Source organism: Maritimibacter sp. HL-12 (genome assembly GCF_900177545.1).
GTDB lineage: Bacteria > Pseudomonadota > Alphaproteobacteria > Rhodobacterales > Rhodobacteraceae > Sinisalibacter.
Map to the genome: position 1 here is coordinate 2,879,834 of NZ_FXBQ01000001.1, position 56,310 is coordinate 2,936,143.

Below are 56,310 nucleotides of genomic sequence, written 5' to 3' on the forward strand. Positions count from 1 at the left end.
TGCAGGACGTCTTCGTGGCCAAGGCCGACGAACTCGTCGATGCCGGAATCAGGCAAAGCGGGATCCCGCTCACCGATACCCTCAAGCATTACCTTGCCATCACCATCGCACGATTCATGCGCGATCACCCCGGGATCGACCGGCTGACCATCCGCGTGACGCAGGCGATGGAAACCCGCGCCCCGCCCGACATCCTGCGCCGCCTTGGCGACGAGTGCCTGATCGCGACCTCGCTTTTCGAGGGCCGGTTGCGCCGCTCCGGCGGCTCGCTCAGGCATTACTCGGGGCTCGGCCAGGTTGCCTACGAAGCCGCGGCGATGACCGAGCAGGCGCATTCCTTCCCACATATGCGCGACGTGATCGTCTCGGGCACGGCCCGGGGCCGGGGGCGCGACAACCTGCGCGCGCTTCTGGATGCGGCGCGGGCCGGCAGCACCGTGGCGCGCAGATCTCTCGCCGAAGGCAAGGTGATTGCTTTCCCGGCACGCCGCTGGATCGGCTGAGGCGCGGGCCTCAGATTTCCTCGACGGTCACCTTGCCGGGGTCGAAGGCAACATGCCCCGCGATCCGGGCAGCCGCTTCGAGCGGTGCGTCAAAACTCCAGCCCGCGTCCTCGATCACGGTCGATCTGGTGTGAATGGCGAAGAAATGCGCCTCGCCCTTCCTCGGGCAGGTCGTGGAGGTGGCCGAGGCCTCCAGCATCGCCATTGCCAGGTCGCGGCGCGGGAAATACAGCGCGTCCGGGTGTCCCGGCTCCGATAGCTCCAGCACTTCGGCGCTTTCGCCCAGCACCGCGCCGCCCGCGCGCACAACCCACTTGCCGGGAATCCGGCGAATGCGAATGGTCTCGCTCATCCTGTCCTCCTCGTTCTGCGGGCGCACACCAGTGCGGCGCCCTCCTGCTCCACTCAGATCGGCGCACAGGCCGCCTTGAGCCAGGCCCGCGCCGGCTCCGACAGCCGCGGCGAGAGCTTTTGGCGCACTTCGGCGTGGTAGTCGTCGAGCCATTCCCGCTCGCCGGCGCTCAGCATTCCGACCATCACCAGCCGCCGGTCGATCGGCACGAAGGTGAGGGTTTCAAACGCCAGCATGTCGCGGGCGTCGCCGCCGTCAAGCCGCTCGGCCTCGCGCACCACGACAAGGTTCTCGATCCGGATCCCGAAAGCACCCTCGCGGTAATATCCGGGTTCGTTCGACAGGATCATGCCCGGCTCCAGTGCCACCCCGGACAGCCGCGAGAGCCGCTGCGGGCCCTCGTGCACCGAAAGGTAACTGCCGACGCCGTGGCCGGTGCCGTGGTCGTAATCCTGGTGGGCGAGCCAGAGCGGGTAGCGCGCGAGCGCGTCGAGGTCGCGCCCCGCCACGCCCTTGGGAAAGCGCACCCGGCTGATCGCGATCATCCCCTGCAACACCCGGGTGAAGGCCGCGCGCTCGGCCCGGCCCACCTCGCCGACCGGCAGGGTGCGGGTGATGTCGGTGGTGCCGTCATCATATTGCCCGCCGGAATCGAGTACCACCAGATCGCCGGGCGCGAGGGTCCGGTTGGTCTCGCGCGTCACCCGGTAATGGATCACCGCGCCATGCGGTCCGGTGCCCGAGATCGTCTCGAAACTGATGTCGCGCAAGGCACCGGTGGCGCGTCGCTGGGCTTCAAGCTCCACCACGAGGTCGATCTCGGTGATCCCGCCGCGATGCGCGGTGGCGTCATACCAGGTCAGGAATTCCACCATCGCCGCGCCGTCGCGCAGATGCGCCGCGCGCGTGCCTGCGATCTCGGCCGGCGTCTTCTTTGCCTTGGGCAGGATGCAAGGGTCGTCGCCCCAGGCGATCTCGACCCCGCCGGCGTCGAGGATCCGCGCCACCGCGTCGGGCGCACTGGCCTTGTCGACCCGCACCAGCCCGTCAAGCTCCATGAGCGCCGCCTCGAAGGCGCTCACCGGGTAGAGCCAGACCTCGGGACCGAAGTGGTCGCCGATCCCCGCCGGGCGCGCCGGATGGGTGAACAGCGCCACCCGGCCGTCGTCGTGCAGGATCGCGAAGCCCTGCACCACCGGGATATGCGGGATATCGTCGCCGCGAATATTGAGCAGCCAGGCGATGCTGTCCGACAGCGTGAGCACCGCCGCGCGCTGGCCCGCGTCGCGCAAGCCCTCGGCCAGCTCGGCGCGTTTCTCGCCGTGGCCGCGCCCCGCGAGCCCCTCGGGATGCGCCCGCACCGCGCCCTGCGGCGGGGCCGGGCGGTCGGGCCAGATCTCGTCGACGAGGTTTTGCGAGGCGACCAACTCGATCCCGCTGCCCGAAAGCGCGGCCTCCATCTTCTCGATCGCGCCGCGCGTGTGCAGCCAGGGGTCGAAGCCCACGCGCCCGCCCTCGGGCAGGTGCGCGCGCAGCCAGTCGGCGGGGTCGGTCTCGGGCCAGGGCACCGGGGTGAAGGCGTCAAGATCGACCTGCGCCTTCACCTGCGTGCGATAGCGCCCGTCGATGAACACACCCGCCACATCGCCAAGGGCGAGGCAAAACCCGGCCGAGCCGGTGAACCCGGTGAGCCAGGCCAGCCGCGCATCGCAATCGGCGACGTTTTCGCCCTGGTGGGCATCGGCGCGCGGCACGAAGAAGCCCGCGAGCCCGTCGCGCGCCATCACCCTGCGCAGCCGCGCCAACCGCCCCGGGCCCTGCGCCGGGTCGGCCGTGGTCTCGAAACTCTGGAACATCGCAACCTCCACGCCGTTCTTCTTGGGTCCTGAAATACCTTGGGGGCTTGGGGGTGAAACCCCCAATCAAACAAAAAAAGCGCGGCGCAGCCGCACCGCCTTGCACCGTCAGCCGGCGCGCCGCATTCCCATCACCCGCGCCCGTGCCCGCGGATCGGGGTCGAACAGCACCGCAAGCTGCTCGGTCACGGCACCGGCAAGCTGGTCGGCGTCGGTGATCGTCACCGCGCGGTCGTAATAGCGGGTCACGTCATGGCCGATGCCGATCGCCAGAAGCTCCACCCGCTTGCGTTTCTGCACCATGGCGATCACGTCGCGCAGGTGCTTTTCGAGGTAATTGGCCGGGTTCACGCTGAGCGTGCTGTCGTCCACCGGCGCACCGTCGGAGATCACCATCAGGATCTTGCGCGCCTCGGGGCGGGCGCAGAGCCGGCGGTGCGCCCATTCCAGCGCCTCGCCGTCGATATTCTCCTTCAGAAGCCCCTCCTTCATCATCAGCCCGAGGTTGACCTTGGTGCGCCGCATCGGGGCATCGGCGGACTTGTAGATGATGTGGCGCAGATCGTTGAGCCGGCCCGGGCTCTGCGGGCGGTTGTCGGCGAGCCATTTCTCGCGCGCAAGCCCGCCCTTCCAGGCCCGCGTGGTGAAGCCGAGGATCTCCACCTTCACGTCGACGCGCTCCAGCGTGCGCGCGAGCACATCCGCCGTGATCGCGGCGATGGAAATCGGCCGCCCGCGCATCGAGCCGGAGTTGTCGAGCAGCAGCGTCACCACGGTATCGCGGAACTCGGTGTCCTTCTCGATCTTGAAGCTGAGCGGCGTTGTCGGGTTGGCAACCACGCGGGCGAGGCGGCCGGCGTCGAGGATGCCTTCCTCGAGGTCGAATTCCCACGACCGGTTCTGCTGCGCCTGCAAGCGGCGCTGGAGCTTGTTGGCCAGCCGCGACACCGCGCCTTTGAGCGGCTCCAACTGCTGGTCGAGATAGGCGCGCAGGCGTTCCAGTTCCGCCGGTTCGGCGAGATCCTCGGCCTTGATCTCCTCGTCATGGACGTCGTCGTAGACATTGTAATGCGGATCGGCCTCGGAATGCGGCGGCGGGGCCGGCGGCTCGGGCGGCGCATCGGCCTCGGGCAGCTCGGCTTCCTCGCCGCTCTCCAGCTCCGACAGGTCATCGAGCGACACCTCGGCCGATTGCGGATCGGGCTCGACGTCATCCTCCGAGCGTTCCGCCTCGGCCTCGTCGGTCTTCTCGCTCTCCGGGCTCTCCTCCTGCGCGGCGTCTTCTTCCTGGTCGGTCTCGTCGGTCTCGGCGTCGCGGTCCTGGTCTTCGTCGGCGGCGTCGGGGTCGTCGCCAAGCTGGTCGCCGTAGCCGAGATCCTCGATCACCTGGCGGACCAGCCGGGCGAAGGCGCGCTGGTCTGCGAGCGCGTCATCGAGACCGCCGAGCGTCTCGCTCGCCTGCGCTTCGAGAAAGCCGCGCCACAACTCCAGCACGTTCTGCGCCCCCGGTGGCAGATCGCGCCCGGTTGCCAGCGCGCGCACCATGTAGCCCGCCGCCTCGGCCAGCGGTGCCTCGTCGGTCGAGGTCATGTTGCCATAGCCACGTCGCGTCGCCTCGTCGGCGATCTTGTGGTCGATGTTGGAGGCGGTGCCGGGCATCACCCGCGCGCCCACCGCCTCGCAGCGGGCGGTTTCCATCGCCTCGTAAAGCGTGCGCGCCATCTCGCCTTGCGGCAGGTAGCGCGTGTGGGTGGCGGTATCGTGGAACTTGTGGCGCAGCGCCAGCGCATCGGCCACCCCGCGCGCCAGCAGAACCTCGTCGCGCGCCATCCGCCGGGTCACCTGTGGCAGCCGCACGGTTTCGCCGGAAATGCCCGACGGGTCCACCGTGTAGGTGACGTTCAACTCGCGGTCGTCGGCCATCACCTTGGTGGCCTCGGCCAGCGCCTTCTTGAACGGATCGGCGGGGTTATCGGTGGGTTTGTTCATGGACGTGTTGAAGCACGGTCGGGCAGGGGAGGCAAGCGGGCTCAGACACGCCCCGGGCCGGTGCAGTCTGCCCGCGCGGTCGCAGCGCGGGCTTTTGCCGGGTCATCGCGCCGCGTCGCATCCGCCAAGGTCGCGGGTCGCCGCGCGGCCAGTCGGCAAGGTCTCAACTTTTCGAGAGACCGCGACCGAATATGGAGCACAAGGCCATGCGGCGCGTTTCCCTTCCAGTCCGACATGTATCAACGAAAGGAGACCAGGATGACCACCCCGCGTATTGCCGTGATCGTCGCATCAACCCGAACCGACCGTTTTGGCGGCAAGCCCGCCGACTGGCTGTGGTCGAAACTGCCTGAACGGCGCGACATGACATTCGAACTGATCGACCTGCGCGACCACCCGCTGCCGTTCTTCGACGAAGCCGCAACCAACGCCTTTGTCGAGACGAAAGACCCCGCGGCGCGCGCCTGGCAAGACCTGATCCGTCGCTTCGACGGCTACATTTTCGTGACCCCGGAATACAACCACTCGATCCCCGGCGCGTTGAAGAATGCGCTCGACCAGGCCTATGTCGAGTGGAAACACAAGCCGATCGCCGCGCTGGCCTATGGCTCGATGGGCGGCGCTCGGGCGCTCGAACATCTGCGCCAGATTTCCGTCGAATTGCAGATGGTTGCGGTGCGCAACGCCGTGCACATCGGTGGCCCGGATTTCTACCGCGTCAGCCCGATTGGTGACGACGACCCGATCAGCGCAATCGAGGAGCATATCGCGCCCTCGCTCGAAGCCATGCTCGACGACGTCGCGTGGTGGGCGAGGGCGACGATGGCGGCGCGCAGCCAAGAGCGCAAGGAGGCGGCGTGAGGCCTACCCCAGCGCCGCGTTCGCCGCGCTTTCCGGCAGTTCCTCGTCAAAGCAGCGCTGATAGAACTCGGCCACGGTCTGGCGTTCCAACTCGTCGCACTTGTTGAGGAACGACAGCCGGAAGGCGTAGCCGATATTGCGGAAGATCTCGGTGTTCCAGGCCCAGTTGATCACCGTGCGCGGGCTCATCAGGGTGGAGAGATCGCCGTTCATGAAGGCGGTGCGGGTGAGGTCGGCGACCGTCACCATCTGGCTCACCTGCTTGCGGCCCTTCTCGGTGTTGAAATGCGGTGCCTTGGCCAGCACGATCGCCACTTCGGCGTCGTGGGAGAGGTAATTCAGCGTGGCGACGAGGCTCCAGCGGTCCATCTGCGCCTGGTTGATCTGCTGCACGCCGTGGTAAAGCCCGGTGGTGTCGCCGAGGCCAACCGTGTTAGCGGTGGCGAAGAGGCGGAAATACTTGTGCGGCGTGATGATCTCGTTCTGGTCGAGCAGGGTGAGTTTGCCGTCATGCTCCAGCACCCGCTGGATCACGAACATCACGTCGGCGCGGCCGGCGTCGTATTCGTCGAACACGATCGCGCAGGGGTTGCGCAGCGCCCAGGGCAGGATGCCTTCGTGAAACTCGGTCACCTGCTTGCCGTCGCGCAGCTTGATCGCATCCTTGCCGATCAGGTCGATCCGGGAGATGTGGCTGTCGAGGTTGACCCGCACGGTCGGCCAGTTCAGCCGCGCGGCGACCTGCTCGATATGGGTCGACTTGCCGGTGCCATGGTAGCCCTGGATCATCACCCGGCGGTTGTGGGCGAAGCCCGCAAGGATCGCCAGCGTGGTTTCGGGATCGAACTTGTAGGTCGGGTCGAACTCCGGCACGCGGTCGGTCGGCTCCTCGAAACCTTTCACCAACATGTCCGTGTCGATCCCGAAAACATCTCGCACCGAGATGCTTTCGGTGGGCCGCGCATTGCTATCCATCGTGCCGTCCATTGCCTTTGCGTTTCTCCCCGGGGCCAAACCCGTCGCCCGTTCGTGCCCGATAATGGGGGGGGGCGCAAGAGGCCGGCGGGCGGCTGTCGCCGGTTCGGGGTGGCCCCGCACGTGGCCATTCCGGCGCAGGTGGCTGGCCAAAACCGCGCCTGTTCGCTTAGGCTGGGGCAAAGCGTGAGGGACGATGGCAACGCGGGACGATCTGGAACACTGGCTGGCGCGCACGGCGCAGGGCGACCGTGCCGCCTTCGGGGCGTTGTATCGTCACACCTCGGCGAAACTTTTCGGCCTCGCCTTGCGTATCTTGAAGGATCGGGGCGAGGCGGAAGACGCGCTGCAGGAGATTTACGTCAAGGTCTGGCACGCGGCGGGGCGCTACCGGGTGAACGGCTACAGCCCGATGACCTGGCTGATCACGCTGGCGCGCAACCACGCCATCGACAAGGTGCGGCGGCGGCGCGCGGGCGGGGGCGCGCTCGACGACGTGGCGGAGCTGGCCGATGCCCGGCCGGGGCCAGAGGCCGAGGCGGTGGCGCGGTCCGAACGCGGGCGAATCGAGGCCTGTTTCGATGAACTCGACGCCGATCGGGCCGAGGCGGTGCGCCGCGCCTATCTCGACGGCGAGAGCTATGCCGATCTGGCCGAGCGCTTCGCGGTGCCGCTCAACACGATGCGAACATGGCTGCGCCGCAGCCTGTTGAAACTGAGGGAGTGTCTCGAACGATGACCGGGGCCGAAAAGTCGGACGACGACCGCGCGCTTGCGGGCGAATATGTGCTCGGCGTTCTCCCGCCTGAGGAGGCGCGGGCGGCGTCTGCGCGCATCGCGACCGACCCCGAGTTCGCCGCGCTGGTTGCCGAGTGGCGGGCCGATCTGGCCACGCTGGCCGACGAGGTCGAGCCGGTGGCACCGCCCGCGCGGGTCTGGCGCGCAACCGAGCGACGGCTGTTCGGGCGCGCGCGGCGGCGCTGGTGGGCCTGGGCCGCCCCGGTCGCGCTGGCCGCGGCACTGGCGGCGGCGGTGGTTTTCTGGCCCAGCTTTGCCCCGCGCGCGCCGGTGCCCCCCGCCGCCCCGGCCTACCGCGCCGAACTGGTCGCGCAGGACGGCGATCTCCGACTTGCGGCGGCCTACGATGCCGAGGCCGGAACGCTCTTTGTTGCGCGTGAAGGCGCGGCCGCACCGGTGGGGCGCGCGCTCGAACTCTGGATCATCGCGGGCGACGATGCCCCGGTTTCGCTCGGCGTGCTGCCCGACGACCCGGCCACGGTGGTGATGGTGGCGCCGGAGTTGCGCGCCGCCCTCGACGGCGCGGTCCTGGCGGTGTCGGACGAACCCGCGGGCGGCTCGCCCACCGGCCAGCCCACCGGCGCGGTTCTGGCAACCGGCGCACTCACGGAGGCGTGATGGCGTTGTGATCGGCGGCGTGAAACTCGCCGCCGCTTCCTTGCGTGGTTTCTGGCGTTCTCGGGCAATCGGTTCGGGACCACCACAGAAACGCACCCAAGGGAGTCAGACATGTTTCGCAAGACCTTTCTCACCACCTCCACCGCCCTCGCGCTCGGCCTTGCCGCGCCGGGCATCGCGACGAGCCAGAGCGACACCGGCAACCCGATGGTCGGTGGCGCCGCGATGTTCCCCGACAAGACCATCGTCGAGAACGCCGTGAACTCGGCCGATCACCAAACCCTCGTCGCCGCGGTCACCGCCGCAGGGCTTGCCGAAACCCTCTCGGGGGAGGGCCCGTTCACCGTCTTCGCGCCCACCGACGCGGCCTTCGAGATGCTTCAGGGTGGCACCGTCGAAACCCTGCTGATGCCGGAAAACAAGGACCAGTTGGTGGAAGTGCTCACCTGCCACGTGGTCGCGGCAAACGCGATGTCGGACGCGATCATGACGATGGTCGACGACGATGGCGGCGCGCATGACGTCGAGACCCTGGGCGGCTGCACCCTGGAGGCCAGCTACAACATGGGCACCCTCATGCTGACCGACGAACGCGGCCGCACCGCGAGCGTGACCATCGCCGACGTGCGCCAGTCGAACGGCGTGATCCACGTCATCGACAAGGTGATGCTCCCGGCGATGTGACCCGCCGGAGCGAAACCGGGTCGCGCGGCGTCCTCCTGCAGCGCGGCCCTTTCCCCGGCCCGGGTCTTTCCCGTTCGACAGATGCCGGGGGATGGCGGCGGCGGATCTGGATGTCCCTCCTGGCCCGTCGTCGCCTGACCGCCGCCGCAGTCGCAAGCCCGCGCGAGGTATCCGACCGCGACGACTCACGGCGGCGTGCATTGCCGGGACCGGGGGCGCGTGATAGCGCATCGCCATGAACCGGCCCGCTCTCCTTCTCGCCCTGATCGCCGTTCCCGCGATGGCGCAGGACATCACCCGCCCGCTGCGCGATCCCGCGCTGGTGCCGCTGCCGATCGAGACGGTCACGCTCCTTCGGCTCGGCGCGCGCAATGTTTTCGACAGCTACGCCGCCACCTTCGACCGGCTCGCGGTGACCGGCGATATCCCGGTGATCGGCCCCCGCGTGACGCTCGAAATCCGGGCCGCCGCGGACCGCGCCCGGGTCTTCCTCGGCTGGACCCAATACGACCTCGACGGCGACGGCATGATCCGGCGCACCGAGTTCGACCGTCACGCCGGGATGAGCTGGGGCGACAACCTCGGCGTGCGCGAGCTTGCCCTGCTCGACGCCGAATGGACGGCGGCGGACCGCAACGGCGACGGCGAAGTGGGCCTTGACGAGATCCACGCGCTTGCGCTCGAGATGCACCCGGTGCCCGACATCGGCCCGCTTGGCCCCGAAGGCGAGGCAATGCTGCTGATGGACCTCGACAACGACGGCTTCGTGACCTGGGACGAGGTCGAGGCGGTGCTCGCGGCGCCGCGATGATCGTCACGCAGGCGTGATCGCGCGACCCCGGCGGGCAGGATAGAACGACAGGATCAACACGAAGGGGGCGCGATGAGACTGACACGATGGATCGGCGCGGGCGCGCTGGCGCTTCTGCTCACGGCTCCGGCCACGGCGCAGCAGACGGACGGCCACATGCACGCACACGGGGCCGACGGCACCGGCCATGACGAGGTGACCATGCCCGGCCTGCGCGGCCGCGATGCCAGCGCCGAGGAAAGTTTCGAGATGGAGGTGCTGTTCCGAAACTTCCCGGCCATCGACCGCGAGGTGACCAACCTGCCCGACGGCATCCGCACCCACACCTTCACCGAGGATCCGGAGCTTCGGGCGGTGGTGGTCAGCCACGTGGTGGGCATGATTGCCCGCGTCGAAGAGGGCCGCGACCCGCAGGTGCTGATCCAGAGCCCGACGCTCGACATCCTGTTCCAGCGCCGCGCCGGCATCGCCACCGAGATCGAGGCGACCGAGACCGGGATCGCGGTGACCCAGACCTCCGACGATCCCGAGGTGGTGGCGGCGCTCCAGCGCCATGCTTCGGAAGTGACCGACATGGTCGCGCGCGGGATGCAAGCGGTCCATGACCGGATGATGGTGCAGGCGGCAAACTGACGCGGCACCGCCGATCACCGGGAAAATGGCCAGCCGATGCCCGGCACCCAACCGTCGCGCTGCGCCCGAAAGGCTGTTCCGATTGCCGGAAAACGCCGGGCAAAAACCGCGATCTGACCTGTTTTTTCTCAGCGTGCCGGGTCCGGTTCCGGCTGGCCGGGGGCATGAAGACGGGTCGCGCGCCGGGTTTTTCTCGAACCGGCCCCGGTTTTCTGCCGAATGCGCATTTTTCCGCGGCATGAATGCGCCAGATCAAGGCATCCAATACATTTAAAAATCAGAATACGAGTGATGGCCGCGGTCGAGCAGAGATGATCCGCCGCGCGCCGCAAGCCGGGGGAGGAGAGCGATGTCCGACCGGAATGCGACAACGTCCAGTGGCGGTTTTCGCCGCGTGCTCGACGCCGAAACAACCGCCGATGCGCGCCTTGCGGCCGGTCACGAAGAGGCGGCGGCGATCCGCCAACGGGCCCGCGCCGAAGCCCGCGCAATCGCCGCCCGCGCCGACCGGCGGTTGCAGGCGCTGCACGCCGACATGCAGGAAGACATTGGCCGCGCCAAGGCGCGGATGGTGCAGGCTTTCGAAGCGGCGCGGCGCGATCTTTCCGCGCCGCCCGACGAAGCCCGCGTGCAGGTTGCCGCCAAGCACCTCGCGCGCCGTCTGGCGGGGATCGACAGCTCATGAGACAGGCCGGTTTCGCATATGCCCAGGCGCGGATGCAGGCCCGGTTCGCGGCCCGCCCCGAGGCGGCGGAGTGGCAGATGATCGAAACCGGCCGTGATCTTGCCCAAGGACTCGACGCCACAAAGCGCACGGGCCTTGCGGCTTTCGTGGCCCGATTGGGGCGCGACAGTTCGCGCGAGGCGGTGGAGTCGGGGTTGCGGCAAGCTTGGGCCGATCTCGTCGCCGAGGTGGCGCATTGGGCGCCCCCGTCCTGGCGCGCGGCGCTGGAATGGGTGGCCCTCTTGCCGCATCTCGGGCTTGCCGACGCCGAGGGGTCGCTGGCCTTGCCGGGGGGCGAGGCGCTGGCGACAGCCATCGAGGATGGCGCGCGCCCCGGTGCGGCATGGCAAGCGGGCCTTGCCGCGCGCCTGCCACGCGGCGGGGCGGCTGCGCTTGCGCCGCTCAATCCGCTCATCACAGCCTATCTCGAAGGCCCGCCGCGCGCACTCACCGAGAGATGGGCGCTGATGCGGGGGCTTGAGCGCCTGCTGCGCGCCCGCGCGGGCGAGCCCGCCGCCGCCTTCGCCTTTCTCGGGCTGATGGCGCTCGATCTCGAACGCTTGCGCGGCGCGCTCCTGCTCGCCCGGCTGTTTCCGGTCACCGGCGAGGGGGAGGCGGCCTGATGTTGCGCCCGCGCCCGACGACATGGTTCGAACTGCTCACCAGCCGCCAGCATTTCGCGCTGGCGATGCAGGTGCTTGCGGCCAGCGGAGCGGCGCAGCTCGAAGCCCGCCCGCTCGCCGGGTCCGAACCGGTGCTGCCGAGGCTCGAGGAATTCTTCGCCGCCTTCCACGCGCTCGAAGCCGATTACGGCGGCTATTGGCCCGAGGCGCGCGGCCATGCCGGGCTGGCGCTCGAAAACCCCATCGCGGTGCTTGAGGAAACCCTCGCCCGGCTCGAAAGCTGGGCGCAGGCGGCCGATCGGATCATCGCCGATATCCGCGCCTGCGAGGCGCGGCTGGGCGAACTTGCGCTGATCGGCGAACTGGTCGAGGCCGTACCCGGCCACCTGCCGCTCGCCCGCCTTGGCGCGGGCGGCGGGCGGCTCGTCGATCACGCGATCTTCTTCCTGCCCGCGCCGGTGCCGGATCTCCCCGATATCGGCGCGGCGTTCAGCGAGCTTTTCCCGACCGACCGCGGCGGCTTTCTCGTGGTGCTGGCAGAGCGTCACGCAATGGCGGGGCTTGCCGAGCGGCTGGCGAGCTTGCGGGCAACACCGGTGCCGCTGCCCGAATTCCTGCGCGATGATCCGGCGGGCCATGCCGCGCAGGTGCGCGTGCACAGCGCGGCCGTCGCCGAGACCTGCAGCGTGCACCGCGAGCGGCTCGACGAACTCGCCGAGGAAACCGGCCTTGCCGGGCTGCTCAACCGCGTCGCCGTGCTCGAATGGCTCGCCGCCAACGCGGGCGACATCACCGCGAGCCGCCACGTCATGCGCATCACCGGCTGGACCCGTGACCCGGGCGGGGCCGAGATCCGCGCCGCGCTCGACGCCGCCGAGGTGGATTACGCGTTGACGCTGGGCGAGGGCGCGCCGGGCGATCCGCCGATGGTGCTCGAAAACCCGGGGTTCCTCAAGGCCTTCGAGTTCTTCCCGCGCCTGCTCGGCGTGCCCGCCGATCGCGAGGTCGATCCCTCCATCGTTACCGCGCTGATCGCGCCGGTGCTGTTCGGCTTCATGTTCGGCGATGTCGGGCAGGGCGCGGTGCTGGTGCTGGTCGGGCTTCTGCTGCACCGCCGCATCCCGCTGCTGTTCCTGCTGATCCCCGGCGGGATCATGGCGATGGTGTTCGGCGTGCTGTTCGGCTCGGTGTTCAGCATGGAGGGGATCATCCCCGCGCTCTGGCTGCACCCGCTCGACGAGCCGATCACGGTGCTCGCCGCCGCGCTGGCGATCGGGGCCGGGCTGCTCGCGCTCGCTATCGCGCTCGACATGGTGCAAGCGGCATGGCGCGGCCAACTGATGCGCTGGATGGCCGGGTTTGGCGGCGTGACGCTGGCCTGGGCCGGATTGCTCGCGGCCTTCGCCTTCCCTGCGCTGGCCTGGGGCTTGCCGCTGGGGCTGGCGCTCACGCTCGCGGGTGCGCGGAGCGCAGAGGGATGGTCGCCCGCCGCGGCGGGCAAGGCGGCGGCGGAATTCGTCGAAACCCTGATGCGGCTGCTCGTCTCCACCGTCTCTTTCGCCCGGGTCGGCGCCTTCGCGCTGGCGCACGGAGGGCTTTCGGCGGCGGTTGTGGGCGTGGCCGATGCGCTCGGCGGCGCCGGCTTCTGGATCGCGCTGCTGCTCGGCAACCTGCTCATCCTCACGCTGGAGGCGCTGGTGACCGGCATCCAGACCACCCGCCTGATCCTGTTCGAGTTTTTCATCCGCTTCTTTCACGCCGAGGGCCGCGAGTTTCGCCCGCTTTCGGCACCGGGCCAACATCTCAGAGAGGGAACCCCATCATGAAACGCATCACCGCCCCGTTCATCGGCCTCATCGCGCTGGCGCTGCCGCTCGCCGCCGCGCTCACCTATCTCTGGCTCGGCCCTGCCGCCGCCCAGACCGCCGCCGAAGCCGCCCCCGCCGCACCCCACGCCGGGATGGCGATGATCGGCGCGGCGATCTCGGCCGGGCTTGCCTCGCTGGGTGCGGCTTACGCCGTGGCGGTGGTGGGCAGCGCCGCCGTGGGCGCGCTCACCGAGAAGCCGGAACTGCTCGGGCGGCTCCTGATCCTCGTCGGCCTTGCCGAGGGGATCGCGATCTACGGGCTGATCGTGGCCGTGCTGATCCTGAACGCGGTGTGAGCGATGCGCGAGATCGTCTTCATCGGCGACGAGGTGACGGCGGCGGGTTTCCGGCTCGCGGGCATCGAGAGCTTTGCGCCCGACCCCCAGGAATTGGTCGCGTTGGTCAAGGCCGAGGCCCCCAAGGCGCGGGTGTTGATGATGACGGCGGCGGCGCATGCGGCGCTGCCCGATAGGTTCGCGCGCGCGCTGGAGGCCGAACCGGCCCCGCTGCTCGCGCTGGTGCCGGACGCACAAGGGCATGTGGGCGTGCCCGACATGGAGGCCGAGGTGCGCCGCGCCCTCGGGATCGAGGTGTGACATGGACGATGTGAACAGACCCGACCGGTCCGAGGCGCTGATTGCGCGGATCGAGGCGGAGACGGAAGCGGAACTGGTCCGGATCCGCGCCAAGGCCGAGGCGGAGGCGGCGGCGGAGGTGCAGGCCGCCCATGCCCGCGCCCGCGCCCGGGTGCACGAGGAGATCGCCGCGCTGAAGCGAACCCGCGCCGAGGCGTTGCGCTTTGAGACCGCCCGGCTCGACACCGCGCGCCGGCAGTTGCGCGGAACCGAGGCGCGCGCCGAGATCGAGGCCGGGTTGCCCGCGCTGGAAGCCGCGCTCGCAGCCCTCTGGAATGAGGCGGAAACGCGGATGGGTTGGGCGCGCGCGGCGCTGCGGCTCGGGGCCGACCGGTTCGGGCCGGGCGACTGGGTCGTGACCCATCCCGGCGATCTGACCCCGGACGAGATTGACAGGCTCGCGCGCGAGGTGAAACAGGCCACCGGCACTGCCCCGGGGTTCGAGCCGGACCCGTCGCTCGGCGCAGGGCTGCAGGTCCGCGCCGCCACCGCCTGGCTCGATGCGAGCCTGGCCGCGCTGATCGCCGACCGCGAGGCGACGGGCGCGGCGCTGCTGGCCGAGATCGCGCGGGCGAAGGAGGGCAGGGGATGACACAGGCGATCATCACATCCGTGGCCGGGCCGGTAATCCGGGCGCGGCGCGAAGGCGGGTTCAGCCTCGGCGAGGCGGTGCATGTCGGCGAAGCCGGGTTGCTCGGCGAGGTGGTGCGGCTCTCGGGCGACGAGATCACCGCGCAGATCTACGAAGACACCACCGGGCTCGCCCCGGGCGATAGCGTCGAAGGCAGCGGCCTGCCGCTCTCGGTGCGCCTCGGGCCGCACCTGCTCGGCAATATCTACGACGGGTTGTTGCGCCCGCTCGCCGCCGAGGATGTCGCGCAGCGGTATCACCTGCGCCCGCTCGTCGAGCCCGGCGAGAGCGTGCGCGCCGGCGAGGCGCTCGCCGAGGTCGAAGGCCCGGCAAAGGCGCAGGTCCTGCTTGTGCCGCCCGACATCTCCGAAGCGAAGCTCGACCATATCGAAACCGGGGAAGCCACGCTCGACGATGTCGTGGCGCGCCTGACCCTGCCCGATGGCACCTCCCGCGAGATCGCGCTTGCGCATGACTGGCCGGTGCGCCGCCCGCGCCCGGTGGCCCGCCGCCTGCCGCCCGACGAAATGATGGTGACCGGCCAGCGCATCCTCGACAGCCTGTTTCCGATCGCCCGCGGTGGCCGCGCCGCCATTCCCGGCGGGTTCGGCACCGGCAAGACGGTGCTTCAGGAAACCCTCGCCAAGTGGTGCGACGCCGACGTGATCGTCTATGTCGGCTGCGGCGAGCGCGGCAACGAGATGGCCGAGGTGCTGCACGAGTTTCCCGAACTGGAAGACCCGCGCACCGGGCGGCCCTTGATGGAGCGCACGGTGATCGTGGCCAATACCTCGAACATGCCGGTGGCCGCGCGCGAAGCCTCGATCTACACCGGGGTGACGGTGGGCGAATATTTCCGCGACCAGGGCTTCAACGTCACCCTGATGGCCGACAGCACCTCGCGCTGGGCCGAAGCCTTGCGCGAGGTCTCTGGCCGGTTGGGCGAATTGCCCTCCGAGAGCGGTTACCCGGCCTACCTTTCCTCGCGGATGAGCGAGTTCTACGAACGCGCGGCCTCGGTAGAAACGCTGGGCGGCACGCGTGGCTCGCTCACCGTGATCGGGGCGGTCAGCCCGCCCGCGGGCGATTTCTCCGAGCCCGTCACCAGCCACACCAAGCGTTACGTCCGGACCTTCTGGGGGCTTGATCGTGGCCGGGCGCAGGCTCGCTTCTACCCCGCGATCCACCCGCTCCAGAGCTACTCGGAAGACGCGGGCGGCCTTGTCGACTGGTGGACGGCGCATGGCAACCCGAACTGGCGCACCCAGCGGTCGCGCATCCTCGACCTGCTCGAAGCCCAGGCCGGGCTTGAACGGATGGCGCGCATCGTCGGCAAGGACGCGATGCCGCCCACGCAACAGCTCACGCTGCTCTGTGCCGGGTTGGTGGATGATGCCTTCCTGCGCCAATCCGCCTTCTCACCGACCGACCGCACCTGCCCGCCGGACAAGCAAACCGAGATGCTCGGCGCCTTGATGCGGTTCTTCGATCTGGCCGAGGCGGCGGTGGCGCGCGGCATGAAGGTGGAGGCGATTGCTGGGGCGAGGTTCTACCGCCGCCTCGCACGGATGGGCGAGGAGATCGCCGATGGCGATCCCACCCGCTTCGCCGCCCTCGTCGAGGAGATGGAAACCGAGTTGGCCGGGCTTGGCCGGGAGGTGAGTGATGCGGTTTGAGCTTGGCGCGGGCGGCGCGGTCACCGCCATCGAGGGGCCGCTGGTGTTTCTGCGCCGGGTGGTCAAGGCCGGGCTGGGCGAGGCGGTGGAGGTCGAGGGCGGCGATGGCCGCGCCCGGCTTGGTCGGATCGTCGCGCTCGACGAGGAAGGCATCGTTGTTGAGCTTCTGGAGAGCACTGCGGGCCTCGGCATCGACGACGTGACCGTGCGCTTTCGCGGCGAACCGATGACCATGGCGCTCGGGCCGGGGCTGCTTGGCCGGGTGTTCGACGGCGTGGGGCGCGCGCGCGACGGCGGCCCCCCGGTGCCCGAAATGGTGCGCAGGCGGGTCGATACCGGCACGATCAACCCCGCCACGCGCGGCCTGCCGAAGGACTTCATCGAAACCGGCGTGTCCTCGATCGACATCCTTAACAGCCTCGTGCGCGGCCAGAAACTGCCGATCTTCTCCGCCGGGGGCCTGCCGCATGACCGGCTCGCCGCCGGCATCGCCCAGACCGCGCGGCTGCGCGGCGAGGATGAGGCGGGTTTCGCCGTGGTTTTCGCGGGCATCGGTGTCAGCCACGACAGCGCCGAGAGCTTCCGCGCCGCGATGGAGCAATCGGGCGCGCTCGAACACACGGCGATGTTTCTCAACCTCGCCTCCGAGCCATCGGCCCAGCGCCTGCTCACCCCGCGCTACGCGCTCACGGCGGCGGAATATCTCGCCTTCGACGAGGGCCGCCACGTCCTCGTGATCCTCACCGACATGACCAACTATTGCGAGGCGCTGCGCGAGGTGTCGGCCAGCCACGGCGAGATTCCCTCGCGCAAGGGCTACCCCGGCTACATGTATTCCGATCTCGCCACCATTTTCGAGCGCGCAGGCTGGATCAAGGGCCGGGCGGGCACGCTCACCCAACTGCCGATCCTGACCATGCCGGCAGATGACATCAGCCACCCGATCCCCGACCTCACCGGCTACATCACCGAAGGCCAGGTGGTGCTCGACCGAGCGCTGGAGCACCGCGGCATTTACCCGCCGGTGAACGTGCTGCCCTCGCTGTCGCGGCTGATGGATCAGGGCATCGGTGAAGGCTACACCCACCCCGATCACCCGGCGCTCGCCCAGCAGCTCTTTGCCGCCTACGCCCGCGCGGCGCGGGTGCGGGTGCTGTCCAGCGTCGTCGGGCGCGACGGGCTGACCGAAACCGACCGGCTCTATCTCGATTTCGGCGACCGCTTCGAGGCGGAGTTCGTGAACCAGGGCGCGATGCGCGGCTTCGACGAGAGCTTCGCGCTGGGATGGGAGATCCTCGCGATGCTGCCGCCGGGCGAGCTTGCGCGGCTGTCGGATGCGCAGATCGAGGCGCATATCGCGCCGGTTCTGGCGCGGGCCGAGGCGGAGGCGGGCGATGGCTGAGATCATCGCCACCCGCGGTGCCGCGCTCGCGCTGGCCGAGGAAAAGCGTTTCATCGAAACCGGCTACGAGTTCCTCGATGAAAAGCGGATGTTGCTCGCCGCCACCCTGTTGGAGGAACTGGCGGCGTGGCGCGCGGCGCGCCATGACTACGACGAGGCGATGGCGGCGGCGGTCGCGGCGCTGAAGGCGGCAATCGCCCGCCACGGGTTCGAGGCGCTGGCGCGCTACCCGGCCGGTGACGGGCAGGGGGAGGGCATGGCGTTCGCAAGCCGCAACTTCCTTGGTCTCGGCCTGCTGGAGCCGCCCGATGCCACCTGGCATCCGCCCGAACCGAGGCCTGCGCTCGACGCCTCCGAGGCGGCCGAATCCTGCCGCGCTGCCTTCGCTGTTCTGGTGCCCCATGCCTTGCGGGTGGCGGCCCGCGCGGCCAATATCCGGCGGCTGATCGCCGAATACCGCGCCACCGAGCGGCGCGCGCGGGCGCTTGAGAACGTGATCCTGCCGGAGACCGCCGCCAGTCTTGCCGCGATCACCGAAAGCCTCGACGAGAGCGATCAGGAAGAAGCGCTGCGCATAAGAAATGCCCGCCGTTGACGCGGGTCATGCTGCGCTGCCGCGTCGGATTTGCTTGCCTGACCGTCACATATCGAAATATGGCGGTATGATGATGTGTCCGGTGGCAAACGCCCCGCGGGTGCGCCAATGGGCCGGGAGGCCGGGGAGGACGGATGTATCGACGGGTTAACAGCGGCGGCTTCATCGGCGCGATGACGCTCGGAATCGTCATCGTGATGGCGGTGTTCACTTGGGTGATGTGGGGCATGTCGCGGCAGGTCTACGTGATGACCGACGTGATGGTGGAGCTCAACGGCAGCTTCAAATCCATGGTTATCGACATGAGCGGGATGACCGAGAACATGGTGGCGATGCGCGACAGCATGGAGCGGATGGATGCCACCATGAGCACGCTTTCCACCGATATCGGCGCGATGAACACGAGCATGGAGGGAATCACCTCCAACATGGGCGAGATGACCGCGATGATGGGCGGGATGACCCGCTCAATGCAGGCGATGACGGTGAGCATCGGGCAGATGACCAATGATGTCGGCCGCGCGTCCTACGCCTTCTCGAACCCGATGTCCTACATGTTCGGTGGCGGCCCCTTCCCGTTCTGAGAAAAACGCTAAGGTTATTGATAACTCATTGATCTTGTTTGCCTCTGGGTGTGCAGGCGCGGACTTCTGCGGGCCAGACTACAACTCATGCGGGAAACCGAATGCCGACGCATGCCCGTCGAACCGACTGGTGATTCGTTCAACGATTATCGCGATTTGACCTGTGTCATGGCGAGAAACTGTGCGTTGCGAAAAAAAACGTAATGAAATTGCCGATTCTCATGCTAAGGGATAATAATATTCCGATTTGTGCACATGTAGTGGCGATCAAATGTATTGAGGTCAGGGGGCAGGCATGAGCAGGGTGCTTAATTTTTCGGCGGCTTTGGCGGCTCTCGTCTTGGTTGCGCCGGGATTGCATGCCCAGTCCGCTGCTCCTGCCGCACCGCAAACCCAGTTTCTCACCGCCCCGGTCGCGACCACCCAGATCGGCGGCAGCGCCACCGTCGGCGGCACCGTGATCCCGTTCAAACAGGTTACCCATTCCGCGCAGGTGCCGGGACAGGTGATCTTCATCGCCGGGGCCGAGGGGCATCATGCCGCCGAGGGCGATGTGCTGGTGCGAATCGGTGATGCCAACCTCGCCGCCCAGCGCCGCGCAGCCGAAAGCCAGGTGCTGCAGGCCGAGGCTGCGGTCCGCAATGCCTACATGCAGTATTCGCGCGAACTCTACAGCCCGCGGGTCAACTCGATCACCGGGATGCCGGGCATGGGCGCACCGGCGCTGTTCGACCAGTTCTTCACCCGCGGCTTCGCCTCTGCCGCCGGGCAGACCAATCCCGGCCTCGAACGCCAGGCCGATCTCTACGGTGCCGGCGTCGGCGTCGATCAGGCGCAAAGCGCGCTGACCTCGGCCCAGGCCAACCTCGAAGCTCTCGATGCCTCGCTGAAGGATTTCCAGTCCATCGCCGGGTTCGACGGGGTCGTGATGGCCAAGCACGTGGAAGTGGGCGACACGGTGCAGCCCGGCATGCCGCTCGTCTCCTATTCCTACGTCGATTACCTGCGCATCGAGGCCGACGTTCCGGTGCGCCTCGCGGCGGGGCTCTCGGTGGACATGCTGGTGCCCGCCCGTCTCGATGCCGGCGCGCAGGTCGAGGCGCGGGTTGCCCAGATCTTCCCGGTGGCCGATCCCGGCCGTCACACCGTCACCGTCAAGTTCGATCTGCCGCTCGGCACGGCGGGCGGGCCGGGGATGTATGCCGAGGTTACCGTGCCGGACGCCTCGGTGCCGACCCAGAGCCAGACGGCGGTGCCGCCCGAGGCGCTGGTATGGCGCGGCAGCCTGCCGTCGGTCTTCGTGCTCGACGCCGGGCGGCCTTCGCTCAGGATCGTGCGCGTCGGCTACCCGCTGCCCGACGGGCGGATATCGGTGGTGTCGGGTCTTTCGGGTGGCGAGGTGGTTGTGCTGAACCCGCCGGCTTCGCTGGTTTCAGGCCAGTAAGCGGTCGGGGGAGCGGGCATGAACGATCAGCCAATCAACGGTGACCAGCACCTCGGGCTTGCGGGCAAGCTCGCGCGGTTCTTCATCAATTCACCGCTCTCGCCGCTCCTGCTCGTCGCCAGCCTCGCGCTCGGCCTTGCCGGACTCGCCCTGACCCCACGCCAGGAAGATCCGCAGATCTCGGTGCCGATGATCGACATCTTCTTCCAGTATTCCGGCACTTCCGCCAACCAGGTCGCGGCCCTCGCCACCGATCCGCTGGAACGGCTGATGAGCGAGATCCCCGGCGTCAAGCACGTCTACTCGGTGTCGGAGCGCGACGGTGCGATGGTCACCGTGCAGTTCGATGTCGGCGAGGAAATGGGCCCCTCGCTGGTCAAGCTCAACGACAAGATCCAGTCCAACCTCGACAAGATCCCGCCCGGCGTGTCGATGCCGCTGATCAAGCCCAAGGGGGTGGACGATGTGCCCGTCGTCACCCTGACGATGTGGAGCCACGAGGTCGACGAGGGGGCCTTGCGCGCGCTCGGGCTCGACGTGATGCAGCGCCTCAAGGAAGTGCCCAACACCGCGCAGAGCTTCGTTGTCGGCGGCCGGTCGGACGCGATCAAGGTCGAGGTTTTCCCCGAGCGCCTTGCCGGTTTCGGCATCGGGCTCGACGAGATCGCGCAAACCATCCGCGCCGCCAATTCCGAACGCGGCGTGGGGCAGGTCGAGGCAGGCACCAGCGCCTTCACGCTCTACACCGGCGCCTTCCTGCAATCGGCGCGCGATATCGAAAACCTGATGGTCGGCGTGCACCAGGGCCAGCCGACCTATATCCGCGACGTGGCGCTGGTGACCGAGGCCACCGACGACGCCACCTCCATGGTGGCCTATTACACTGGCCCGGCCTACGGTGCCCATGACGCGGCGGTGGCGCGCAGCCTCGCCCCGCTCGGGGCCCCGGCCGTCACCATCGCGGTGGCCAAGAAGGCGGGGTCGAACGGGGTTGGCGTGGCCAACGAGGTGCTGGCCTACGTCGAACGGCTGAAGGGCGCGCTGATCCCCGATAACGTCCATGTCGAGGTCACCCGCAACTACGGCGAAACCGCCAACGAGAAGGTCAACGAGCTGATCTTCAAGCTGTTGATCGTGACCGTCGCGGTCACCCTGCTGATCGGCCTTGCGCTCGGCCTGCGCGCCGCCGTCGTGGTGCTGGTGGTGATCCCGATCGTGATCCTGATCACGGTGTTCTCGGCCTGGCTGCTTGGATATACCATCGACCGGGTGTCGCTCTTCGCGCTGATCTTCTCGATCGGCATCCTCGTCGATGACGCCATCGTGGTGGTCGAAAACATCTACCGCCGCTGGCTCGAAGAGGGGGCCTGCACCTCCGAATGCAGCGTGGACGCGGTTCGCGAGGTGGGCAACCCGACGATCCTCGCCACCTTCACCGTGATCGCGGCGCTGCTGCCGATGGGCTTCGTGTCGGGCATGATGGGCCCCTACATGGAACCGATCCCGGCGCTCGGCTCGGTGGCGATGCTGTTCTCGCTTTTCGCCGCCTTTATCTTCACGCCCTGGCTGGCCCAGCGCATCCGCCCGCCAATGCACCTGCTGGCCCGCGCGCAGGAAAAGGAACACCGCCAGAACCTCGCGCTCAACCGCTTCTTCGTGAAGCTGCTGGTGCCGCTCATCACCAACCGCGTGGTGGGCTGGACCTTCGCGATCGGCTTGCTCGTAGTGTTCTTCCTCAGCCTCTCGCTGTTCTACACCACCTCCGTCACGGTGAAGATGCTGCCGAAAGACAACAAGCCCGAATACAACGTCACCGTGAACATGCCTGACGGCACGCCGCTGCCGGTTACCGCCAACGTGGTCGGGCGGATCGCGGAAGAGCTTGTGCAGATCCCCGAGGTGGTGGCGCTGCAAAGCTACGTCGGCGCGGCGAGCCCGTTCAACTTCAACGGACTGGTGCGCCATTCCTACATGCGCACCGACCCGTGGCAGGCCGATATCCAGGTGCAGCTCGTGCACAAGAAGGCGCGCGAGCGCTCGTCGGAAGACCTCGCGGCCTGGACCCGCGACCGCCTCACCCCGATCGCCGAGGCGATGGGCGCGCGTATCGAGGTGATCGAGATGCCGCCGGGGCCACCGGTGCTGCAAACCATGGTGGCCGAAATCTATGGCCCCGACGACGCCACCCGCCGGCAGGTCGCGCGCGACATCGAAGCGCTGTTCCGCCAGGCCGAGGTGATCGTCGATGTCGATAGCTACCTGCAGATGCCCTACGCCTCATGGCGTTTCGTGGTCGACCGCGAAAAGGCGTCGCGCCGGGGCGTTTCGGTCGAGACGATCAACCGCCAGCTCGAAATGGTGATGGGCGGCTATAGGCTCGGCGACGTCAAGAATGAGCGCGCCGTCGAGCCGCGCTTCATCTACCTGCAAATGCCGCTCGCCCTGCGGGGCCAGTTCGGACGCCTCGGCCAGTTGCCGATCCCGACCGGCGGCGGGGCGATGATCCCGCTTACCGAGCTTGGCCATTTCGAACAATTCCAGCTCGACGAGCCGATCTATCACAAGGATCTGCGCGCGGTCGAATACGTCACCGGCGATGTCGCCGGCCGCCTCGGCGCGCCGATCTACGGCATCCTCCAGATGGAAGACCTGCTCGACGGCTACACCGCGCCTGATGGCGTCCGGGTCGATACCAATTATGTCGGGCCGCCCGAAGACAGCCTCAATTCCGCGCTGGAATGGACCGGCGAGTGGACCGTGACCTACGAGACTTTCCGCGACATGGGCCTCGCCTTCGGGGCCGCGCTGATCCTGATCTACATCCTCGTGGTCTGGGAGTTCGGCAATTTCACCATCCCGGCGATCGTCATGGTGCCGATCCCGCTCACCCTGATCGGCATCGTGCCCGGACACTGGTTCTTCGGCGCCTCCTTCACCGCCACCTCGATGATCGGCTTCATCGCCTTGGCGGGAATCATCGTGCGAAACTCGATTCTGCTGGTCGATTTCTCGCTGCACCAGGTCGCGCGCGGCATGCCGGTGCAGGACGCGGTGATCTATTCCTGCCAGACCCGCACCCGCCCGATCCTGATCACCGCCGCCGCGCTGATCGTCGGCTCCTCGGTGATCCTCACCGACCCGATCTTCCAGGGCATGGCGATCTCGCTGATGTTCGGCGGGCTGGTCTCGACCTTGCTCACCCTCGTGGTGATCCCGATGGGTTGCGTGAGCTTTCGCAAGGCCCTGATCGCCTCCATGCCGGGGGGTGGCACCGGCGGCGCGCTCGCGGCCGCGGGTGACCCTGTCGGCCCCGAGCCCGGAGGCAGCGACGCAGCGCTTGCCCGCGCACGCGCCGAGCGCAGCGCCGGTGGCGGTTTCCTCGGTGGGCTTGTTGCGGGCGGGCGCGGCCTGTTCGCGCTGCTCGTTATGGTCGGCGGTGCGGCCCTGGGTGGGGCCATGGCGCTCGGGCGCGCCCTCTCCGCAGGCCGGGCGCGGCGGATGGAAGCAATGCCGGCAACGGCGGGGGCACCGGCCGCAGCCGCGACCGCACCCGCCCCGGTGAGCCCGTCACGTGCGCGCCCCGCGCCCGAACCGGAGGTGAGTTCCGCGCCGGTCGTGCAAGACCCGCCGAAGCCTGAGACAAAGCCCGAGCCGGTCCCGCCACGTGCTCCCGACGCGCCCGCGGCAGAGGCCAGCCCGGCGACACAACCGGCCCCGAAGCCCGCGGTCGCCAAACCCGCGACGGCAAAGGCCAAACCGGCCCCCAAGTCCGCAACAGCCGGCGACACGCCCGCCGCCGCGAAACCGGCGGCCAGGAAATCGGCAACCGCCAAGCCCGCCGCCGCCAAGCCCGCCGCCGGGAAACCGGCAGCCGCCAAACCGGCAGGCTCCAAGCCGCGCAAGCCCGCCGCCGCCAAACCGGCGGCCAAGAAACCGGCCAAGGCGACCACCAAAGCCGCCGCGGCCAAGCCCAAACCGGAGCCGAAGCCGAAGTCTGCCGCCGCAAAACCTGCGTCGAGCAGGCAAGCACAGCCCAAGCCCGCGGCCCGCACCGGCAACGCGCGGCGCGGCATTCGGCTCAAGGGTCCGCAAGGAGAGAGCGATGTCTGAACGCGCGTCCCTCGCACCGATCGCCGCCGGTTTGCTGGCGCTCTGCCTCGCCGCGCCGCTTGCGGCGCAGATGCAGATCCCCGCGCCGCCGGTGCCCGGCCCCTATCCGCTGATGCCGGTGCCGATGGCCGCTCCCTCTGGTCAGGGGCAGCCGCCCGCGATGACGCAGCGCTTCGGCCCTCCCGCGGGGCTGCAACTGCCCTACTGGATGCGGCAACCGGCCGATGATGGTGTCGGCGTGGACGTCGGCAACAACGCGGAGACAACGCCGCCGCGCTTTGCACCCTCGACCCTGCCCGGACCCGGCTATGGCCGCGCCACCGGGCCGGACTTCTTTCCCGGCTACGCCGCGCCGGGGGGTGGGTCGACGATGCCCGGGCCCGGTGCCACCGGCGTGATGACCGCTCCCCCGGCCGGTGCGCCGGGTGGGTACCAGCCGCAACCCTACCGTCCGGCCCCCGGCTGGGGCTGGGGCGCGCCGCAAGGTTGGCGAGGCGGGCAATGAGCGCGAAGCTGTTACCATCGCGGCGCTTGGGGCGCGCGCGACGCCTGCGCCTCGCTGCCGTCTTGGTCGCGGGCACCGCCGCCGCGTCGGCCACGGCGCAGGCGACCAACCCCTGGAGCCCGCAGCCCGCCTCCCCGGGCGCGTATTACGCCACCTCCCGGCCGGCGCCGCTTGTGCCCCCCGGGCCCGCCGTCGGGAGCTATGCGCCCGCCGACCTCGAACAGCGCCTTGCCACCGGCAGGACCGGCGCAGGCACCAATTCTTTCGCCCAGCCGCAACCGCAGCCGACCTATCCGGGCCAACCGATGCAACCGGGCCAGCTTGTCGCGCCCGTGCCGTCGCAACCGACGGTCACACCGCAGGCCGGAGCCGTGCCGCAGGCCGGAGCCCTGCCGCAAGCCGGGGTCATGCCCGCGCCGGGCGGGATGATGCCTGGCTATGGCGGGGTGCCCTATGCGGGCGGCTACACCAATGTGCCGCTCTACCCCGGCGGGGTGCCCGGCGGCTACCCGCAGGCGGGTTACGGCACGGCCGCGCCCTATGGGCTCGGTACCGGCCACCCCGGCGTTGGCGGCTATCCCGGACTGGGAGGCTATCCCGGCCTGGGCGGCTACCCCGGGGCCGGCGGCTACCCCGGTGTCGGCGGCTACCCCGGGGCCGGCGTCTACCCCGGCGTCGGCAGCTACCCCGGCCTTGGCTACGGCTATGGCCAACCCGGTCTCGGCAGCGGCTGGAGCCCAGGTGGCACCACCGCTCCGCTGGGAGGACTTTCGCCTTTCGGCCTCTGGTAGGCCGCGGGGAGAAGAATGACGCCATTCCGGCGTCGCTTGATGGAGTAAGGCATTCGTCCCGGTGCCTCCCTCCAAATTGGATTCGGGACGTTGAAAGGGAGATGGAACCATGCGCAAGCTTATCGCGACAGCTGCCATTGCCGTGGGCCTTGTCGGCGCGGCTACCACCGCCGCTCAGGCGCAATACTGGGGTCCGGGCTATGGTGGCCCCGCCTACGGCGGCGCCCCCGGTTGGGGCGGAGCACCCGGCTGGGGCGGACCCGGTTGGGGTGGTGCACCCGGATGGGGCGGCCCCGGCTGGGGCGGCAACAACTGGGGCAACAACTGGATGCCCTGGGGCGGCGGCAACAACTGGGGTAACAACATGGGCCCGTTCATGGGCAACTCCGATGGCACCGGTTCGTTCAACTTCGGCATGTCGGGCAGCGCCGAAGGCGCTGGCCGCGGTCAGGGCACCGGCCAGGGTTACGGCTACGGCTACAACAACCCCTACGGCTACCCCTACGGTGCGGTGCCTCCGGGCGGGATGCCCCCGGGCATGACGCCCCCGGATGCGCCGGAAGCCGGCGAAGGCGAGCCGCAGGAGCCCGCCGCCGAGGAGTAAGGCTCCCCAGCCAAAACAACCGCCCGCTCCCGGTTTTCCGGGGGCGGGCTGATTACCGGTCCGCCCGCGATCGCCCGGCCACAGGAGACCCGACATGTCGTTTGCCCCGCTTCGCGCGCTCGGCGCCCTTGCCCTCTCGCTCGGCCTCACCGGCGCGGCGCTCGCACAGTCCAGCGCGCCGCCCGACTACACCGCGCGCGCCGTGCACCAACAGCCCGATGGCAGTGCCACAAGCGGCCTGGTGATCAAGTCCGGCCCCGACATGCGGCTTGAATACAGCGAGAACGGCCGCGACGTCGTCCAGATCATCCGCCGCGCCGAGGGGGTGAGCTACTTCCTCGATACGGCAACGCAAACCTATGCCGAAATCCGCGGCACACCGGTACCGGATCCGACCGGCGCGGGCTACCTGCCGCCCTGTCAGGAAGACGATCCCGACCTCGCCTGCACCTTCGTCGGCACCGAGGTCATTTCGGGTATAACCGCCGAGGTCTGGGAGATTGCGGTTTCCGGCCAGCCCGATGCCACCACCATTCTCTGGGACGGTGCCCGTCACCGCGCCTTGCGCCAGTCCATGCCGGACGGCAGCGTGATGCGCATGGCCTTTTTGGCGATGGTCGAGATGTCCGGGCGCGCGGTCGAGCACTGGAGCGTCAGCTACGAGACCCCGGGCGAGCCCGCCCAAGCCGGCGCATGGTATTACGACCCTGAACTGAGGCTGGAGGTCCGCGAGGACATGGCCTCCGGCGCGGTCCGCGCGCTGGAAGATATCCGTGTCGGCCCGGTCGATCCGGCGCTGTTCGAAGTGCCCTCGGGCTGGACGAAGCTCGACCCGCCCCCCGGCTCGACGCCGGGGCAGGGCAACTGACGGGGGAGGCGGCATGTTCACGCTCTACGCCAATTTCAAGGGCGGCACCGGCAAGAGCACGGTGGTGTTCAACATGGGGCTCTGGCTCGCCGCGCGCGGCAAGACGGTGACGGTCTGCGATCTCGATCCGCAGCGCACGGTGTCGGACGTCGCCGAAATCCGCGCCGAGATGGGCTATGAGCCGCCGCTCACCATCACCCACGAATTGCCCGGAAAAAGCGGCGCGCGCGGCGAATGGCTGGCCGACGTCGGGTTGTCCGACACCGAGGCGATGCGCGCGGCGATCCGCGCCGCGAGCCGCATCGTGGTGCCGGTAACGCCGTCGCAGGCCGATATCTGGGCAACCCAGCATTTCCTCGAAATCGTTGCCGAGGAGCGCGCCACCGGCAAGAAGCCGCAGGTTTTCGGTTTCATCAACCGTGCCGACCCGCACCCCCGCTCGCGCGAAAATGCCGAGACCCGCGCGGCGCTCCGGCTGTTGCCCGGGATCAAGCCGCTCGGGCCCAAGCTGGTGCAGCGGCTGGCCTTTCGCCGGTCGTTCTCGGAGGGGCTCGCACCTTTCGAACTGGAGCCCGGCGGCAAGGCGGCGAAGGAACTCGACGAGCTTGCCCGGGCGATTCATGGCTGATCGCCCGGCCCCATTTGAAGGAGTGACCCCGTGCTGATGCCGATCCTGCGCCTCGTTCTGATCTATGTCGCTCTCAGCCTGGCGGTCGTGGCGGTGTTCAACCGCGACAAGCTGGCCCGCCTCGTCTCCGGCGATATGCCCGCCGAGGTTGCCGCTGCGCCCGCCGCGGTCGCCGCTGCGCCCGCCCAGCCTCAGGCTCCCGTGACGCCGGGCCCGGCCGCGCCGATGGCCGCCCCGGCCCGAACTTCGCCGCAGCCCGTCCCGGGGGCGCTGCAAACGCCGCAACCGCTGGCCGCACCGCAGGCCACGGCCCCCGGCACCGCGTCGCCTGCCGCCCCGGCGGCACAACCGGCCACCGGCGGGGCTGCCCCCGATCTTGCCGAGGCGCTCAATGCCGCGCGCAATCTCTATTGGTCGGGCGATATCGCCGAGGCCGGCGCGCAGCTCACCGCGCTTGCCGCCGCCCATCCCGACAATGCCGACCTGCATGGTGAACTTGGCAATTTCCGGTTTGCCAATCGTGATTACGCAGGTGCCGCCGAGGCCTATCTGCGCGCCGGCGAACTGCTCATCGCCGAGGGGCGCAGCGGGCAGGCCGCAAGCCTTGTGCCGGTGCTGGGACAGATCGCCCCGGACAAGGCGCAGGCCCTCGCCACGCTGCTGCAAAACCGCTAGGACGAAAGCGAAGGGGCCCACCATGAACCAATCGCTCTCCAACCGCCTGACCCGGCTCGAACAGCACCTCGAAGCCGAGAACCCGGTGCTGCTCGAAGTTCTGCCGACCTATTACAAGTTCGACAAGATCCTGCGCCGGATGGGCCTGATCGGGCGCGAAAGCTCGCTGGCCTCGCGGATTTCGTGGTGGCCGCTGATCTCGGTCCTCGGCACCTTCTCCAGCGGCAAGTCTTCCTTCATCAACGCCTATATCGGCGAAAAGGTGCAAAGCACCGGCAACCAGGCGGTCGATGACAAGTTCACCGTGATCTGCCAGCGCACCTCCGACACCGACGCCAACCGCACCCTGCCCGGCACCGCGCTCGACGCCGACCCGCGCTTTCCGTTCTACCGGATCTCGTCGGAGATCGAGAAGGTGGCACGGGGCGAGGGCAAGCATATCGAGAGCTATCTGCAACTGCGCACCACCCGCAACCCGGCGATCGAGAACAAGATCATCATCGACAGCCCCGGGTTCGACGCCGACGACCAGCGCCGCTCGACGCTCAGGATCACCGATCACATCATTGATCTGTCCGATCTGGTGCTGGTGTTCTTCGATGCCCGCCACCCCGAGCCGGGGGCGATGCAGGACACCCTCGAACACCTCGTGCGGCGCACCGCCAAGCGCACCGACGCTTCCAAATTCCTCTATATCCTCAACCAGATCGACACCGCGGCCAAGGAAGACAACCCCGAGGACGTGGTTGGCGCATGGCAGCGCGCAATGGCGCAGGCCGGGCTGTCGGCCGGGCAGTTCTACACCATCTACAACGAGGCCGTGGCGGTTCCGATCGAGAACCACGCGCTGCGCGAACGGTTCCGCGAAAAGCGCGATGCCGATCTTGCCCGCATCCATGCCCGGATTGCCGAGGTGGAGTTGCACCGCAATTACCGCATCGTGAGTTTCATCGAAACCGTGGCCAAGGAAATCGAACACGACGTTCTGCCCCAGCTCAAGGCCGCGCGCAGGCGCTGGCGGCGCGGCGTGGCACTGATCGACGCCGTGGCCCTCGCCGCCATCGTTGCGGCGACCGGCGGGCTCATCTACTTGTCCGGCCTGACCCTGCCGGAAGGGATGTCGGGCTTCGACTGGGTGATGGCGCACCGGATCGAGACGGCGGCAGTGCTGATCGCGGCGGCGGTGATGGCGGGCACGGTGCATTTCTGGGCGCGCGGGCTGATGGCCCGGCGCGTGGCGCGCGGATTGCCCGAGGCTTATGGCGAAGTCGATCTCGATCTGCGCGCGGCGTTCCTGAAGGGCACGCGCTGGTTCCGCACCAGCTTCCGCCGCATGCCGGTGGGCTGGGGGCGGCGCACGGCGGCCCGGCTGCAAGCCATCCGCGATACCGTCGCGGGTCACATCCAGAACCTCAACGACCGTTACGCCGACCCATCCGGCAAGGCCCGTTCCGCGCCGGAACCGATTGAAGCAATTGCCCCCGCGCCCGCCATCGAGGCGGCGCCCGCGACAGATCCGGCAGAGGAGCCGCGCAAGAATGTATGAATTCCAGGTGTGCCCCGTGCCAGAAGGGCGTTGCGCCGATCTTGCCTATCGCCTCGCCGTCTACGAAGCGGGTCACGCGCTGACCGCGCGCGCACTCGGCTTCAAGGTTCTGAGCGTGAAGATGCTGCCGCGCCCGCCGATCCTCGAAAGCGACAAGATCCTGCGCGGCAGTTCCCTGCGCGCGCTCGCGGAGGTGCTGGAAAACCGCTGCATCGAGTTGTTCGGCGGCCAGATCGCCGAGGAACACGCCTGCGAAACCTCGTCGTGCTGCTCGGGCGACGTGGCCCGGATCGACGAGCTTACCCGGCTGGTTTCGGGCCTCGACGGACGGCGCACGCCGGAAGACATCTGGTTCGAGCTCGAAGACGTGGCGCAGGAGATCTTCAGCCACGACAAGGTGCGCGATGCAATCCTGCCGCTGGCCGATTTTCTTTTCGAGGAAGTCGACAAGGGGCATCACGTGATCCCCGGTCTGCGGATCGAGACGCTGATGAACGAGCTTATGGGCCCTCCTGAAAAGACGCGCGGCGGGTTGTTTGCGCGCTTGATGACCCGGGTTTGACGGAGGCAATGGTGTATACACACACCGCTCCGCGATCCAGGCCCGACGCGGACCGGGTGCGGGCATGACCCAGCCATCCGAAGACATTGCCGGCGCAATCCGGATCACGCTCACGCCCGCTGGCGGGCGGGTCGGTTCGGTGGCGATCGCCTCGACCCGGCCGGCCGCCGCCGCGCGGATCTTCGAGGGATTGGCGGCGGGCGAAATGACGGCCCGGATCGGCCGGGTGTTCTCGCTCTGTGGTGCCGCGCAGACGGTGGCGGCCCTCGAAGCGGTGGAACAGGCGCTGGGCATTGCGCCCGCGCCCGGCGTGGCGGCGGCGCGCGAGGCGGCGCGCATGTCCGAGATGATCACCCAGACGGTGATGCGCCTTGCGCTGCACTGGCCGAGCGCACTCGGGCTCGATCTGCGGCCTGATCTCGTGCGCGCCGCGCTGGCGGTCGAGCGCGCGCTGGAAGCGCGGATTCTGGGTGCAGACTGGCGTCAGCCCGGGGCGGCGCTGGCAGCGCCCGGCGAAATGGGCGGCAGCCTCGTGGCGCTCATGGCGCTGGCAACTGATCCCTTGCCCGCCGCGCTGGCCGAGGTCCTCGCCGCGCGCGGCATCGAAGGCTTCGGCGCGCTCGTGCCGGGGCAGGAACCCGAGGCCGGCGCGCTCAGTCGCAACTGGGAGGCCCCCGCCGTCGCAGAGGCACGCGCCCGTCACGGACCGGGGCTGGCCGCCCGGCTGGCGGCGGCGCGGCACGATCTGGCAACCTTGCCCGGTGCCCTGGCCGCGGCGCTCACCCGGGCGGCCGAAACCCCGGCCCGCCCGGCCACCCGCGCCTCCGGCCATGGGACGGCAACGGTCGAGACCGCGCGCGGCCCGCTCACGCACCGCGTCGAGATTGTCGAGGGGATCGTCACCGCGTGCGCGACCGAGGCCCCGACCGAGGCGAATTTCACCGCCCAGGGCCCGGTCGCCAGCGGCCTGGTCGGCGCGCCGCTCGATCCGGTCGCCGCCGAGTTGCACGTGCTGGCCATCGACCCTTGCGTGGCCTGCTCGATCGACATGGCGGACGGCTGAGGCGGAAAAACCGTGCACCCGGTGGCGTGCGGTGCGATACTTTGGAACACCAGGGCAGGCCGACCATGCCGGGCCGAAGGAGGAAAGACGATGTGCACCACCTGCGGATGCGGACACGCGGACGTGACGATCGAGGGCGAGAGCCATGGCCACGATCATCACCATCATCATGACCACGATCACCACCATCACGACCACCACCATCACCACGGCCCGCTCGGTGCGGCCCACGCCCCCGGTTTGAGCCCGGCGCGAATCGTCGAGATCGAGGAAAACATCCTCGCCCATAACGACCACCTCGCCGCCCATAACCGCGAAGACCTTGCACGGGCGGGGGTTCTGGCGCTCAACCTCGTCTCTTCCCCCGGCTCGGGCAAGACCACGCTGCTGGCCCGCACCGCGCGCGACATGGCCGCAAAGGCACCGATCACCGTGATCGAGGGCGATCAGCAAACCAGCCTCGACGCCGACCGCATCCGCGAAACCGGGGCCCGCGCGGTGCAGGTCAACACCGGCAAGGGCTGCCACCTCGACGCCGACATGGTGCGCCGCGCGCTGGCCACGCTTGAGTTGGACCAGGGCGGCGTGCTCTTCATCGAGAATGTCGGCAACCTCGTCTGCCCGGCGGGGTTCGACCTCGGCGAGGCGGCCAAGGTGGTGATCCTTTCGGTGACGGAAGGCGAGGACAAGCCGATCAAGTATCCCGACATGTTCGCCGCCGCCCGCCTGATGGTGCTCAACAAGTCCGATCTTCTGCCATACGTGCCGTTCGACGTGGAAACCTGCATCGCCTACGCGCGGCAGGTGAACCCGAATATCGGCGTGCTCATCGTCTCGGCGCATACCGGCGAGGGGCTCGACAAGTGGTATGCCTGGATCGAGGCGCTGCGCGCCGAGCGGGCGGCGCTGGCGGCAGCGGTCTGAGCCGGGGTCAGGCCGACAAGGGCGGAAGCGGGTCGGGCCGCAAGCGGGTCAGCCCGGGCGGCACCGCGCCGTGCCGCGCGCCCGCGGCAACGATCACCAGCCGCGGCCAAACGCTTTCCCGCAACTCGCGCGCGAGATCGGGGGGCAGGGCCTCGAAGGTTTCGGCCGTCATCGCCAGCCTCTGGCAGCGTTTGCGCTCGGCGATCACCCGCTCGGCCAGATCGCGATGCGCCGGGGCAAAGCTGACCACCCCCGCTGCCCGGAACAGCGCGGCATCGCGGCGATTGCCGATGAAGATCGCGTCGTTCATGTCGTCCTCCCAAGGCTGAACGGCCCGAACACGTTCAGGTTGCCTGCCGGCCCGGGAGACCGCCTTGATCTGGATCATATTGAGTTCTTGATAACAAAACGCGCCGCCGCTTTCCGCCCGACGGATGCGGTGCAATCCCCCTAGGGCGTGGCCGGGGTCGTTTCGTCCGCCCCGGTCAGCCGGGCGAGCAGGCCGAGAAAGCAGGTGCGTTCCTCCGCGTTCAGTCCGGCGAGGATATCGTCCTGCAAGTCCCAGACAATCGGGCGCACCCGGGCCAGCAATTCCGCGCCCGCAGGGGTCAGGCTCAGCGCCTTGGCGCGCCGGTCGGTGGGCGAGGGGCGGCGGTCAACCAGCCCCTTGGCGGCGAGCCGGTCGACCACGCCGCCAAGCGTGACCTTGTCATAGGCGATGATCGCGGCGAGGCTGGCCTGATCGAGCCCGGGGCGCTCGCAGAGCGTGGCGAGGGCGGCATATTGCACCGGCGTCAGTTCCACGCCTTCGGCCTGCATCCGTTCGCGAAACAAGGCCTGGCTGATCTGGTTGAGCCGGCGGATCTGGTGCCCGGCCATGCGGTGAATTTCGCTCATCGAGGCCTCCTTCGCAGCGAGGTTAGCCCTGTGGAGAGGGTTTGACAAGTATACGTATCATACGTATACATACTAAAACGACTCGAGGGAGAGGGAGGACGCCATGACCCAGCTTGGAACGCTCGAAGAGCTGCCGCAGGATTACCGCGAGGCGATGACGCAGGCCGGGGTCGCGCCGCTCTGGCCGATGATGCGCAACGTGCTTCCGCACGACGCGCCAAACCCGGTGACCCGGCCGGGCTACTGGAATTACGACGCGATCCGTCCGCTGCTGATGCGCGCAGGCGAGCTTACCCCGGTGGAAAAGGCCGAGCGCCGGGTGCTGGTGCTTTCCGATCCGGGCCGCGGGGCCGGGGCGATGCAGGCGACCGCCTCGATCTATCTCGGGCTGCAACTGCTGCTGCCGGGCGAAACCGCGCCCGCCCATGTCCACACCCCTTCGGCGGTGCGGATCGTCGTCGAAGGCAAGGGCGGCTTCACCGTGGTCGACGGTGAGAAACTCCCGATGGAGGAGGGCGATCTCGTGCTCACGCCGGGCGGCGAATGGCACGATCACGGCCACGAGGGCAGCGAGCCGGTGGTCTGGCTCGACGCGCTCGATCTGCCGCTGTTCTATTACCTCGAAGGCTCCTATGCCACCGAAGGCCCGCTTCAGGCGCAGCGCAACCGGCCCGACGCGAGCCAGGTCGAATATCTCTCCGCCGGACTCGCCCCTACCCGTCGCCTTGGGCGCGGCCCGCGCCGCTACCCGATGATGCGCTACCCATGGGGGCGCACCGAGCCGGCGCTGCGCGAGATGGCGCGCTATACCGACGGGCCGATCGAACTCGACTACGTCAACCCCGAAACCGGCGACGACGTGCTGCCGACGATGGGCTTCACCGCGATGATGATCGCGGCAGGCACGAAGGACGAACCACCCCTGCGCTCTTCCTCCGCCGCCTACCATGTGGTGAAAGGCCGGGGTCGGGCCAGCATCGACGGCGAAAGCTTCGCCTTCGGCCCGAAAGACACGTTCAGCGCGCCGGTGTTCGCCCGGATCACCTTCGAGGCTGAGGAAGACTGTTTTCTCGTCCGCGTGCACGACCGGCCGCTTCAGGAAAAACTGGGCTACTACGAGGAGCGCGCGCGATGAATGACACTCTGTTTCCAACCCCCGCAACCCCGACGATCGCGGTAAAAGGCGAGGCCGCGGGCTACCCCGTGGTGCGCATCTTCTGCGTCGGGCGCAACTACGCCGCCCATGCCGCCGAGATGGGCGTGGAGGTCGATCGCGAAGCGCCGTTCTACTTCACCAAGTCGGCGCAGCACGCATTGGCGAGCGGTGCCACGCTGCCCTATCCCCCGGGCACGTCGAATTTCCACTACGAGATGGAGCTTGCCCTCGTCATCGGCGCGCCGGTGTTTCGCGCCACGACCGACGAGGCACGGGCCGCGATCTACGCCTATGGCTGCGCCCTCGACATGACCCGGCGCGATCTGCAACTCGCCGCCCGCGAGAAGGGCAGGCCGTGGGACACCGGCAAGGACGTCGAAGGCACGGCGGTGTTTGCCGAATTGACCAAAGCGGCGGAGGTTGGCGAGATCGGCCCGCAGCGCATCCACCTCGCGGTGAACGGTGCGGTGAAACAGGACGCCCACCTGTCTGATCTGATCCACGGCTGCGCCGAGATCGTTGCCGACCTGTCGCGCTACTACCACCTCGCGCCGGGCGACGTGATCATGACCGGCACCCCGGCGGGCGTTGGCCCGGTGGTGGCGGGCGACGAGATCACCGGCGGGATCGACGGGCTCGCGCCGATCTCGCTCACCATCGGACCGGCCGAGTAAACCGGCTGAAAACCTTGAAATTCGCCTGAAATTGCCCGGAAAGCTGGAAGAAACGCCTTTTCCGGGCCGCGAGGAGTTTGAAAAATGGCCAATAATCGCATCCTCATCGCCGGCGGCGGCATCGGCGGCCTCGCCACCGCGATCGGCCTTGCCCAGAAGGGCATCGCCTCGCTCGTGCTCGAAAAAGCCAGCCGGCTCGGCGAGATCGGCGCGGGCATCCAGCTTGGCCCCAACGCCTTTCATGCTTTCGATTATCTTGGCGTTGGCGATGATGCCCGCGGCATGGCGGTCTATATCGACAATCTCCGGCTGATGGATGCGATCGAGGGCCACGAGATCACCCGCATCCCGCTTGGCGACGATTTCCGCGCCCGTTTCGGCAACCCTTACGCCGTGGTGCACCGGGGCGATCTGCACGGCGTGTTCCTGCGCGCCTGCGAGGATCACCCGTTGGTGGAGCTGCGAACCTCTTCGGAAGTTGTTGATTATGAACAGGAGTCCGCGTCTGTCACGGCGATCCTGGCAGGGGGCGAAAAGGTCACCGGCACGGCGATGATCGGCGCGGACGGGCTGTGGTCGAACGTCCGCCAGAAGGTGATCGGCGACGGGGCCCCGCGGGTCTCGGGCCACACCACCTACCGCTCGGTGATCCCGACCGAGGACATGCCCGAGGATCTGCGCTGGAACGCCGCCACGCTCTGGGCCGGGCCGAAGTGCCACATCGTGCATTACCCGCTCTCGGGCTGGAAGGTGTTCAACCTCGTGGTCACCTACCACAACAACGCGCCGTCCCCCGAGAACGGCGTGCCGGTCAGCCACGACGAGGTGCGCAAGGGGTTTGAACACGTCGCCCCCGTCGCCCGCCAGATCATCGACCGGGGCGAGAACTGGAAACGCTGGGTGCTGTGCGACCGCGACCCCGCCGACAACTGGGTCGATGGCCGGGTTGCGGTGCTGGGCGATGCCGCCCACCCGCAATTGCAGTATTTCGCCCAAGGTGCCTGCATGGCGATGGAGGATGCCGTGGCGCTGGCCCACGTGATGGCCGACGGGTTTGGCGATGTTGAGGAAAAACTTAACGATTACCAGAAGATGCGCCGCACCCGTACGGCGCGGATCCAGTTGCAGAGCCGCGAGATCGGCGATCACATCTATCACCCCGCCGGTGCCCACGCCGAGTTGCGCAACCAGATCATGTCGTCCAAGAGCCCGGAAGACTGGTATGACATCCTGTCCTGGGTCTATGGCTCCAGCGGGCTTGACGGTGCGGTTTCCAAGGAAACGCTCGCGGCCAGGTAAGCCCGGCGGGGGCCTGCCTTGTGCCCCCGTGCAGGCAGGGCTAGCGTGGCGACAAGGCTGTCTGGGTGCAAGCTGTGGAGGATTGAGTGATTCGGGGTGGGATCAGGTCACGCGCGCTTGCCGCACTGGCCTGTCTGGCAGGGCTGGCCGCTTGCGCGGTGCCGCCGGTCTCGCCGCCGCGCGCGCCCGATCCGGGTGGCGCGCAGCTTGCGGCCACCATCTACCTTTCCGCTGCCGGGCCCGATCAGGCCGATGCGCGGTTCGACTATCCGCGCCAGGGCGCGGGCGAAACCCGGATCACGCTATCCTCTTCCCTGCCCAGACCCACCTCGGCGCGGCTTTCCTGCGATGGTCCGGCGCGTCTGTTCACCGAGGCAGGGCCCGGGCTCTACCTGCGCCCCGGTGCGGAACGACGCTTCATACTTCCCGGCCGCCACGGCGTCTTGATGCCCCGGATCGTGTTGCCACCGGAAACCAGTGCCTGCAGGCTCGGCTGGGCCGACCACAGCCTCGATCTCGTCGCGGAAGACCGGGCCGACCCAGACACCGCCCGGCGCGATCTGCGCCGCGATACCTGTATCCGACCGCCCGAAGACGCCCTCGACCCGCTGGCGCGCGCCTTCTACGCGGCGCGTTCGCTTTCGCTGACCTGCGCGCGCAGCACCGGCGAAACCCGGCTGCTCGTCGACGCGACCGAGGCGCTCGAGGTCAGGCTCGAACACCTCACCGGTGCACCGGTCTCGCGTGCACGTCTGGCCACCGGAGATCCGGACATGCCGCTCGATTTCTCGCGGGCACCGCGCTTCGACCAGATCGTCGTGTCCAGCCTGCATATTCGCGCCGATCTCTCGGGCTACCTGATCGTGCGCGCGCTCGCCTTCCATGCCGCGCGCGGGACCAAGGTGCGGATCGCGGTGTCCGACGGCTTGATGTATGGCAAGGACCGCCGCCTGATCGAGGCGCTCGCGCAGCAATATCCCAATGTGCAGATCCAGTATTTCAACTGGGAGCCCTCGGGGCCGCTCTCGCCACATGGCACTCTGCTGGACCGCTATCAGCGCGCCCACCATGTGAAACTCTTTGCCGCCACCGCCGCTGATCCGGGGCACGATTTTGCCATCGTCGGGGGGCGCAACCTGCACGACATGTTCTTTTTCCCCGAATTGACGAACCGGCCCACGCGGCCGTTCCTCCACGATTACGAAAACGCGCGCGGGCTCGAGAATATCTTCGCGTTCTTCTCGCCTTACGAGGATTTCGAGATCGAGCTCAACGATCGCGGCGTGGTCGGGGATGTCATCGCTCAGTTCGGCAAGTTCTGGACCCGCGACCGGCGCGGCACCCTGATTGCGCCCCAGATCGCGGGCGAAGTGACCCGGCCGGATGCGCCCCGCGATGGGCAGATACGCCATTTCCTCTCGCTGCCATGGGCCGATGCCCGGTCGCAGGAAACACTCTATGTCGATCTGATCGACGCCGCCCGATCGGATATCCTTTCGATCTCGCCGTTCACCTATCCAACACCCGCGATCGACGCCGCGTTCGAGCGTGCCGTCAGGCGAGGGGTGCGGGTGCGCCTGATCACCCGCGACGTGGGCGGTGAGCCGCCGGCAATATTCGTGAACGGACTGAACACAAACTATTTCGATCGCCGCGGCGAAATTTTCGACATGCGCGTCTACGCCCCCGAGAACCGGCTCTTGCACACCAAGATCATGGTGATTGACCGGCGCGCGGCGGTGGTGGCCTCGACCAACCTGAACCTTCGCAGCTTCCTGCACGATGGCGAAAACGGCTTCCTGATTCTCGACCGCACGGTGGCCGGGAAACTGCATGACCTGGTGGAAGGTTTTGCGCGCGAAGGCCGCCGCGACTACACCCCCGGATGGTGGGAGGGCTTGGGCGATTTTCTCGCCCGTCACCCCGAACTCCGGCAGTATTTCTGACGCCCGGCCGTCCTTGTGGTGGCGCTCAGGCCTTCTTGCGCTTGCCGCCAGCCTTGCCCTTGCCGCCCTTCGCGGCCTTCTCGTCGACCAGGGCGACGGCCTGTTCGAGCGTGACCGATTGCGGCTCGACGTCCTTGGGCAGCGTGGCGTTGACCTTTTCCCACTTCACGTAAGGCCCGTAACGGCCTTCCATCACGTTGATCGCGCCGCCCTTTTCGGGATGTTCGCCAAGCTCGCGGAGCGGCTTGGCGGCGGTGCCGCGCCCGCGGCCGGGATTGGCGCGCTTCTGGTCGATCAGTTCCACCGCCCGGTTCATGCCGATCTCGAAGACGTCGTTCGGGTCTTTCAGGTTGGCGTAGACCGGCTTGGCATCGTTTGGTGACTGGTGCATCAGGTAGGGGCCGAAGCGGCCGAAATTGGCGCTGATCGGCTGGCCGTCTTCCGGGTGCTTGCCGACTTCGCGCGGCAGGTTCAGAAGCATCAACGCCTTTTCAAGATCCATCTCGTCGGCGTTCCAGCCTTTTGGCAGGCTCGCGCGTGGCGGTTTCTTGTTGTCCTCCGTGGCCTCGCCGCGCTGCACGTAAGGCCCGAAGCGGCCCGACCGCAGGGAAATCTCGTCGCCGTTGTCGACCCCGAGCACGCGGTCGCCGCCATTGCCGTCCTCGCCGCCGCCGATGGGCCGCGTGTAGCGGCATTCGGGATAGTTCGAACAGCCGACGAAGCCGCCGGTGCGCGAGGTTTTCAGGTGCAGCTTGCCGGTGCCGCAGAGCGGGCAGGCGCGCGGATCGCTGCCGTCTTCGCGCTCGGGGTAGAGCTGCGGTGCGAGCGCGGCGTCGAGCTTGTCGAGCACTTCCGAGATCCGCAATTCGCTGGTTTCGGCAATCGCGGCGGAGAAATCGCGCCAGAACCGCGCCAGCACCTCGCGGTAATCGAGATCGCCCGCCGAGATTTCGTCGAGTTCTTCCTCGAGATTGGCGGTGAACTCGTAGCCGACGTAGCGGCGGAAGAAATTGAGCAGGAAGATGGTGACGATCCGGCCCTTGTCTTCCGGGATCAGCCGGTTCTTGTCCTTGCGGACGTATTCGCGCTCCTGGATCGTGGTGACGATGCTGGCGTAGGTCGAGGGCCGGCCGATGCCGAGCTCTTCCATCCGCTTGACGAGGCTCGCCTCGGTGTAGCGCGGCGGCGGCTGGGTGTGGTGCTGTTCGGGCGTCACGCCCAGCTTTTTCGCCGCCTCGCCTTGCATGATCTGGGGCAGGCGCTTGTCGTCGTCGTCCTCGACAGCCACATCGTCGCGGCCCTCTTCGTAGACCTTGAGGAAGCCGTCGAACAGCACCACCTGCCCGGTGGCGCGCAGGCCCACCTGGCCGTCGGCGCTGCCGATCTCCACCGTGGTGCGTTCCAGCCGCGCGCCCTCCATCTGGCAGGCCAGCGTGCGCTTCCAGATCAGGTCGTAGAGCTTGCGCTGGTCGGCCTCGAGCCGCGCGAGCGCCGAGGCATCGACGCTCATGTCGGTCGGGCGGATACACTCGTGCGCTTCCTGCGCGTTCTTGGCCTTGTTCTTGTAGATCCGCGGGCTGCCGGGCACGTATTCGGCCCCGTAGCGTTCCTTGATCTCGGCGCGCGCGGCCTCGATCGCCTCCGGGGCCATGTCGATCCCGTCGGTCCGCATGTAGGTGATGTAACCCGCCTCGTAGAGCCGTTGCGCCGTGCTCATGGTCTGGCGCGCGCCAAAGCCGAACTTGCGGCTGGCCTCCTGCTGCAGCGTCGAGGTCATGAACGGGGCGGAGGGGTTGCGGCTGGCGGGTTTGGCCTCGACCGATTGCACGGACAGATCGCGCGAGGTCACCGCCTGCACCGCGAGGCTCGCCTCGGTCTCGTTGGGGATGTCGAAGCGGTCGAGCTTCTTGCCGCCGAGGCTCACGAGGCGGGCGGAATAGGCCTGCCCGCGCGGAGTTTCCAGCTCGGCGGAAACCGACCAGTATTCGCGCGCCGTGAAGGCCTCGATTTCCATCTCGCGCTCGACGATGAGCCGCAGGCAGACCGACTGCACCCGGCCCGCAGAGCGCGCGCCGGGCAGCTTGCGCCAAAGCACCGGCGAGAGGTTGAAGCCGACGAGGTAGTCGAGCGCGCGCCGTGCGAGGTAGGCATCGACCAGCGGCTGATCGACCACGCGGGGATTTTTCATCGCCTCGGTCACCGCCGCCTTGGTGATCGCGTTGAACACCACGCGGCTCACCGGGGTGTCTTTCTTGATCGCCCGGCGCTTGCGCAGGGTTTCTTCAAGGTGCCACGAGATCGCCTCGCCCTCGCGGTCGGGGTCGGTGGCGAGAATGAGCGCGTTGTCCTTGGCGAGCGCGTCGGCGATCGCCTTGATGTGCTTCTTGCTGTCGGTCCCGACTTCCCACGTCATCTCGAAACCGTGATCGGGATCGACCGATCCATCCTTCGGCGGCAGGTCGCGCACATGCCCGTAAGAGGCCAGCACCACGTAGTCGGAACCGAGATACTTGTTGATCGTCTTGGCTTTGGCCGGGCTTTCGACAACGACGACGGGCATGAACTTCCTTTCGACTCGCCCAACAGGGCCATGGGGCCGTTAGATGGGTGACGGGGTGGGGGGATGTCAATGGCAGGTTGACCGCGGCCCCGTGCGGCCGGGGCCCGGGAGAGGTAAATGAAACAAGCGGTTTTCGCGCCGGCATCCGCGCCGGTTCAGGCTGTGATTTCCGTAGCGGAAACCGCCCGTGCCGTCACTCCAGCCGGTTCACCAGCCCGCCGGTCTGGCGCTGGATACGGCCCTCGAGTTCCAGGTTCACCAGTTCGGGAGTGACCTGGGCGGCGGGCAGGGCAAGGTCGCGGATCAGCTGGTCCTCGGCCACCGGGCTTGGGCCGAGGCGGTCAAGGATCATCTGGTGCAGATCGCGGATTTCGCCGGGTGCGCGGGTTTCGGGCGGTGGCGCGGGGATGTCGCTGCCTTTTGCGGGGGCTTTCCTGCTGGCAGGGCCCGGTGCCGGGATTTCACCGAGAAGCTCGATCACGTCGGCCGATCCGCGCACCAGCGTGGCCCCGTCGCGGATCAGCATGTTGCATCCGGCGGCGCGGGCGTCGAACGGGTGGCCGGGTACCGCCAGCACATCGCGCCCCTGGTCGAGCGCGCCGCGCGCGGTGATCAGCGAGCCCGAACGGGTGGCGGCCTCGACAACGACAACGGCGCGCGCCAGCCCGGAGATGATCCGGTTGCGCTGCGGGAAGTGGCGCGCCTGCGGGCTCATGCCCATCGGCGCTTCGGAAACCCGCAGGCCCTGACGGCCGATTTCCTCGCCAAGCACGGTGTTTTCGGTGGGGTAGATCACGTCGACCCCGCTGGCGAGCACCGCGATGGTGCCGGTGGGAAGGGCTGCCTTGTGAGCCGCGGTGTCGATCCCGCGGGCGAGGCCGGAAACCACGACATGGCCTTTCTGCCCGAGTTCTTCGGCCAGCCTGCGGGCCATGCGGGTGCCGAGCGAGGAGGCATTGCGCGCGCCGACGAGGGCGACGGTGGAGCGTTGCAGAAGGCCCGGGTCGCCCACCGCCCAGAGAAACGGCGGGGGATCGGCGATATCGGACAACTGGGCGGGGTACTCGGCGCTGCCATAGGCAATGAACCGTGCGCCCGCGTAGCGCGCGGCGCGCATTTCCTGTTCGACCATCGGCAGGGGGCACGCCTGGTACCCCTGCACCCCGGCGGCACGTGCGATCTCGGGCAGCGCCTCAAGCGCGGCATGGGCGGAGCCGTGTTCGCCCAGCAGGCGAAAGAAGGTGGTTACCCCGACGCGGCGCGAGCGCAAGAGCCGGAGCCAGGCGAGCACATCTTCCTCGCTTTGGGGTGGGGTGAGGGGGTGGGGGGAAGGGAAAAGATCCAACTGGCACACCTGATTCCGTCTCTTGCCCCTGAACCATGCGCCCGAATTGGTTAACGCAAGGTGAACGGCCGCGAAGATCCCAGGGGGCTACCCGGGGCGAGACCGGGCCGAGGCGGTCACGGCATCCCAGGCCGCCTCCACCAATGCGGCGATGTCGGTTTCGGTCAGGTGCTCGGCCGCCCGCAACGCTTCGAGGCTCGGGCCGATCATCAGCGCCCGCGCGATGTGCCACGGATGGTTGCGCACGGCCCCTTTTGCGGCCCAATCCGCATACATTCCGGCCGAAACGGCATGGCCGCGCTCGACAGAATCCCGGATCTGCTCGAACGCGGTCAGGGACCGCGACAGCGACAGGATCTCGTCGTAGACGCGAAAATGGGAGGGATTGGCGCGGGCCCAGATCAGAAGAGAATGGACGGTTGCCTTGATCTGATCCTCGGGCTTGTCGGATGCTTTCAAGGTCTCGAAACACGATTGCCAGCCACCTATCGCGTCTTGCCAGATCGCGATGGCAAGCCCTGCCTTGTTGGTGAAGAAGTGATAGATGCTGCCTGTTGTCGCGCCGCTGGCTTTGCGGATGTCGGAGATCGAGGTGCCATCGTAGCCGTTTTGCATGAACAGCGAGATTGCCGCGTCAGCGATGATCTTGCGGGTGTCGGGGCTTGACATTGGAACGCCGTTCTAACCAGAGTGATTTAGAACACCATTCTAGACGGGGTCCGATGCCATGTCGATGCAACAGATGACCGAAACCGCCCGTGCCTTCCTGCGGGCGCTAGAAGATTTCGACACCGCGGCGCTGGCCGGTCTCGTCCATCCCCGGGCGCAGCGCATCGAGTTTCCCAACCGGCTCAAGCCAGACGGTGGCCGGCAGAAGGTGACCGAGATGCTTGCCGAGGCCGATCGGGCCAAGGCCCTGCTGACGGCGCAAAGCTACGAGGTGAACCGGACCGCAACCGGCGACGCACTGGTGATCATGGAACTGACCTGGCGCGGCACCCTCGCGGCCGGAGTCGGCGGGCTTTCGGCGGGCGACGTGATCACGGCCCATTGCGTGGCCGCGTTCGATTTTGAAGGCGACCGGATCGTGGCGGTGCGCAACTACGATTGTTTCGAGGCGTTCTGAACGCCCGCGCGGTGGCGCGGTGCGCCCGGGGTCACGCCGCCGAGCCGCCCACCGTCAGCCCGCCGATCAGCAGCGTAGGCTGGCCGACGCCGACCGGCACCCACTGGCCCGCCTTGCCGCAATTGCCGATGCCCGGATCAAGCGCCATGTCGTTCGCGATGGCACGGATGCGGCTCATCGCTTCCGGCCCGTCGCCGATGATCGTGGCGCCCTTCACCGGCGCGCCGATGACACCGTTTTTCACCCGGTAGGCCTCGGTGCAGGAAAACACGAACTTGCCGTTGGTGATATCGACCTGCCCGCCGCCAAAGCCGACGGCATAGATCCCGTCCTTGAGCTCCGCGATCACCTCGTCGCGACTGGCGTTGCCGCCTTCCATGATGGTGTTGGTCATCCGCGGCATCGGGGTGTGGGCATAGCTTTCGCGCCGCCCGTTGCCGGTGGGGGCAACCCCCATCAGCCGGGCGTTCTGGCGGTCCTGCATGTAGCCGACGAGCACGCCGTCCTCGATCAGCACGTTGCGCGCGCTGGGCGTGCCCTCGTCGTCGATCGTGAGCGAGCCGCGGCGGTCGGGGATGGTGCCATCATCGACCACGGTGACGCCCTTTGCCGCCACCTGCTGGCCGATCATGCCGGTGAAGGCCGAGGTGCCCTTGCGGTTGAAATCGCCCTCCAGCCCGTGGCCAACGGCCTCGTGCAGGAGGATGCCGGGCCAGCCGGCGCCGAGCACCACGTCCATCTGCCCGGCGGGCGCGGGTTCGGCCGAAAGGTTGACCAGCGCGATGCGCATCGCCTCGTCGGTGGCCGCCTTCCAGTTCTCGGGCGCGATCAGGTGGACAAGCCCCGCGCGCCCGCCGCCGCCGTGGCCACCGCTTTCGCGCCGACCGTTCTCTTCCACGATCACGCTCACGTTGAGACGCGCCATCGGCCTTGTGTCCGACACCAGCGTGCCGTCCGGGCGCAGGATGGTGACCTCCTGAAGGCTCGCGGCGATGGTGGCCGACACTTGCACCACGCGAGGGTCTTTCTGGCGGGCATAGGCGTCGATCTCGCGCAAGGTTTCGACCTTCACCGAAAAGCTCGCGTCGGCCATCGGGTCGGCGTCGGTGTAGAGGTGGCGATTGGTGCGGGCCGGGGGCTCGGCCAGCGTGCCGCCGCCCGCACCCACGGCGAGGCGCGCGGTTTCCGCCGCCCGTTTCAGCGCCGCTTCGGAAATCTCGGTCGAGTGTGCATAGCCGGCGGTCTCGCCGTTGACCGCGCGCAGCCCGAAGCCCTCGGACGCGTCATAGCTCGCCGTCTTGAGCCGTCCGTCATCGAACACCAGCGCCTCGGAGCGCCGCCGTTCCAGAAACAGCTCGCCATCGTCGCCGCCCGCGGTCGCGGCGCGGAGCCGGGCGAGCGCGCGAGATTCGTCGAGATGGCTCTCAAAGGGGCGAAACGGGGTGGCCTCGGTCATGTTTTTCCTTTCACATGCGGCAAAATGCATAGGTGTGGCATAGTGGCGCAGGATTTTCCTTGTTCCCTGCCGATGAATATGGTTTCACCAAGATCGGGAGACAACGGGTTTCCCGCGCCTGACGCGGGGAACTTGAGATTGTGGCGCCGAAAAACGCGCCGAGACAGGAAGTTACGGAATGAACGCGATGAAAATGACGCTGTGGCCGATGGCCCTTCTTTCGGCAACCCTCGGTGCGACTGTGGCTCGGGCTCAGGATCTCGAAGTGCTCGGCAAGCCGTTGCCGGGTGGCCTCAGCCTGCAGCCTGCGGCCACCGACGTGGCCGCCGCAACCTATGCGCTCGACGATATGCTGCTCTATATCATCATCGCGATCTCGGCCTTTGTCGGGCTGCTGATGTTCTGGCTGATCGTGCGCTACAACCGGCGGTTCAACCCCGAGCCCAAGCGGTTCACCCACAACACCCCGGTGGAAATTGCCTGGACGCTGATCCCGGTTCTGATTCTCGTCTTTATCGGCGCAAACTCCCTGCCGGTCCTGTTCAAGCAGCAGGAAATCCCCGAGGGCGACGTGGTGATCAAGGCGATCGGCAACCAGTGGTACTGGTCCTACGAATACGTCGATCACGAATTCGTCTTCGACAGCTTCATGCTGGCCAAGGACGATCTCGCCGATCATGGCTATACCGACGATCTCTATCTTCTCGCAACCGACACCGCCGTGGTGGTGCCGACCGGCAAGAAGGTGGTGGTTCAGGTCACCGGTTCCGACGTGATCCACGCCTGGACGATCCCGGCTTTCGGGGTGAAGCAGGATGCCGTGCCCGGACGCCTGGCCGAGCTCTGGTTCACCGTCGATGAGGGCAAGGAAGGGGTCTACTTCGGCCAGTGCTCGGAACTCTGCGGCAAGGACCACGCCTATATGCCGATCACCGTGAAGGCGGTGACGCAAGAGGCCTACGACGAGTGGCTCCGCGGCGCGATCGAGGACTATGCCGGCAACCCCGAGACGCTGACCCTGGCCGCGGCCGAGTGAGCGGCGCGCAGGCGCCGGACGGAAAGAAACGATGACCGATACCTCAACCAGTACCAGCGCCTTCGATGCCGAGAAGGAAGCGGGCTTCGGCGATTACTTCGCGCTGCTCAAGCCACGGGTGATGTCGCTCGTGGTGTTCACCGCGCTGGTCGGGCTGATCGTCGCGCCGGTGCCGGTGCACCCGGTGGTGGCGCTGGCGGCGATCCTGTTCATCGCGCTCGGCGGCGGGGCTTCGGGCGCGCTCAACATGTGGTGGGACGCCGATATCGACCGGCTGATGCAGCGCACCCGGAAGCGGCCGATTCCGACCGGGAAGGTGGAGGAGGGCGAAGCCTTCGCCATCGGTATCGCGCTGTCGGTCCTTGCGGTTGTGATGCTGTTTCTCGCCGCCAACGCGGTCGCTGCCGGGCTGCTCGCCTTCACCATCTTCTTCTACGTCGTGATCTACACGATGTGGCTCAAGCGCGCGACGCCGCAGAACATCGTGATCGGCGGGGCGGCCGGGGCGTTCCCGCCGATGATCGGCTGGGCCGTGGCCACCGGCGGCATCAGCGTCGAGGCGGTGCTGATGTTCGCCCTCACCTTTGCCTGGACCCCGCCGCATTTCTGGGCGCTCGCGCTCTTCGTGAAAAACGACTATGCCAAGGCGGAGGTGCCGATGCTGACGGTCACCCATGGCCGCGCGATCACCCGCCGCCATATTCTCGGCTATACCCTCGCGCTCGCCGTCGTGGCGCTGGCGCTGGGGCTGACCTCGATCGGCGGGCCGATCTACATGGCTGTCGCGCTGGTTCTGAACGTGATGTTCATCAAGGGTGCCTTCGCGATCGCGCGGCGCGACGATGCCGCCTGCGAGGCCGACAATCACCTCGCCGAGCGCCGGTTCTTCAAGCTGTCGCTGGCATACCTGTTCCTCCATTTCGGGGCATTGCTGGTCGAGGCCACGCTCGCTCCGCTTGGCTTGGGGGGCTGGTAGAATGGCAACTCAGATCCGCGCCGAACACGAATTGCACCGCCGCCGGTTGAGCCGCAATGTCGGGCTCGGGGTGGCGCTTGTGCTCTTCGTCGCGCTGGTGTTCGGGCTGACCATCGCCAAGGTCGGCACCGACCCGACGGACGACCTTGGCGTGCCCGGAACGGAGGCCAGCCAATGAGCTTGAGCGCACTTCAGAAAACCGCCGTCAAGGCCGTCGGCGTCGTTGTTTTCATGGGCGCGCTGGCTTGGGCGGCGGTGCCGATGTATGACTGGTTCTGCCGTGTCACCGGCTATGGCGGCACCACCAATGCCGCGGTTTCGGCCTCTGACAAGGTGCTCGACAAGACCATCAAGATCCGCTTCGACGCCTCGCTCGAACGCGACATGCCTTGGGAATTCAAGCCGATGCAAAAGCACATGGAGGTGCGCATCGGCGAGACCGGGCTGGCCTTCTACGAGGCCTACAACCCCTCCGACGTGCCGGTTGCGGGAACCGCGAGCTACAACGTCGCCCCGTTCTCGGCGGGCTCCTACTTCACCAAGATCGATTGTTTCTGCTTCACCGAGCAGGTGCTGCAACCCGGCGAACGGGTGGTGATGCCGGTGACATTCTACGTCGATCCCGAGATCGTCGGGGACGTCGAGGCCAAGTACGCCAAGTCGATCACGCTGTCCTACACCTTCCACCAGACGGAGCTGCCCGAGGAATTCGCCGGGCTCGCGCAGGAAGAGGCAGCGGAGCAGGCGACGAACTAGGACAAGGAAATATCCGGGCGCGCGGGCGAAGCCCGCCAGCCCCAACAGGAGAACCGGAAGGTCAGGGACGGAAAACATGGCTCACGCGAAAAACCACGACTACCACATTCTGCCGCCGTCGATGCACCCGTTGCTGGCGTCAATCGGTGCGTTCATCATGCTGTTCGGCGCGGTGCTCTGGATGCAGGGGATCACACCGTGGATGTTCGGCGTCGGGCTCCTGATCGTGCTCTACGTCATGTACGCCTGGTGGGCCGACGTGGTCGACGAGGCGCAGACCGGCGATCACACCCCGGTGGTGCGGATCGGCCTGCGCTATGGCTTCATCCTGTTCATCATGTCGGAAGTGATGTTCTTCCTCGCGTGGTTCTGGAGCTTCTTCAAGCACGCGCTCTATCCGATGACCGAGGGCTCGCCGGCTGTCGATGGCGTCTGGCCGCCGGCCGGGATCGAAACCTTCGATCCCTGGCACCTGCCGCTGATCAACACGCTGATCCTGCTGCTCTCCGGTGCCGCGGTAACCTGGGCGCACCACGCGCTTGTGCATGAGAACAACCGCAAGGACCTGATCAACGGCTTGATCATCGCGATCATCCTCGGGGTGCTGTTCACCTTCTTCCAGGCCTATGAATACAGCCACGCCGCCTTTGGCCTGTCGGGCAACATCTACGGCGCGAACTTCTTCATGGCGACGGGCTTCCACGGCTTCCACGTCATCATCGGCACGATGTTCCTCTTTGTTTGCCTCCTGCGCGCGATCAAGGGGCACTTCACCCCCGAGCATCATGTCGGGTTCGAGGCCGCGGCCTGGTACTGGCACTTCGTCGACGTGGTCTGGCTTTTCCTCTTCGCCTCGATCTACGTCTGGGGCGCCTGAACCGGGCTTGCGCCCCGGGGCGCGATCTGAGAACACCGAGGGCGCGGGGGGCAACTCCCGCGCCCTTCGTTTCGGGAGCATCCATGACACGCCAGATCCTTGCCGGTCTCTTGCTGCTCGCCGGTCTCGCGGTGCTCGTCGGGCTGGGCATCTGGCAGGTGCAACGGCTGGCGTGGAAACAGGGCGTGATCGCGGAAATCGAGGCGGTGATCCATGCCGAACCGACGGCGCTTCCGGCGACGCCGGACCCCCAGGCCGACCGCTACCAGCCGGTGCGGGTGACCGGGCGTTTCGAGGCGGATGAGCTTTTCGTACTGGTCTCCTCGCGCGATCTCGGTGCCGGGTTCCGGATCATCGCGCCGTTCGTCACCGACGAGGGCCGGCGGATCATGGTCGACCGTGGATTCGTGCCCACCGAGATGCGCGACGCGCCGCGCGGGGACGGGGAGGCAACCGAGGTGATCGGCAACCTGCACTGGCCCGATGACCGCACCAGCGCGACGCCGGACAACGACGTGGCGGGCAACTGGTGGTATGCCCGCGATGTCGAGATGATGGCGGCGGAACTGGGCACCGAGCCGGTACTTGTGATCGCCCGCGCAGCGACCGGGCCGGGCATCCTGCCGATGCCGGTGAGCACCGCGGCGATCCCGAACCGTCATCTGGAATATGCGCTGACATGGTTCGCGCTCGCGGGGACATGGGTGGTGATGACAGGCTTCGCGCTTTGGCGTATACGGCGCCGGACAAAGTGATCGGATGCCCCGGAGCGAGCCGGGGCGGGGCCGGTTTCTTGAAAGGGATCGACGCGGAGAGCATGTGGTCTCCGATCCCGGTTTCCGCTGGGGAACCGTTTCGGTTTCTTTCGGGAAAACCGGGCCAGACAAAGGACGTGAGCGGATGAAATACGTATCGACCCGGGGCAGCGCGCCGAAACTGAGCTTCGAGGAAGCGATGCTGACCGGGCTTGCGCGCGACGGCGGGCTCTACGTGCCACAACGCGTGGCCGAGCGGCGGCACGACGAGATCGAGGCCTTGCCGGGGATGAGCTACGAGGAGGTTGCCTACTGGGTGATCAAGCCCTTCGTCGGCGAAAGCTTCGGCGACGCGGAGCTGCGTGATATCATTTCGCGTGCCTACGCCGGTTTCGGCCACGCCGCCCGCGCGCCGCTGGTGCAGCTTGGCCCCAACCACTTCCTGCTCGAGCTGTTCCACGGGCCGACGCTGGCGTTCAAGGATTTCGCCATGCAGCTCATCGGCCAGATGTTCCAGACCGCGCTCGCGCGCCGGGGCGAGCGGATCTGTATCGTCGGCGCCACTTCGGGCGACACCGGCTCGGCCGCGATCGAGGCCTTCCGCGGGCTTGACAACGTCGATGTCTTCATCCTGTTTCCCGATGGCCGGGTGTCGGACGTGCAGCGTCGCCAGATGACCACGCCGACCGAAGCCAACGTGCATGCGCTGGCGATCGACGGCACCTTCGACGACGCCCAGGCCCGGCTGAAGGACATGTTCAACCATTTCGAGTTCCGTGACGCGGTGAAGCTCGCGGGCGTGAACTCGATCAACTGGGCGCGGGTGCTGGCGCAGGTGGTCTACTACTTCACCGCCGCCGCCTCGCTCGGCGGGCCGCTGCGGCCGGTGAGCTTCACCGTGCCAACGGGCAATTTCGGCGATATCTTCGCCGGCTATATCGCCCGCAAGATGGGTCTTCCGATCGAGAAACTGGTGATCGCCACCAACCAGAACGACATCCTGCATCGCACGCTTGAGACCGGGGCCTATACCACGTCGCAGGTGGTGCCGTCGCTGTCGCCGTCGATGGATATCCAGGTCTCGTCCAACTTCGAACGGGTGCTGTTCGACGCCTACGGCCGCGACGGTTCGACCGTGGCCGACCAGATGGCCGATCTCGCGCGCGGCGGCTTCACCATAAGCCAGGGCGCGATCGACTACCTGCGCGCGCAGTTCACCTCCGGCCGCGCCTCGGAAGAGGAAACCCTGGCGACGATCCGCGAGATCTTCGAGACCACCGGCGAAGTGCTTTGTCCGCATACCGCCGTGGGGGTGAAGGTGGCTTCCGCGCACCTCGGCACCACGCCAATGATCACGCTCGCCACCGCCCATCCGGCGAAGTTTCCCGACGCGGTGAAACAGGCCTGCGGGCAGGATGCGCCGCTGCCGCCGCGCATGGCCGATCTGTTCGAGAGGCCCGAACGGATGACGCATGTGCCCAACGATCTGGCCGCGCTGGAAGCCCTGATCCGGCAGCGGGTGGGCGCATGATCCGGCTCGACACCCTCGCCAACGGCGTGCGCGTCGTCACCGAGCACATGCCGGGGCTGGAATCGGCGTCGCTCGGGGTCTGGATCGCGGCGGGCACCCGCCACGAGCACGCCCGGGAAAACGGCATCGCGCATTTCCTAGAACACATGGCGTTCAAGGGCACGAAGCGGCGCAGCGCGCTGCAGATCGCCGAGGAAATCGAAGATGTCGGCGGCTATCTCAACGCCTATACTTCGCGCGAGGTCACCGCCTACTACGGCCGCGTGCTGAAGCAGGACGTGCCGCTCGCGCTCGACGTGATCGCCGACATCGTGCTTAACCCGGTGTTCGACCCGCGCGAGATCGAGGTGGAACGCGGCGTGATCCTGCAAGAGATCGGCCAGGCGCTCGACACCCCCGACGACGTGATCTTCGATTGGTTGCAGGAAGTGGCCTTCCCCGACCAGCCGATGGGCCGGTCGATCCTCGGCCCCGCCGAGCGGGTGCGCGGCTTCTCCCGCGACGATCTCGCGCGTTTCGTTGCGAAGCATTACACGCCCGAACGGATGATCCTGTCGGCTGCCGGGGCGGTGGATCACGACGAGATCATGCGCCTCGCCGAGGCCGCCTTCGGCCACCTCACGCCGAGCGGCGGCGAGATCTACGAACCGGCCGGCTTCATCGGCGGCGAGCGGCGCGAACTCAAGACGCTTGAGCAAGTGCATTTCACCCTCGGCCTCGAAGGCCCGGCTTACGGCGACGCCGCGATCTACACCGCGCAGGTCTATGCCGGGGCGCTTGGCGGGGGGATGTCGTCGCGGCTGTTCCAGGAGGCGCGCGAGAAGCGCGGGCTTTGCTACACGATCTACGCCGCCGCCGGTGCCTATTCCGACACCGGCATGCTCACGATTTACGCCGGCACCGGGCCCGACGAGATCGAGGGCCTGGCCTTGCTCACGATCGACGAGCTGCGCCGCGCTGCCGACGACATGAACGTGGCGGAGGTTGACCGCGCCCGCGCCCAGATGAAGGCGGGGCTGTTGATGGGGCTCGAAGGCGCTTCGGCCCGGGCCGAGCGCCTGGCCCGGCAGGTGGCGATCTGGAACCGGGTGATCCCGCTGGAGGAAACCGTCGAGAAGATTGACGCCGTCGATCTTGCAGGCGTGCGCGAGTTCGCCGAAACCATGGCGGTGCAGACCAAGTCGGCCCTCGCGCTCTACGGTCCGGCCGAGGCCGCGCCCGGGCTGGAGGCCCTGCGCGAAAGGCTCGCCGCGTGATGTTCGGTCGGACGCAAAAGGTCCGGATCGAAACCGCGCGCATGAGCTTGCGACCGCCGCAGCACGGCGATTATCACGCATGGTGCAACCTGCGCGCCGAGAGCCGCGCGTTCCTGGCACCGTGGGAGCCAAGCTGGGCCGCCGACCATCTCAGCCGCAAGAATTTCACCAACCGGGTCTACTGGTCGTCGCGCGCGATCGCGCAGGGCACGGCCCTGCCGCTCCTCTTGATGCGTCGCGACGATGGTGCCCTGCTTGGCGCGCTCACCCTCGACAACATCCGCCGTGGCCCGGCGCAGGCGGCCACCGCGGGCTACTGGATCGGTGCGCCCTTCGCCCGGCATGGCTACATGCGCGAGGCGATCGAGGCGGCGGTGCATTACGCGTTTACCACGCTCGATCTTTCCCGCATCGAGGCCGGCTGCCTGCCGGAAAACGCCGCGTCGCGCGGGGTGCTTGAAAAGGTCGGGTTCAAATACGAGGGCGTGGCGCAAAGCTATCTGCAGATCAACGGCCGCTGGCGCAACCATGTGCTCTACGCCAATCTGCGCGCCGACCGGCGTGGGCGGACCGAGGCGGGCTGAGCACGGGGGCGGGTGTCGGCGCACCATCCGCCCGAAAATTGCGCGGACATGGTCACGCGGGCGTGAGGCCAGGGCTCGCAGGCTTGTGGTAGGATGTGGCGATCACCGGAGGCCCGCCATGATCCGTATTGTGTTCGCGCTGCTCATCCTTGCCCTGCCTGCCGCCGCGCAAGAGCGCATCCCCTCGCATTGCCTTGCGCTCGCGGGCGAGATCCCGGGGGCCAGTTATGTGCACCTTGCCGCCTGGAGCGATCCGCTGCCCGCCGGCGAGGTGCGGATTTCCTATATCGACCACGCCTCCTTCCTGATCCAGACCGAAGACGGTCTGGCGGCGGTGACTGATTTCACCGGCAACCTCGGCGGGGCCGATCTGGTGCCCGACGTGGTGACGATGAACAATGCCCATATCACCCACTTCACCCATGCTCCCGATCCGCGCATCGCCCATGTGCTGGAGGGCTGGTCTGCCGGTGGCGCGGCGGCGGAGCATCGGCTCGATCTGGGCGGCATGCTGGTGCGCAACGTGCCCACCGATCTGCGTGGGCGTGGTGGCGGCGTGGTGGAGAACGGCAACTCGATCTTTGTTTTCGAGGCGGCGGGGCTCTGCATCGGCCACCTCGGCCACCTGCACCACGAGCCCGATCCGGCCCAATACGCCGCGATCGGGCGGCTCGACGTGGTGATGGCCGCCGTCGATGGCGGGATCACCCTCGACACCGCCTCGATGATCCGGGTGATGCAGCGTTTCAAGGCGCGGGTGGTTCTGCCGATGCACTGGTTCGGCCGCAGCACGCTCGGCCGCTTCCTCGATGGCATGTCGGGCGAGTTCGACGTGGTGGAAACGGGGATGCGCGAGATCACCCTCTCGCTCGACAAGCTGCCCGCGCGGCCAACGGTGATGGTGCTGGAGCCGGGACGGCTCGACTGACTTGCGCGGGGCGCGAAACGGTGCATGCTCGCGTCCATGACGACGCCCCCGCTCACCCCCGCCGATGACGCCTTCGCCGCCCGCCTGCGCGCGGCGGGCCTGCCCGACGATGCCTTTCGCCCGGTAGAGCCGCGCTATCTCGAGGAAGGGCGCGGTATCCTGCACGGGCGCGCGGGGCTGGTCGTCGCGCCGCGCAGCACCGAAGAGGTCGCCACGGTGATCCGGATGGCGCACGAGGCGCGGGTGGGCGTGGTGCCCTACGGCGGCGGCACCGGGTTGGTGGGCGGGCAGGTCTGCCCCGATGGTCCCGCGCCGCTGGTGCTCTCGCTGGAGCGGATGCGCGCGATCCGGGGCGTCTGGCCGGAGGAGAACGTAGCCGTGGTCGAGGCCGGGGCGGTGCTCGCCGAGGTGCAGGCGGCGGCCGAGGCCGTGGACCGTCTGTTCCCGCTCTCGCTCGCCTCCGAAGGCACCGCGCGGATCGGCGGTGTGCTCGCCACCAACGCGGGCGGCGTGAACGTGCTGCGCTACGGCAACGCGCGCGAATTGTGCCTCGGGATCGAGGCGGTGCTGCCCGACGGCTCGGTGATGCACGGGCTGAAGCGGCTGCGCAAAGACAACACCGGCTACGATCTGCGCGGGCTGCTGATCGGGGCCGAGGGCACGCTCGGGGTGATCACCGCGGCATCGCTCAGGCTGTTCCCCCGGCCCGCACGCGAGGGGGCCGCGCTGATGGTGGTCGAAAGCCCGCGCGCGGCGCTCGATTTGCTGGCGCTCGCGGGCGCGCGGATCGGCGCGGGGGTGAGCGCCTTCGAACTGATCTCGGGGCAGGGCATGGGCTTTCTCGCCGAGACCGGTTGCACCGCCCGCGCGCCCTTCGCCGATATCCCCGACTGGGCGGTGCTGATCGACCTCGGGCTGGGGCCGGGGGACGACCCCGAGGCGGCGCTGGCCGATCTGTTCGAGGCGGGGGCCGCGGCGGGGCTGGTGTCGGACGGGGTGATCGCCCATTCGCAAGCCCAGCGCGCCGGGCTCTGGGCGATGCGCGAGCAGATCCCCGAGGCCAACAAGCGGGTGGGCGCGATCGGCTCGCACGACATTTCGCTGCCGCTCTCGGCGATCCCGGACTTCCTCGTGGAAGCGGGCGCGGCGGTGGCCCGGCTCGGACCATACCGCGTCAACGCCTTCGGCCACCTCGGCGACGGCAACCTGCATTACAACGTCTTCCCGCCCGAGGGGGCACTCATGGCCGACTTTCCCGGCGCGCGCGACGAGGTGGCGCGGACGGTGCACGATCTGGTTGCGCAGCATGACGGCTCGTTCTCCGCCGAACACGGCGTCGGCCGCTTCAAGGCCGACGATCTCGCCCGCTACGGCGATCCCGCCCGGCTCGCGGCGATGCGCGCGATCAAGACGGCGCTCGACCCGGCAGGGATCATGAACCCGGGGGCTGTGTTGGGGTAGGGGGAGGGGCAGGGTTGCCGTTGCTTGTGCGGGCAATCAATGACCGCCGCCAGCCCTTTGGAGACGGTAGCGGCTGCGCGTTATGCACGTGCGGCACTCTACAGGGACGGCGGGAAGCGGGCTTTCGCTGCGGGTGCGGGAAATTCAAGATCATGTCCCCAAAGCCGACTTTGGTTGTATCGTCCGGCTACGGCGCCTCTTAGGCGTCCTCGCAAGCTAGTCAGTCCTGTTCGTCATTGGGTCAAATCCGATATGAGAGCCTATCGCAACGATCTCCGATTTAGCTGGTGTAACCACGATCATTTTCGTTTACCCAGTTCGCAATTCCCCGCAAAGGAAAACCGATGTTCGATACTCCTCTGAACCACTTCAAGTCAGTCTTTGCGCATCAGTTTTTTGTTGCACCGTCCGACCGCAATTACTTTTTCGCGAGATTTGCAAAGACCTGCGGCATTAATGAAGAATTCTGGTGGCAAGCTCTCCAAACAATTGAAAAGCTCTTGAAGGCTGGACTTGTTCTCAATGGGGTGTCGGTGAAGAACGGATATGGCCACGACATTAAAAAGCTATGGGAGAAACACAAGGAGGTATTCGGAGACTTAGCAGTAACTAACCTAACAAGACCGGAAAAACTTGCTGAAAGCTTCTGGACCGATCGCCCTCTTGAAAGGTTTATTACTAGAGTGAACGAGATGGGACATCCCGATAGCCGTTACGGGCTTCTCTCCTACAGCAACGAAAACGATGACATGTTCAAATTCGATCAACTTGCCTTTGAACTCCGTCGAAGGACAATTGGCTTAGACTGGATCATCGGCGAAGACTTTCCAGACGACGGGCTAGCCGCATTCTATGGGCAACCCTACCGTAATTTTGTCGCGCAACACCCAGAACATCAAATTCGATCTATGAAGTCACCGACAGGCTCAATCGGCGTGATAGGCGCAGACCTAGAGGATGTTATTCATTCTTGGAATTTCTCCTATTTTCGAAGCGATGCCGATTTGGAACGGCCAACACCTCCAACGGTCGCACCCGCAATGGCCGGGTTTGGTAACTCCTACCTTTACCTCCTCTGGGAAGGGATAAATGACGCGGAGGTCACTGACCTTGCAAGGGAACAAATTAAATGGCTGCTGAGAAATATCCAGAT

56 protein-coding genes (2 of these 56 only partly in view) are annotated in these 56,310 nt (G+C 67.6%); 46 read left to right on the plus strand and 10 right to left on the minus strand.

Annotated features, from left to right (window positions below; all coding sequences use genetic code 11):
- Positions 1-503, plus strand: partial view of a hypothetical protein gene (locus B9Y97_RS14250; RefSeq protein WP_085527368.1) — the 3' portion only. Its footprint begins 1 nt before the window's first position; 503 of the gene's 504 nt are visible here — the last part of the coding sequence; the start codon is cut by the window's left edge — 2 of its three bases fall inside, at positions 1-2; it ends in the stop codon at positions 501-503.
- A 10-nt stretch (positions 504-513) separates the two neighbouring features.
- Here the strand turns inward: B9Y97_RS14250 and B9Y97_RS14255 are convergent, their stop codons facing one another.
- The 3 genes from B9Y97_RS14255 to cobT form a co-directional block, all read right to left on the minus strand.
- Positions 514-855 carry a DUF427 domain-containing protein gene (locus B9Y97_RS14255; protein ID WP_085528279.1) on the minus strand — a complete coding sequence of 114 codons (342 nt, stop codon included), beginning with the start codon at positions 853-855 and terminating at the stop codon, positions 514-516.
- A gap of 53 nt (positions 856-908) precedes the next feature.
- Positions 909-2,711: an aminopeptidase P family protein gene (locus B9Y97_RS14260; RefSeq protein ID WP_085528280.1), complete on the minus strand. Its 1,803-nt coding sequence runs from the start codon at positions 2,709-2,711 to the stop codon at positions 909-911.
- Positions 2,712-2,819: 108 nt separating this feature from the next.
- Positions 2,820-4,700, minus strand: coding sequence for a cobaltochelatase subunit CobT (gene cobT / locus B9Y97_RS14265; RefSeq protein WP_085527369.1), 1,881 nt, complete (start codon positions 4,698-4,700; stop codon positions 2,820-2,822).
- A 258-nt stretch (positions 4,701-4,958) separates the two neighbouring features.
- Here cobT and B9Y97_RS14270 point away from each other — a divergent pair, with 258 nt between their 5' ends.
- Entirely contained in the window at positions 4,959-5,561 is a 603-nt protein-coding gene (locus B9Y97_RS14270; protein ID WP_085527370.1) for an NADPH-dependent FMN reductase, read from the plus strand.
- Positions 5,562-5,564: 3 nt separating this feature from the next.
- On the opposite strand, the gene cobS is transcribed toward B9Y97_RS14270, so the two are convergent.
- Positions 5,565-6,548, minus strand: coding sequence for a cobaltochelatase subunit CobS (gene cobS / locus B9Y97_RS14275; protein WP_085527371.1), 984 nt, complete (start codon positions 6,546-6,548; stop codon positions 5,565-5,567).
- 184 nt (positions 6,549-6,732) lie between these two features.
- Here cobS and B9Y97_RS14280 point away from each other — a divergent pair, with 184 nt between their 5' ends.
- From B9Y97_RS14280 to hypB, 27 genes are all read left to right on the plus strand, one after another.
- On the plus strand, positions 6,733-7,275 hold the full coding sequence (locus B9Y97_RS14280) for a sigma-70 family RNA polymerase sigma factor (RefSeq protein WP_085527372.1): 543 nt from the start codon (positions 6,733-6,735) through the stop codon (positions 7,273-7,275).
- Complete coding sequence (locus tag B9Y97_RS14285) at positions 7,272-7,952, plus strand: anti-sigma factor (protein WP_085527373.1); 681 nt, start codon at positions 7,272-7,274, stop codon at positions 7,950-7,952. The genes B9Y97_RS14280 and B9Y97_RS14285 overlap by 4 nt, the downstream gene beginning before the upstream one ends.
- A gap of 111 nt (positions 7,953-8,063) precedes the next feature.
- A complete protein-coding gene (locus B9Y97_RS14290; protein ID WP_085527374.1) occupies positions 8,064-8,636 on the plus strand; it encodes a fasciclin domain-containing protein in 573 nt (190 codons plus the stop codon).
- A 235-nt stretch (positions 8,637-8,871) separates the two neighbouring features.
- Positions 8,872-9,447 (plus strand): EF-hand domain-containing protein, encoded by a 576-nt coding sequence (locus B9Y97_RS14295; protein WP_085527375.1) that lies wholly within the window; start codon positions 8,872-8,874, stop codon positions 9,445-9,447.
- 72 nt (positions 9,448-9,519) lie between these two features.
- Positions 9,520-10,080, plus strand: coding sequence for a hypothetical protein (locus tag B9Y97_RS14300; RefSeq protein WP_254900928.1), 561 nt, complete (start codon positions 9,520-9,522; stop codon positions 10,078-10,080).
- Positions 10,081-10,429: 349 nt separating this feature from the next.
- Complete coding sequence (locus tag B9Y97_RS14305; RefSeq protein WP_139828322.1) at positions 10,430-10,765, plus strand: hypothetical protein; 336 nt, start codon at positions 10,430-10,432, stop codon at positions 10,763-10,765.
- A complete protein-coding gene (locus B9Y97_RS14310; RefSeq protein ID WP_139828323.1) occupies positions 10,762-11,427 on the plus strand; it encodes a hypothetical protein in 666 nt (221 codons plus the stop codon). Before B9Y97_RS14305 ends, B9Y97_RS14310 begins: the two co-directional genes overlap by 4 nt.
- Complete coding sequence (locus B9Y97_RS14315) at positions 11,427-13,253, plus strand: V-type ATPase 116kDa subunit family protein (RefSeq protein WP_085527378.1); 1,827 nt, start codon at positions 11,427-11,429, stop codon at positions 13,251-13,253. The genes B9Y97_RS14310 and B9Y97_RS14315 overlap by 1 nt, the downstream gene beginning before the upstream one ends.
- Entirely contained in the window at positions 13,250-13,591 is a 342-nt protein-coding gene (locus tag B9Y97_RS14320) for an ATP synthase subunit C (protein WP_085527379.1), read from the plus strand. Before B9Y97_RS14315 ends, B9Y97_RS14320 begins: the two co-directional genes overlap by 4 nt.
- 3 nt (positions 13,592-13,594) lie before the next feature.
- Complete coding sequence (locus tag B9Y97_RS14325) at positions 13,595-13,891, plus strand: V-type ATP synthase subunit F (protein WP_085527380.1); 297 nt, start codon at positions 13,595-13,597, stop codon at positions 13,889-13,891.
- Position 13,892: 1 nt separating this feature from the next.
- Positions 13,893-14,522: a hypothetical protein gene (locus B9Y97_RS18180; protein WP_085527381.1), complete on the plus strand. Its 630-nt coding sequence runs from the start codon at positions 13,893-13,895 to the stop codon at positions 14,520-14,522.
- Positions 14,519-16,237, plus strand: coding sequence for a V-type ATP synthase subunit A (locus B9Y97_RS14335; RefSeq protein WP_085527382.1), 1,719 nt, complete (start codon positions 14,519-14,521; stop codon positions 16,235-16,237). The genes B9Y97_RS18180 and B9Y97_RS14335 overlap by 4 nt, the downstream gene beginning before the upstream one ends.
- A complete protein-coding gene (locus B9Y97_RS14340) occupies positions 16,227-17,639 on the plus strand; it encodes a V-type ATP synthase subunit B (RefSeq protein ID WP_085527383.1) in 1,413 nt (470 codons plus the stop codon). Before B9Y97_RS14335 ends, B9Y97_RS14340 begins: the two co-directional genes overlap by 11 nt.
- Positions 17,632-18,234, plus strand: coding sequence for a V-type ATP synthase subunit D (locus B9Y97_RS14345; protein WP_176224381.1), 603 nt, complete (start codon positions 17,632-17,634; stop codon positions 18,232-18,234). Before B9Y97_RS14340 ends, B9Y97_RS14345 begins: the two co-directional genes overlap by 8 nt.
- 134 nt (positions 18,235-18,368) lie before the next feature.
- The gene (locus B9Y97_RS14350; protein WP_139828326.1) at positions 18,369-18,818 is read left to right on the plus strand and encodes a hypothetical protein; all 450 of its coding nucleotides are present in this window, start codon (positions 18,369-18,371) and stop codon (positions 18,816-18,818) included.
- Positions 18,819-19,113: 295 nt separating this feature from the next.
- Positions 19,114-20,262 carry an efflux RND transporter periplasmic adaptor subunit gene (locus B9Y97_RS14355; protein WP_085527386.1) on the plus strand — a complete coding sequence of 383 codons (1,149 nt, stop codon included), beginning with the start codon at positions 19,114-19,116 and terminating at the stop codon, positions 20,260-20,262.
- An 18-nt stretch (positions 20,263-20,280) separates the two neighbouring features.
- On the plus strand, positions 20,281-24,372 hold the full coding sequence (locus B9Y97_RS14360) for an efflux RND transporter permease subunit (protein WP_085527387.1): 4,092 nt from the start codon (positions 20,281-20,283) through the stop codon (positions 24,370-24,372).
- Positions 24,365-24,877 carry a hypothetical protein gene (locus B9Y97_RS14365; protein WP_085527388.1) on the plus strand — a complete coding sequence of 171 codons (513 nt, stop codon included), beginning with the start codon at positions 24,365-24,367 and terminating at the stop codon, positions 24,875-24,877. Before B9Y97_RS14360 ends, B9Y97_RS14365 begins: the two co-directional genes overlap by 8 nt.
- A complete protein-coding gene (locus B9Y97_RS14370) occupies positions 24,874-25,668 on the plus strand; it encodes a hypothetical protein (protein WP_139828327.1) in 795 nt (264 codons plus the stop codon). Before B9Y97_RS14365 ends, B9Y97_RS14370 begins: the two co-directional genes overlap by 4 nt.
- Positions 25,669-25,777: 109 nt before the next feature.
- Positions 25,778-26,272: a hypothetical protein gene (locus B9Y97_RS18260; RefSeq protein WP_085527390.1), complete on the plus strand. Its 495-nt coding sequence runs from the start codon at positions 25,778-25,780 to the stop codon at positions 26,270-26,272.
- Positions 26,273-26,366: 94 nt separating this feature from the next.
- Positions 26,367-27,140, plus strand: coding sequence for a hypothetical protein (locus B9Y97_RS14380; RefSeq protein ID WP_085527391.1), 774 nt, complete (start codon positions 26,367-26,369; stop codon positions 27,138-27,140).
- A 13-nt stretch (positions 27,141-27,153) separates the two neighbouring features.
- Entirely contained in the window at positions 27,154-27,768 is a 615-nt protein-coding gene (locus B9Y97_RS14385; RefSeq protein ID WP_085527392.1) for a nucleotide-binding protein, read from the plus strand.
- A 30-nt stretch (positions 27,769-27,798) separates the two neighbouring features.
- Positions 27,799-28,443 (plus strand): hypothetical protein, encoded by a 645-nt coding sequence (locus B9Y97_RS14390; RefSeq protein ID WP_139828328.1) that lies wholly within the window; start codon positions 27,799-27,801, stop codon positions 28,441-28,443.
- A gap of 22 nt (positions 28,444-28,465) precedes the next feature.
- Positions 28,466-29,989, plus strand: coding sequence for a dynamin family protein (locus tag B9Y97_RS14395; RefSeq protein WP_085527394.1), 1,524 nt, complete (start codon positions 28,466-28,468; stop codon positions 29,987-29,989).
- Between the two features lie 16 nt (positions 29,990-30,005).
- On the plus strand, positions 30,006-30,551 hold the full coding sequence (locus B9Y97_RS14400) for a hypothetical protein (RefSeq protein ID WP_139828329.1): 546 nt from the start codon (positions 30,006-30,008) through the stop codon (positions 30,549-30,551).
- A 64-nt stretch (positions 30,552-30,615) separates the two neighbouring features.
- Positions 30,616-31,614 carry a hypothetical protein gene (locus B9Y97_RS14405; protein ID WP_085527396.1) on the plus strand — a complete coding sequence of 333 codons (999 nt, stop codon included), beginning with the start codon at positions 30,616-30,618 and terminating at the stop codon, positions 31,612-31,614.
- A gap of 90 nt (positions 31,615-31,704) precedes the next feature.
- On the plus strand, positions 31,705-32,538 hold the full coding sequence (gene hypB / locus B9Y97_RS14410) for a hydrogenase nickel incorporation protein HypB (RefSeq protein WP_085527397.1): 834 nt from the start codon (positions 31,705-31,707) through the stop codon (positions 32,536-32,538).
- A gap of 7 nt (positions 32,539-32,545) precedes the next feature.
- Here hypB and B9Y97_RS14415 read toward each other — a convergent pair whose 3' ends face one another.
- A complete protein-coding gene (locus B9Y97_RS14415; protein WP_139828330.1) occupies positions 32,546-32,848 on the minus strand; it encodes a hypothetical protein in 303 nt (100 codons plus the stop codon).
- Between the two features lie 140 nt (positions 32,849-32,988).
- Positions 32,989-33,435 carry a MarR family winged helix-turn-helix transcriptional regulator gene (locus B9Y97_RS14420; RefSeq protein ID WP_085527399.1) on the minus strand — a complete coding sequence of 149 codons (447 nt, stop codon included), beginning with the start codon at positions 33,433-33,435 and terminating at the stop codon, positions 32,989-32,991.
- Between the two features lie 103 nt (positions 33,436-33,538).
- Here B9Y97_RS14420 and B9Y97_RS14425 point away from each other — a divergent pair, with 103 nt between their 5' ends.
- The 4 genes from B9Y97_RS14425 (at position 33,539) to B9Y97_RS14440 (ending at position 38,510) form a co-directional block, all read left to right on the plus strand.
- Positions 33,539-34,570, plus strand: a complete 1,032-nt coding sequence (locus tag B9Y97_RS14425) for a cupin domain-containing protein (RefSeq protein ID WP_085527400.1) — start codon at positions 33,539-33,541, stop codon at positions 34,568-34,570.
- Positions 34,567-35,265 (plus strand): fumarylacetoacetate hydrolase family protein, encoded by a 699-nt coding sequence (locus B9Y97_RS14430; protein ID WP_085527401.1) that lies wholly within the window; start codon positions 34,567-34,569, stop codon positions 35,263-35,265. The genes B9Y97_RS14425 and B9Y97_RS14430 overlap by 4 nt, the downstream gene beginning before the upstream one ends.
- A gap of 84 nt (positions 35,266-35,349) precedes the next feature.
- Positions 35,350-36,564: a 3-hydroxybenzoate 6-monooxygenase gene (locus tag B9Y97_RS14435; protein ID WP_085527402.1), complete on the plus strand. Its 1,215-nt coding sequence runs from the start codon at positions 35,350-35,352 to the stop codon at positions 36,562-36,564.
- Between the two features lie 86 nt (positions 36,565-36,650).
- Entirely contained in the window at positions 36,651-38,510 is a 1,860-nt protein-coding gene (locus B9Y97_RS14440) for a phospholipase D-like domain-containing protein (RefSeq protein ID WP_139828331.1), read from the plus strand.
- 25 nt (positions 38,511-38,535) lie between these two features.
- Here B9Y97_RS14440 and topA read toward each other — a convergent pair whose 3' ends face one another.
- From topA to B9Y97_RS14455, 3 genes are all read right to left on the minus strand, one after another.
- Positions 38,536-41,070 carry a type I DNA topoisomerase gene (gene topA / locus B9Y97_RS14445; protein WP_085527404.1) on the minus strand — a complete coding sequence of 845 codons (2,535 nt, stop codon included), beginning with the start codon at positions 41,068-41,070 and terminating at the stop codon, positions 38,536-38,538.
- Between the two features lie 193 nt (positions 41,071-41,263).
- Positions 41,264-42,361: a DNA-processing protein DprA gene (gene dprA, locus B9Y97_RS14450; RefSeq protein ID WP_254900929.1), complete on the minus strand. Its 1,098-nt coding sequence runs from the start codon at positions 42,359-42,361 to the stop codon at positions 41,264-41,266.
- 141 nt (positions 42,362-42,502) lie between these two features.
- Entirely contained in the window at positions 42,503-43,084 is a 582-nt protein-coding gene (locus B9Y97_RS14455) for a TetR/AcrR family transcriptional regulator (RefSeq protein ID WP_085527405.1), read from the minus strand.
- Between the two features lie 58 nt (positions 43,085-43,142).
- On the opposite strand from B9Y97_RS14455, the gene B9Y97_RS14460 reads away from it, so the two are divergent.
- Positions 43,143-43,541 (plus strand): nuclear transport factor 2 family protein, encoded by a 399-nt coding sequence (locus B9Y97_RS14460; protein WP_085527406.1) that lies wholly within the window; start codon positions 43,143-43,145, stop codon positions 43,539-43,541.
- 31 nt (positions 43,542-43,572) lie between these two features.
- Here the strand turns inward: B9Y97_RS14460 and tldD are convergent, their stop codons facing one another.
- Entirely contained in the window at positions 43,573-44,997 is a 1,425-nt protein-coding gene (gene tldD, locus B9Y97_RS14465; RefSeq protein ID WP_085527407.1) for a metalloprotease TldD, read from the minus strand.
- 187 nt (positions 44,998-45,184) lie between these two features.
- On the opposite strand from tldD, the gene coxB reads away from it, so the two are divergent.
- From coxB to B9Y97_RS14520, 12 genes are all read left to right on the plus strand, one after another.
- On the plus strand, positions 45,185-46,033 hold the full coding sequence (gene coxB / locus B9Y97_RS14470) for a cytochrome c oxidase subunit II (RefSeq protein WP_085527408.1): 849 nt from the start codon (positions 45,185-45,187) through the stop codon (positions 46,031-46,033).
- Between the two features lie 31 nt (positions 46,034-46,064).
- Entirely contained in the window at positions 46,065-47,009 is a 945-nt protein-coding gene (cyoE, locus tag B9Y97_RS14475; protein WP_085527409.1) for a heme o synthase, read from the plus strand.
- Between the two features lies 1 nt (position 47,010).
- Positions 47,011-47,187, plus strand: coding sequence for a hypothetical protein (locus B9Y97_RS18185; RefSeq protein WP_176224382.1), 177 nt, complete (start codon positions 47,011-47,013; stop codon positions 47,185-47,187).
- Positions 47,184-47,765 (plus strand): cytochrome c oxidase assembly protein, encoded by a 582-nt coding sequence (locus tag B9Y97_RS14480; RefSeq protein ID WP_085527410.1) that lies wholly within the window; start codon positions 47,184-47,186, stop codon positions 47,763-47,765. The genes B9Y97_RS18185 and B9Y97_RS14480 overlap by 4 nt, the downstream gene beginning before the upstream one ends.
- A 76-nt stretch (positions 47,766-47,841) precedes the next feature.
- Positions 47,842-48,642 carry a cytochrome c oxidase subunit 3 gene (locus B9Y97_RS14485; protein WP_085527411.1) on the plus strand — a complete coding sequence of 267 codons (801 nt, stop codon included), beginning with the start codon at positions 47,842-47,844 and terminating at the stop codon, positions 48,640-48,642.
- 83 nt (positions 48,643-48,725) lie between these two features.
- Entirely contained in the window at positions 48,726-49,397 is a 672-nt protein-coding gene (locus B9Y97_RS14490) for an SURF1 family protein (RefSeq protein ID WP_085527412.1), read from the plus strand.
- A 145-nt stretch (positions 49,398-49,542) separates the two neighbouring features.
- On the plus strand, positions 49,543-50,928 hold the full coding sequence (gene thrC / locus B9Y97_RS14495; protein ID WP_085527413.1) for a threonine synthase: 1,386 nt from the start codon (positions 49,543-49,545) through the stop codon (positions 50,926-50,928).
- On the plus strand, positions 50,925-52,184 hold the full coding sequence (locus B9Y97_RS14500; protein WP_085527414.1) for a M16 family metallopeptidase: 1,260 nt from the start codon (positions 50,925-50,927) through the stop codon (positions 52,182-52,184). Before thrC ends, B9Y97_RS14500 begins: the two co-directional genes overlap by 4 nt.
- Positions 52,184-52,768: a GNAT family N-acetyltransferase gene (locus tag B9Y97_RS14505; protein ID WP_085527415.1), complete on the plus strand. Its 585-nt coding sequence runs from the start codon at positions 52,184-52,186 to the stop codon at positions 52,766-52,768. The genes B9Y97_RS14500 and B9Y97_RS14505 overlap by 1 nt, the downstream gene beginning before the upstream one ends.
- Before the next feature lie 118 nt (positions 52,769-52,886).
- Complete coding sequence (locus B9Y97_RS14510; protein ID WP_085527416.1) at positions 52,887-53,696, plus strand: MBL fold metallo-hydrolase; 810 nt, start codon at positions 52,887-52,889, stop codon at positions 53,694-53,696.
- Positions 53,697-53,732: 36 nt separating this feature from the next.
- Positions 53,733-55,157, plus strand: coding sequence for an FAD-binding oxidoreductase (locus B9Y97_RS14515; protein WP_085527417.1), 1,425 nt, complete (start codon positions 53,733-53,735; stop codon positions 55,155-55,157).
- 344 nt (positions 55,158-55,501) lie between these two features.
- Positions 55,502-56,310 carry the 5' portion of a HEPN domain-containing protein gene (locus tag B9Y97_RS14520; RefSeq protein ID WP_085527418.1) on the plus strand. The gene runs 58 nt beyond the window's last position, so the window shows 809 of its 867 coding nt (coding positions 1-809); the start codon lies at positions 55,502-55,504; the stop codon falls past the right edge of the window.

Coding starts and splice junctions, on each gene's coding strand:
- B9Y97_RS14315 (WP_085527378.1), top strand. CDS start 11,427: ATGTTGCGCCCGCGCCCGACGACATGGTTCGAACTGCTCACCAGCCGC.
- cyoE (WP_085527409.1), top strand. CDS start 46,065: ATGACCGATACCTCAACCAGTACCAGCGCCTTCGATGCCGAGAAGGAA.
- B9Y97_RS14420 (WP_085527399.1), bottom strand. CDS start 33,435: ATGAGCGAAATTCACCGCATGGCCGGGCACCAGATCCGCCGGCTCAAC.
- B9Y97_RS14320 (WP_085527379.1), top strand. CDS start 13,250: ATGAAACGCATCACCGCCCCGTTCATCGGCCTCATCGCGCTGGCGCTG.
- B9Y97_RS14335 (WP_085527382.1), top strand. CDS start 14,519: ATGACACAGGCGATCATCACATCCGTGGCCGGGCCGGTAATCCGGGCG.
- B9Y97_RS14380 (WP_085527391.1), top strand. CDS start 26,367: ATGTCGTTTGCCCCGCTTCGCGCGCTCGGCGCCCTTGCCCTCTCGCTC.
- cobS (WP_085527371.1), bottom strand. CDS start 6,548: ATGGACGGCACGATGGATAGCAATGCGCGGCCCACCGAAAGCATCTCG.
- B9Y97_RS14395 (WP_085527394.1), top strand. CDS start 28,466: ATGAACCAATCGCTCTCCAACCGCCTGACCCGGCTCGAACAGCACCTC.
- B9Y97_RS14360 (WP_085527387.1), top strand. CDS start 20,281: ATGAACGATCAGCCAATCAACGGTGACCAGCACCTCGGGCTTGCGGGC.
- B9Y97_RS14455 (WP_085527405.1), bottom strand. CDS start 43,084: ATGTCAAGCCCCGACACCCGCAAGATCATCGCTGACGCGGCAATCTCG.
- B9Y97_RS14305 (WP_139828322.1), top strand. CDS start 10,430: ATGTCCGACCGGAATGCGACAACGTCCAGTGGCGGTTTTCGCCGCGTG.
- B9Y97_RS14295 (WP_085527375.1), top strand. CDS start 8,872: ATGAACCGGCCCGCTCTCCTTCTCGCCCTGATCGCCGTTCCCGCGATG.
- B9Y97_RS14345 (WP_176224381.1), top strand. CDS start 17,632: ATGGCTGAGATCATCGCCACCCGCGGTGCCGCGCTCGCGCTGGCCGAG.
- B9Y97_RS14350 (WP_139828326.1), top strand. CDS start 18,369: ATGTATCGACGGGTTAACAGCGGCGGCTTCATCGGCGCGATGACGCTC.
- B9Y97_RS14405 (WP_085527396.1), top strand. CDS start 30,616: ATGACCCAGCCATCCGAAGACATTGCCGGCGCAATCCGGATCACGCTC.
- B9Y97_RS18185 (WP_176224382.1), top strand. CDS start 47,011: ATGGCAACTCAGATCCGCGCCGAACACGAATTGCACCGCCGCCGGTTG.
- B9Y97_RS14260 (WP_085528280.1), bottom strand. CDS start 2,711: ATGTTCCAGAGTTTCGAGACCACGGCCGACCCGGCGCAGGGCCCGGGG.
- B9Y97_RS14460 (WP_085527406.1), top strand. CDS start 43,143: ATGTCGATGCAACAGATGACCGAAACCGCCCGTGCCTTCCTGCGGGCG.
- B9Y97_RS14280 (WP_085527372.1), top strand. CDS start 6,733: ATGGCAACGCGGGACGATCTGGAACACTGGCTGGCGCGCACGGCGCAG.
- B9Y97_RS14490 (WP_085527412.1), top strand. CDS start 48,726: ATGACACGCCAGATCCTTGCCGGTCTCTTGCTGCTCGCCGGTCTCGCG.
- coxB (WP_085527408.1), top strand. CDS start 45,185: ATGAAAATGACGCTGTGGCCGATGGCCCTTCTTTCGGCAACCCTCGGT.
- B9Y97_RS14435 (WP_085527402.1), top strand. CDS start 35,350: ATGGCCAATAATCGCATCCTCATCGCCGGCGGCGGCATCGGCGGCCTC.
- B9Y97_RS14505 (WP_085527415.1), top strand. CDS start 52,184: ATGTTCGGTCGGACGCAAAAGGTCCGGATCGAAACCGCGCGCATGAGC.
- topA (WP_085527404.1), bottom strand. CDS start 41,070: ATGCCCGTCGTCGTTGTCGAAAGCCCGGCCAAAGCCAAGACGATCAAC.
- B9Y97_RS14270 (WP_085527370.1), top strand. CDS start 4,959: ATGACCACCCCGCGTATTGCCGTGATCGTCGCATCAACCCGAACCGAC.
- hypB (WP_085527397.1), top strand. CDS start 31,705: ATGTGCACCACCTGCGGATGCGGACACGCGGACGTGACGATCGAGGGC.
- B9Y97_RS14325 (WP_085527380.1), top strand. CDS start 13,595: ATGCGCGAGATCGTCTTCATCGGCGACGAGGTGACGGCGGCGGGTTTC.
- B9Y97_RS14515 (WP_085527417.1), top strand. CDS start 53,733: ATGACGACGCCCCCGCTCACCCCCGCCGATGACGCCTTCGCCGCCCGC.
- B9Y97_RS14510 (WP_085527416.1), top strand. CDS start 52,887: ATGATCCGTATTGTGTTCGCGCTGCTCATCCTTGCCCTGCCTGCCGCC.
- B9Y97_RS14370 (WP_139828327.1), top strand. CDS start 24,874: ATGAGCGCGAAGCTGTTACCATCGCGGCGCTTGGGGCGCGCGCGACGC.
- B9Y97_RS14485 (WP_085527411.1), top strand. CDS start 47,842: ATGGCTCACGCGAAAAACCACGACTACCACATTCTGCCGCCGTCGATG.
- B9Y97_RS14425 (WP_085527400.1), top strand. CDS start 33,539: ATGACCCAGCTTGGAACGCTCGAAGAGCTGCCGCAGGATTACCGCGAG.
- B9Y97_RS14500 (WP_085527414.1), top strand. CDS start 50,925: ATGATCCGGCTCGACACCCTCGCCAACGGCGTGCGCGTCGTCACCGAG.
- B9Y97_RS14285 (WP_085527373.1), top strand. CDS start 7,272: ATGACCGGGGCCGAAAAGTCGGACGACGACCGCGCGCTTGCGGGCGAA.
- B9Y97_RS14385 (WP_085527392.1), top strand. CDS start 27,154: ATGTTCACGCTCTACGCCAATTTCAAGGGCGGCACCGGCAAGAGCACG.
- B9Y97_RS14310 (WP_139828323.1), top strand. CDS start 10,762: ATGAGACAGGCCGGTTTCGCATATGCCCAGGCGCGGATGCAGGCCCGG.
- B9Y97_RS14300 (WP_254900928.1), top strand. CDS start 9,520: ATGAGACTGACACGATGGATCGGCGCGGGCGCGCTGGCGCTTCTGCTC.
- B9Y97_RS14355 (WP_085527386.1), top strand. CDS start 19,114: ATGAGCAGGGTGCTTAATTTTTCGGCGGCTTTGGCGGCTCTCGTCTTG.
- B9Y97_RS14340 (WP_085527383.1), top strand. CDS start 16,227: ATGCGGTTTGAGCTTGGCGCGGGCGGCGCGGTCACCGCCATCGAGGGG.
- B9Y97_RS18260 (WP_085527390.1), top strand. CDS start 25,778: ATGCGCAAGCTTATCGCGACAGCTGCCATTGCCGTGGGCCTTGTCGGC.
- B9Y97_RS14255 (WP_085528279.1), bottom strand. CDS start 855: ATGAGCGAGACCATTCGCATTCGCCGGATTCCCGGCAAGTGGGTTGTG.
- B9Y97_RS14480 (WP_085527410.1), top strand. CDS start 47,184: ATGAGCTTGAGCGCACTTCAGAAAACCGCCGTCAAGGCCGTCGGCGTC.
- cobT (WP_085527369.1), bottom strand. CDS start 4,700: ATGAACAAACCCACCGATAACCCCGCCGATCCGTTCAAGAAGGCGCTG.
- B9Y97_RS18180 (WP_085527381.1), top strand. CDS start 13,893: ATGGACGATGTGAACAGACCCGACCGGTCCGAGGCGCTGATTGCGCGG.
- B9Y97_RS14415 (WP_139828330.1), bottom strand. CDS start 32,848: ATGAACGACGCGATCTTCATCGGCAATCGCCGCGATGCCGCGCTGTTC.
- B9Y97_RS14365 (WP_085527388.1), top strand. CDS start 24,365: ATGTCTGAACGCGCGTCCCTCGCACCGATCGCCGCCGGTTTGCTGGCG.
- B9Y97_RS14290 (WP_085527374.1), top strand. CDS start 8,064: ATGTTTCGCAAGACCTTTCTCACCACCTCCACCGCCCTCGCGCTCGGC.
- B9Y97_RS14430 (WP_085527401.1), top strand. CDS start 34,567: ATGAATGACACTCTGTTTCCAACCCCCGCAACCCCGACGATCGCGGTA.
- tldD (WP_085527407.1), bottom strand. CDS start 44,997: ATGACCGAGGCCACCCCGTTTCGCCCCTTTGAGAGCCATCTCGACGAA.
- thrC (WP_085527413.1), top strand. CDS start 49,543: ATGAAATACGTATCGACCCGGGGCAGCGCGCCGAAACTGAGCTTCGAG.